This window comes from Bacteriovorax sp. BAL6_X, assembly GCF_000443995.1.
In the GTDB taxonomy this organism is placed as follows: domain Bacteria; phylum Bdellovibrionota; class Bacteriovoracia; order Bacteriovoracales; family Bacteriovoracaceae; genus Halobacteriovorax_A.
This window is the reverse complement of the sequence record NZ_AUMC01000010.1, coordinates 576,233-633,197: the sequence shown is the minus strand read 5'-3', so window position 1 is coordinate 633,197 and position 56,965 is coordinate 576,233. Positions and strand designations below refer to the sequence as shown.

General features: G+C 36.6%; 63 protein-coding genes (2 of these 63 cut by a window edge). 20 read left to right on the top strand and 43 right to left on the bottom strand.

Annotated elements, in window-relative coordinates; all coding sequences use genetic code 11:
• Positions 1-75 carry the beginning of a class I SAM-dependent methyltransferase gene (locus M902_RS13710; protein WP_021268612.1) on the bottom strand. 519 nt of this gene lie to the left of the window's left edge, so only the first 75 of its 594 coding nucleotides appear in the window; the start codon lies at positions 73-75; its stop codon lies beyond the left edge, outside the window.
• A gap of 136 nt (positions 76-211) precedes the next feature.
• On the opposite strand from M902_RS13710, the gene M902_RS13705 reads away from it, so the two are divergent.
• Positions 212-3,181, top strand: coding sequence for a hypothetical protein (locus tag M902_RS13705; protein WP_021268570.1), 2,970 nt, complete (start codon positions 212-214; stop codon positions 3,179-3,181).
• Between the two features lies 1 nt (position 3,182).
• On the opposite strand, the gene M902_RS13700 is transcribed toward M902_RS13705, so the two are convergent.
• From M902_RS13700 to M902_RS16185, 7 genes are read right to left on the bottom strand one after another with little or no spacing between them, the layout of a single operon-like run.
• Complete coding sequence (locus tag M902_RS13700) at positions 3,183-3,650, bottom strand: chalcone isomerase family protein (protein WP_021268436.1); 468 nt, start codon at positions 3,648-3,650, stop codon at positions 3,183-3,185.
• The gene (locus M902_RS16845; RefSeq protein WP_021268171.1) at positions 3,643-4,335 is read right to left on the bottom strand and encodes a fatty acid desaturase; all 693 of its coding nucleotides are present in this window, start codon (positions 4,333-4,335) and stop codon (positions 3,643-3,645) included. Before M902_RS16845 ends, M902_RS13700 begins: the two co-directional genes overlap by 8 nt.
• 18 nt (positions 4,336-4,353) lie before the next feature.
• Positions 4,354-5,373, bottom strand: a complete 1,020-nt coding sequence (locus tag M902_RS13690) for a cyclopropane-fatty-acyl-phospholipid synthase family protein (RefSeq protein ID WP_021268026.1) — start codon at positions 5,371-5,373, stop codon at positions 4,354-4,356.
• Positions 5,374-5,382: 9 nt separating this feature from the next.
• A complete protein-coding gene (locus tag M902_RS13685; protein ID WP_021267923.1) occupies positions 5,383-6,639 on the bottom strand; it encodes a cyclopropane-fatty-acyl-phospholipid synthase family protein in 1,257 nt (418 codons plus the stop codon).
• Entirely contained in the window at positions 6,639-7,427 is a 789-nt protein-coding gene (locus tag M902_RS13680; RefSeq protein ID WP_021268082.1) for a DUF1365 domain-containing protein, read from the bottom strand. Before M902_RS13680 ends, M902_RS13685 begins: the two co-directional genes overlap by 1 nt.
• Positions 7,424-8,662 carry an NAD(P)/FAD-dependent oxidoreductase gene (locus M902_RS13675; protein ID WP_021268674.1) on the bottom strand — a complete coding sequence of 413 codons (1,239 nt, stop codon included), beginning with the start codon at positions 8,660-8,662 and terminating at the stop codon, positions 7,424-7,426. The genes M902_RS13680 and M902_RS13675 overlap by 4 nt, the downstream gene beginning before the upstream one ends.
• Positions 8,659-9,945 carry a DUF1295 domain-containing protein gene (locus M902_RS16185; RefSeq protein WP_021268535.1) on the bottom strand — a complete coding sequence of 429 codons (1,287 nt, stop codon included), beginning with the start codon at positions 9,943-9,945 and terminating at the stop codon, positions 8,659-8,661. The genes M902_RS13675 and M902_RS16185 overlap by 4 nt, the downstream gene beginning before the upstream one ends.
• 251 nt (positions 9,946-10,196) lie before the next feature.
• On the opposite strand from M902_RS16185, the gene M902_RS13665 reads away from it, so the two are divergent.
• On the top strand, positions 10,197-10,724 hold the full coding sequence (locus M902_RS13665) for a sigma-70 family RNA polymerase sigma factor (RefSeq protein WP_198011907.1): 528 nt from the start codon (positions 10,197-10,199) through the stop codon (positions 10,722-10,724).
• Positions 10,721-11,413, top strand: coding sequence for a cupin domain-containing protein (locus M902_RS16180; RefSeq protein ID WP_021267793.1), 693 nt, complete (start codon positions 10,721-10,723; stop codon positions 11,411-11,413). The genes M902_RS13665 and M902_RS16180 overlap by 4 nt, the downstream gene beginning before the upstream one ends.
• A 77-nt stretch (positions 11,414-11,490) precedes the next feature.
• Here M902_RS16180 and M902_RS13655 read toward each other — a convergent pair whose 3' ends face one another.
• Together M902_RS13655 and rimK are read right to left on the bottom strand one after the other, a co-directional pair.
• Entirely contained in the window at positions 11,491-12,516 is a 1,026-nt protein-coding gene (locus M902_RS13655; RefSeq protein ID WP_021268449.1) for a succinylglutamate desuccinylase/aspartoacylase family protein, read from the bottom strand.
• Positions 12,517-13,410 carry a 30S ribosomal protein S6--L-glutamate ligase gene (gene rimK / locus M902_RS13650; RefSeq protein WP_021268317.1) on the bottom strand — a complete coding sequence of 298 codons (894 nt, stop codon included), beginning with the start codon at positions 13,408-13,410 and terminating at the stop codon, positions 12,517-12,519.
• 177 nt (positions 13,411-13,587) lie between these two features.
• Between rimK and M902_RS13645 the strand changes: the two genes are divergently transcribed.
• Positions 13,588-13,932, top strand: a complete 345-nt coding sequence (locus M902_RS13645; protein WP_021268091.1) for a zinc ribbon domain-containing protein YjdM — start codon at positions 13,588-13,590, stop codon at positions 13,930-13,932.
• Here M902_RS13645 and egtD read toward each other — a convergent pair.
• Together egtD and egtB are read right to left on the bottom strand one after the other, a co-directional pair.
• A complete protein-coding gene (egtD, locus tag M902_RS13640) occupies positions 13,929-14,921 on the bottom strand; it encodes an L-histidine N(alpha)-methyltransferase (RefSeq protein ID WP_021268222.1) in 993 nt (330 codons plus the stop codon). The two genes, M902_RS13645 and egtD, sit on opposite strands and share 4 nt — an antisense overlap.
• The gene (egtB, locus tag M902_RS13635; protein WP_052607445.1) at positions 14,921-16,069 is read right to left on the bottom strand and encodes an ergothioneine biosynthesis protein EgtB; all 1,149 of its coding nucleotides are present in this window, start codon (positions 16,067-16,069) and stop codon (positions 14,921-14,923) included. Before egtB ends, egtD begins: the two co-directional genes overlap by 1 nt.
• Positions 16,070-16,270: 201 nt before the next feature.
• Between egtB and M902_RS13630 the strand changes: the two genes are divergently transcribed.
• Positions 16,271-17,050 carry a hypothetical protein gene (locus M902_RS13630; RefSeq protein ID WP_021268721.1) on the top strand — a complete coding sequence of 260 codons (780 nt, stop codon included), beginning with the start codon at positions 16,271-16,273 and terminating at the stop codon, positions 17,048-17,050.
• Between the two features lie 17 nt (positions 17,051-17,067).
• Here M902_RS13630 and M902_RS13625 read toward each other — a convergent pair whose 3' ends face one another.
• Positions 17,068-20,277, bottom strand: coding sequence for a chromosome condensation regulator RCC1 repeat protein (locus tag M902_RS13625; RefSeq protein WP_021268486.1), 3,210 nt, complete (start codon positions 20,275-20,277; stop codon positions 17,068-17,070).
• A 206-nt stretch (positions 20,278-20,483) separates the two neighbouring features.
• Between M902_RS13625 and M902_RS13620 the strand changes: the two genes are divergently transcribed.
• Positions 20,484-21,542, top strand: a complete 1,059-nt coding sequence (locus M902_RS13620) for a hypothetical protein (protein WP_021268021.1) — start codon at positions 20,484-20,486, stop codon at positions 21,540-21,542.
• Here M902_RS13620 and yghU read toward each other — a convergent pair.
• The 7 genes from yghU to M902_RS13585 all read right to left on the bottom strand — a co-directional run bounded on the left by yghU (position 21,539) and on the right by M902_RS13585 (position 28,820).
• Complete coding sequence (yghU, locus tag M902_RS13615; RefSeq protein WP_021268579.1) at positions 21,539-22,396, bottom strand: glutathione-dependent disulfide-bond oxidoreductase; 858 nt, start codon at positions 22,394-22,396, stop codon at positions 21,539-21,541. The two genes, M902_RS13620 and yghU, sit on opposite strands and share 4 nt — an antisense overlap.
• A gap of 79 nt (positions 22,397-22,475) precedes the next feature.
• Positions 22,476-24,131 (bottom strand): Na/Pi cotransporter family protein, encoded by a 1,656-nt coding sequence (locus M902_RS13610; protein ID WP_021268352.1) that lies wholly within the window; start codon positions 24,129-24,131, stop codon positions 22,476-22,478.
• A 20-nt stretch (positions 24,132-24,151) separates the two neighbouring features.
• Positions 24,152-25,216 carry an AI-2E family transporter gene (locus tag M902_RS13605; RefSeq protein ID WP_021267755.1) on the bottom strand — a complete coding sequence of 355 codons (1,065 nt, stop codon included), beginning with the start codon at positions 25,214-25,216 and terminating at the stop codon, positions 24,152-24,154.
• 46 nt (positions 25,217-25,262) lie between these two features.
• On the bottom strand, positions 25,263-25,733 hold the full coding sequence (locus tag M902_RS13600) for a hypothetical protein (RefSeq protein ID WP_021268124.1): 471 nt from the start codon (positions 25,731-25,733) through the stop codon (positions 25,263-25,265).
• Positions 25,734-25,858: 125 nt separating this feature from the next.
• Positions 25,859-26,371: a hypothetical protein gene (locus M902_RS13595; RefSeq protein WP_021268744.1), complete on the bottom strand. Its 513-nt coding sequence runs from the start codon at positions 26,369-26,371 to the stop codon at positions 25,859-25,861.
• An 81-nt stretch (positions 26,372-26,452) separates the two neighbouring features.
• Positions 26,453-27,649, bottom strand: a complete 1,197-nt coding sequence (locus M902_RS13590; RefSeq protein ID WP_021267878.1) for a hypothetical protein — start codon at positions 27,647-27,649, stop codon at positions 26,453-26,455.
• Positions 27,630-28,820: a hypothetical protein gene (locus M902_RS13585; protein ID WP_021268474.1), complete on the bottom strand. Its 1,191-nt coding sequence runs from the start codon at positions 28,818-28,820 to the stop codon at positions 27,630-27,632. The genes M902_RS13590 and M902_RS13585 overlap by 20 nt, the downstream gene beginning before the upstream one ends.
• 208 nt (positions 28,821-29,028) lie before the next feature.
• Here M902_RS13585 and M902_RS13580 point away from each other — a divergent pair, with 208 nt between their 5' ends.
• The gene (locus M902_RS13580; RefSeq protein ID WP_021268740.1) at positions 29,029-30,228 is read left to right on the top strand and encodes a PAS domain-containing protein; all 1,200 of its coding nucleotides are present in this window, start codon (positions 29,029-29,031) and stop codon (positions 30,226-30,228) included.
• A 34-nt stretch (positions 30,229-30,262) separates the two neighbouring features.
• Here M902_RS13580 and M902_RS13575 read toward each other — a convergent pair whose 3' ends face one another.
• Positions 30,263-30,634 (bottom strand): hypothetical protein, encoded by a 372-nt coding sequence (locus tag M902_RS13575; RefSeq protein ID WP_021267950.1) that lies wholly within the window; start codon positions 30,632-30,634, stop codon positions 30,263-30,265.
• A 159-nt stretch (positions 30,635-30,793) separates the two neighbouring features.
• Between M902_RS13575 and M902_RS13570 the strand changes: the two genes are divergently transcribed.
• Positions 30,794-32,497: a transglutaminase-like domain-containing protein gene (locus M902_RS13570; protein WP_021267788.1), complete on the top strand. Its 1,704-nt coding sequence runs from the start codon at positions 30,794-30,796 to the stop codon at positions 32,495-32,497.
• Between the two features lie 130 nt (positions 32,498-32,627).
• Here M902_RS13570 and M902_RS13565 read toward each other — a convergent pair whose 3' ends face one another.
• The 10 genes from M902_RS13565 to M902_RS13520 form a co-directional block, all read right to left on the bottom strand.
• Complete coding sequence (locus tag M902_RS13565; RefSeq protein WP_021268177.1) at positions 32,628-33,353, bottom strand: pirin family protein; 726 nt, start codon at positions 33,351-33,353, stop codon at positions 32,628-32,630.
• Positions 33,354-33,409: 56 nt separating this feature from the next.
• The gene (locus M902_RS13560; RefSeq protein ID WP_021268039.1) at positions 33,410-33,715 is read right to left on the bottom strand and encodes a hypothetical protein; all 306 of its coding nucleotides are present in this window, start codon (positions 33,713-33,715) and stop codon (positions 33,410-33,412) included.
• A gap of 1 nt (position 33,716) precedes the next feature.
• Positions 33,717-35,369, bottom strand: coding sequence for a long-chain-fatty-acid--CoA ligase (locus tag M902_RS13555; RefSeq protein WP_021267921.1), 1,653 nt, complete (start codon positions 35,367-35,369; stop codon positions 33,717-33,719).
• Positions 35,370-35,384: 15 nt separating this feature from the next.
• The gene (locus tag M902_RS13550) at positions 35,385-35,906 is read right to left on the bottom strand and encodes a GNAT family N-acetyltransferase (protein ID WP_021268613.1); all 522 of its coding nucleotides are present in this window, start codon (positions 35,904-35,906) and stop codon (positions 35,385-35,387) included.
• Positions 35,893-36,492, bottom strand: a complete 600-nt coding sequence (locus M902_RS13545) for a TetR/AcrR family transcriptional regulator (protein WP_021268257.1) — start codon at positions 36,490-36,492, stop codon at positions 35,893-35,895. The genes M902_RS13550 and M902_RS13545 overlap by 14 nt, the downstream gene beginning before the upstream one ends.
• Positions 36,493-36,617: 125 nt before the next feature.
• Entirely contained in the window at positions 36,618-36,818 is a 201-nt protein-coding gene (locus tag M902_RS13540) for a hypothetical protein (RefSeq protein WP_021268695.1), read from the bottom strand.
• Positions 36,819-37,649, bottom strand: a complete 831-nt coding sequence (locus tag M902_RS13535) for an endonuclease (RefSeq protein ID WP_021267839.1) — start codon at positions 37,647-37,649, stop codon at positions 36,819-36,821.
• A 166-nt stretch (positions 37,650-37,815) separates the two neighbouring features.
• Complete coding sequence (locus M902_RS13530) at positions 37,816-38,013, bottom strand: cold-shock protein (protein WP_021268020.1); 198 nt, start codon at positions 38,011-38,013, stop codon at positions 37,816-37,818.
• 2 nt (positions 38,014-38,015) lie between these two features.
• A complete protein-coding gene (locus tag M902_RS13525; protein WP_021268115.1) occupies positions 38,016-38,768 on the bottom strand; it encodes a class I SAM-dependent methyltransferase in 753 nt (250 codons plus the stop codon).
• Between the two features lie 141 nt (positions 38,769-38,909).
• A complete protein-coding gene (locus M902_RS13520; RefSeq protein WP_156979880.1) occupies positions 38,910-39,221 on the bottom strand; it encodes a helix-turn-helix transcriptional regulator in 312 nt (103 codons plus the stop codon).
• A gap of 85 nt (positions 39,222-39,306) precedes the next feature.
• Between M902_RS13520 and M902_RS13515 the strand changes: the two genes are divergently transcribed.
• Together M902_RS13515 and M902_RS13510 are read left to right on the top strand one after the other, a co-directional pair.
• Positions 39,307-40,371: an alkene reductase gene (locus tag M902_RS13515; protein WP_021268461.1), complete on the top strand. Its 1,065-nt coding sequence runs from the start codon at positions 39,307-39,309 to the stop codon at positions 40,369-40,371.
• The gene (locus M902_RS13510) at positions 40,368-41,348 is read left to right on the top strand and encodes an LLM class flavin-dependent oxidoreductase (RefSeq protein ID WP_021268382.1); all 981 of its coding nucleotides are present in this window, start codon (positions 40,368-40,370) and stop codon (positions 41,346-41,348) included. The genes M902_RS13515 and M902_RS13510 overlap by 4 nt, the downstream gene beginning before the upstream one ends.
• Positions 41,349-41,369: 21 nt before the next feature.
• Here the strand turns inward: M902_RS13510 and M902_RS13505 are convergent, their stop codons facing one another.
• The gene (locus M902_RS13505; RefSeq protein ID WP_021268505.1) at positions 41,370-42,302 is read right to left on the bottom strand and encodes a hypothetical protein; all 933 of its coding nucleotides are present in this window, start codon (positions 42,300-42,302) and stop codon (positions 41,370-41,372) included.
• Between the two features lie 234 nt (positions 42,303-42,536).
• Positions 42,537-43,172 (bottom strand): LysE/ArgO family amino acid transporter, encoded by a 636-nt coding sequence (locus M902_RS13500; protein WP_021267836.1) that lies wholly within the window; start codon positions 43,170-43,172, stop codon positions 42,537-42,539.
• A 95-nt stretch (positions 43,173-43,267) separates the two neighbouring features.
• Between M902_RS13500 and M902_RS13495 the strand changes: the two genes are divergently transcribed.
• Complete coding sequence (locus M902_RS13495) at positions 43,268-44,140, top strand: ArgP/LysG family DNA-binding transcriptional regulator (protein WP_021268259.1); 873 nt, start codon at positions 43,268-43,270, stop codon at positions 44,138-44,140.
• 190 nt (positions 44,141-44,330) lie between these two features.
• Positions 44,331-44,684, top strand: a complete 354-nt coding sequence (locus M902_RS13490; protein WP_021268186.1) for a hypothetical protein — start codon at positions 44,331-44,333, stop codon at positions 44,682-44,684.
• 67 nt (positions 44,685-44,751) lie between these two features.
• Here the strand turns inward: M902_RS13490 and M902_RS13485 are convergent, their stop codons facing one another.
• Positions 44,752-45,042, bottom strand: a complete 291-nt coding sequence (locus tag M902_RS13485; RefSeq protein WP_021268334.1) for a DUF6172 family protein — start codon at positions 45,040-45,042, stop codon at positions 44,752-44,754.
• Between the two features lie 118 nt (positions 45,043-45,160).
• On the opposite strand from M902_RS13485, the gene M902_RS13480 reads away from it, so the two are divergent.
• The gene (locus M902_RS13480) at positions 45,161-45,601 is read left to right on the top strand and encodes a methylglyoxal synthase (RefSeq protein WP_021267883.1); all 441 of its coding nucleotides are present in this window, start codon (positions 45,161-45,163) and stop codon (positions 45,599-45,601) included.
• Here M902_RS13480 and M902_RS13475 read toward each other — a convergent pair.
• Together M902_RS13475 and M902_RS13470 are read right to left on the bottom strand one after the other, a co-directional pair.
• On the bottom strand, positions 45,594-46,424 hold the full coding sequence (locus M902_RS13475; protein ID WP_021268471.1) for a hypothetical protein: 831 nt from the start codon (positions 46,422-46,424) through the stop codon (positions 45,594-45,596). The two genes, M902_RS13480 and M902_RS13475, sit on opposite strands and share 8 nt — an antisense overlap.
• A 17-nt stretch (positions 46,425-46,441) precedes the next feature.
• Complete coding sequence (locus tag M902_RS13470; RefSeq protein WP_021267891.1) at positions 46,442-46,900, bottom strand: hypothetical protein; 459 nt, start codon at positions 46,898-46,900, stop codon at positions 46,442-46,444.
• 79 nt (positions 46,901-46,979) lie between these two features.
• On the opposite strand from M902_RS13470, the gene M902_RS13465 reads away from it, so the two are divergent.
• Complete coding sequence (locus tag M902_RS13465) at positions 46,980-47,765, top strand: TrkA C-terminal domain-containing protein (protein WP_021268715.1); 786 nt, start codon at positions 46,980-46,982, stop codon at positions 47,763-47,765.
• On the opposite strand, the gene M902_RS13460 is transcribed toward M902_RS13465, so the two are convergent.
• Positions 47,762-48,922 carry an NnrS family protein gene (locus M902_RS13460; RefSeq protein WP_021267823.1) on the bottom strand — a complete coding sequence of 387 codons (1,161 nt, stop codon included), beginning with the start codon at positions 48,920-48,922 and terminating at the stop codon, positions 47,762-47,764. The genes M902_RS13465 and M902_RS13460 overlap by 4 nt on opposite strands.
• Before the next feature lie 11 nt (positions 48,923-48,933).
• The gene (locus M902_RS13455; RefSeq protein ID WP_021268201.1) at positions 48,934-49,299 is read right to left on the bottom strand and encodes a group 1 truncated hemoglobin; all 366 of its coding nucleotides are present in this window, start codon (positions 49,297-49,299) and stop codon (positions 48,934-48,936) included.
• A gap of 79 nt (positions 49,300-49,378) precedes the next feature.
• On the opposite strand from M902_RS13455, the gene M902_RS13450 reads away from it, so the two are divergent.
• The gene (locus tag M902_RS13450) at positions 49,379-49,813 is read left to right on the top strand and encodes an Rrf2 family transcriptional regulator (RefSeq protein ID WP_021268538.1); all 435 of its coding nucleotides are present in this window, start codon (positions 49,379-49,381) and stop codon (positions 49,811-49,813) included.
• Here M902_RS13450 and M902_RS13445 read toward each other — a convergent pair.
• On the bottom strand, positions 49,797-50,138 hold the full coding sequence (locus M902_RS13445; RefSeq protein WP_021268398.1) for a MerR family transcriptional regulator: 342 nt from the start codon (positions 50,136-50,138) through the stop codon (positions 49,797-49,799). The two genes, M902_RS13450 and M902_RS13445, sit on opposite strands and share 17 nt — an antisense overlap.
• Positions 50,139-50,214: 76 nt before the next feature.
• Between M902_RS13445 and M902_RS13440 the strand changes: the two genes are divergently transcribed.
• Positions 50,215-51,051: an MBL fold metallo-hydrolase gene (locus M902_RS13440; RefSeq protein ID WP_021268678.1), complete on the top strand. Its 837-nt coding sequence runs from the start codon at positions 50,215-50,217 to the stop codon at positions 51,049-51,051.
• Positions 51,052-51,053: 2 nt separating this feature from the next.
• Here the strand turns inward: M902_RS13440 and M902_RS13435 are convergent, their stop codons facing one another.
• Positions 51,054-51,656, bottom strand: coding sequence for a trimeric intracellular cation channel family protein (locus tag M902_RS13435; protein ID WP_021267795.1), 603 nt, complete (start codon positions 51,654-51,656; stop codon positions 51,054-51,056).
• 123 nt (positions 51,657-51,779) lie between these two features.
• On the opposite strand from M902_RS13435, the gene M902_RS13430 reads away from it, so the two are divergent.
• Positions 51,780-53,243, top strand: coding sequence for a carbon starvation protein A (locus tag M902_RS13430; RefSeq protein WP_021267937.1), 1,464 nt, complete (start codon positions 51,780-51,782; stop codon positions 53,241-53,243).
• A gap of 29 nt (positions 53,244-53,272) precedes the next feature.
• Here the strand turns inward: M902_RS13430 and M902_RS16550 are convergent, their stop codons facing one another.
• Positions 53,273-53,449, bottom strand: a complete 177-nt coding sequence (locus M902_RS16550) for a hypothetical protein (protein WP_021268313.1) — start codon at positions 53,447-53,449, stop codon at positions 53,273-53,275.
• 201 nt (positions 53,450-53,650) lie between these two features.
• Complete coding sequence (locus tag M902_RS13425) at positions 53,651-54,079, bottom strand: host attachment protein (protein WP_021268242.1); 429 nt, start codon at positions 54,077-54,079, stop codon at positions 53,651-53,653.
• Between the two features lie 163 nt (positions 54,080-54,242).
• On the opposite strand from M902_RS13425, the gene rlmF reads away from it, so the two are divergent.
• Positions 54,243-55,157 carry a 23S rRNA (adenine(1618)-N(6))-methyltransferase RlmF gene (rlmF, locus tag M902_RS13420; RefSeq protein WP_021268675.1) on the top strand — a complete coding sequence of 305 codons (915 nt, stop codon included), beginning with the start codon at positions 54,243-54,245 and terminating at the stop codon, positions 55,155-55,157.
• Positions 55,158-55,208: 51 nt separating this feature from the next.
• On the opposite strand, the gene M902_RS13415 is transcribed toward rlmF, so the two are convergent.
• Positions 55,209-55,700 carry a hypothetical protein gene (locus M902_RS13415; RefSeq protein WP_021268540.1) on the bottom strand — a complete coding sequence of 164 codons (492 nt, stop codon included), beginning with the start codon at positions 55,698-55,700 and terminating at the stop codon, positions 55,209-55,211.
• Between the two features lie 224 nt (positions 55,701-55,924).
• Between M902_RS13415 and M902_RS13410 the strand changes: the two genes are divergently transcribed.
• Positions 55,925-56,713 carry a hypothetical protein gene (locus M902_RS13410; protein WP_021267834.1) on the top strand — a complete coding sequence of 263 codons (789 nt, stop codon included), beginning with the start codon at positions 55,925-55,927 and terminating at the stop codon, positions 56,711-56,713.
• Positions 56,710-56,965, top strand: the 5' portion of a protein-coding gene (locus M902_RS13405) for a hypothetical protein (protein WP_021268126.1). It continues 185 nt past the right edge of the window; only the first 256 of its 441 coding nucleotides appear in the window; it begins with the start codon at positions 56,710-56,712; its stop codon lies off the right edge, out of view. Before M902_RS13410 ends, M902_RS13405 begins: the two co-directional genes overlap by 4 nt.

Below are 56,965 nucleotides of genomic sequence, written 5' to 3'. Positions count from 1 at the left end.
TTCTGCCAGTGTTTGCATTAAGGAAATTTTATCTTCAGAATCCCAAGTATTGGCCGCATGATTAAAGTGTGACATATTTCTTCTCCATAAATGAATAAGTTCAAAATGTTATAATATCTAATCAGAAAACATGACCAAAGTCATCTTTTCTGCACCCACAATTCTTCATTTACTATTAAGAATTAGGCTATAAATAACCGATAATAAAAGCATGAGAACAAGGCTTATTTTACTATTTATAAGTACTATTATCGAAATTAATACTTATACGCAAGGAACTACGGCCATCGAATCCCACAAAGACTACGAGATAGCCGTATGCCAAAATATAGTAACAAATAACCAAAGTGATGAATACTATATTGGTTGTGAAAATGGACGAATTAGATATTTTGAAAATCTCACAACCCTATCAAAATCAGCAAGCGCTATTGAAAGAAATATTTACGAAGACAGTCTTCTAAATGAACTAAGAGATTTCACAATAAGTGAGCTTAGAAAGAACAAAGCATACTTTGATAAAATAAAAGAATGTCTTATTTCGAATAATCCAAGTTGTAACGATATCAGAGAATCCATACTAAAAACAGTAAGAATGGAGTCTCCAAAACTTAGGGCCATGATGTCTATGATGATCCCTCCTCCTAAATTCCAGAGGATGAAACCAATTCTCTACAACACAACAATCAAACATAAATTCCTAAATAAAGAACTTAAAGCTTTAACTAAAGAAGAAAGAGTAAGAATTGAAGAAGAAGCAAAGGCAATAAAGTATCATTTTACACAAGCTTGGTTTGAACAAAATTTTGAAAAAAATAAATGTATTGAAAAGTTATCACCTACATCGTTTCGCTTTCGCCCTTCAAAAAGCAGATATTCCTGTGAGTCGTTTCATCAACGTACACTTGATGAAGCTGTTTCTTACGATATGTCTAAATACCGTAAAGAACTAAAGAAACAATATAATAACAAACTTGCGAAAAATCCGATTTTGGCCCAGATTGATCTGAGAGGTACTGAAAGCGATAAAGAAATCCTTAGTGAAGTCACTACTGTCATTTCTGATTTAGCCAAACAAACAAGTCTTTCAATAGATAGACTTACACATTTAAAAAAAGAAGATGAGGCTTCTCTAATTCGAAATGATAATATTTTAAATTCATTTATTAAAGACAGAGGAGTATCAAAGGTTCTGTGTGATGTCTCACAAAACCTAAAAGATCAAGAAGAGTTTAAGGAGATTAGAACTGACCTCGCCCTAGCGGGCGCAGCACTTATTGGTGGAGGGGTATGCGCTTTTACTGCTGGTATAGGTTGTATGATTGGAGTCGGTGTTGCCGCCGAGACAATTGGAATAAGTCTTGCTCAGAACCGCTATAAAGAAGCTGCACTAGCATTCAACTCTGGTCTTACAACAGCTCAGATATACGAGGATCGAAAATTTGAAAGAGATTTCACCCTTCTGCTTGCTCCACTTTCTATAACAGGAGAAATTATCGGTAGTAGTGTAAAGTACACTTCTAAGGCAATGCGCTACTCCCCAACAGGAACTAGTATTGATTACGACCTTAAGGGAATAAGAAAAAGAGATCTGTATCGTCAATCAACATTTATTAACCGAAGTGATAAGATTGGAAGTAGGGCCAACTTTATTTCAAAATATGAAGACTATATTCTCACGGGACCAGAATTAAATAATCGTTGGATTCAAAATGCAAGGGCCACTAATGCCTCTCTTTACTTAGATATTGAAAACTCTGCATTAAAAAGGTTAAACGATACAATTGGTGACAAGAGTCTTGTGACAGCACTAACGAATTCCCATAAGACAATTATCGCAACGAGAATCAATGAATTATTAAAGAAGTATCCAAATATTGATATTGAAGTATATTCAGACTTTAAATCAACACGTTACGCCTTTGTTCCAAAAGGCATACCAAGTGAAATTAAGGCCCAATTAACAAAAGAGCTTAATTCGGTATACCAAGAAGCTAACAGAGAATTTGCCAATATGGTTAAAACCATGGAGGGAATTCCTACACAAGAAAATATTCAAGGTTGGTTTCAAGCAGGAATTGGAGGGACGGCAGATGAAGCTGGGCAGGCTACAAAGAGAAGTCGTTCGGTAGATCGTTCAGGTCAAATTGCAAGCTTCCAAAAAGTAAAGTTTACAATCGAAGAAGATGTTAAAAATGTAGTAAAATATACGGCAAGATTGAATCCAAACCACCCTCTTGCAAAGGTTGGGCTTATTGAAAGAATAGATGATCAAAACACATTTGTGCCTACCCTTGAAGTTTTTGAAGTGGCGAGAAAAATCACTGGCCCTTCATATGCCCGAGGGGAATACCTTGCCAATGAACTGAATCAACGCTTTGGAAGTAAATTATCAATTCAAGAAGGGCAAGACTTAATGAAATATATTAAAAATTTAGACTCCCTAACCCCTGGTCTCTGGATTAAAGAGCGTGTTCATGCAAATTTAAACTCTGCAGTTTCTGGGGGAATGTCTGGAGACATCACAGGAATGGGAGCAAGAAATATTCGCCAAGTCGCATTTGATATTCTTAATAATGATAAGAACTCACCTTCTGATATCGTTAAGGTTACAAGAGAAGGCGAAGTAAAAGTAACCAAAACCTTTAATCAAATAAAAGCACGATTCAATAATATTGTAAAAGATGTTTTAGATGAGAGGCAAATTGAATACACTAACGCTTGTAGTGGTGACGATTGTGTCATGATTCCATCAAAAGAATTAACGGCCAAAGATCAGATTGCACTTGTTAGTAAATTCGCATCACAAGAAAACCCTTCACAGTTCAGACTAAGCATTATTCCTGCAGGGGTTAAACAAAATGATCGAACAAATTTAGCACTCCATGGAGAGCTCATCGAAAAACACCTTAGAAAGATTCTGACTGGTGTCGATGCTGGAAAAATCAATCACTCAAAGCTTAGAAATTTAACAATTGCGACAAAAATGCCTACACAAATAAAGAAGGGAAAGATTGATCTTATTATAGGAGTTAAAGAAACACATGAATTCACAAATGATGAACAAATATTAATTGAAAAAGCTTTAAAAGAATCAATTAAAAAAGTGAACAAAGAGCTCGGTTCAGAGACAGTTGAAAACAATAGTCACTATAGTGCAGGAACTATGGCATGGATCTAAATTACTTTAACAAGTCCCTTTTCAAACCTGAGTCGACAGGGTACTCACCAAGCCATGGAGCATGTGCTAGGAAATATAGTTTTTTATCATCCGTACTCTCAAGTATGACCTTGTCATTTTTTTTTATGACTACTTTGTTTCCATTGAGTTTATAGATAGATATAACATCTCCCTCCTTTACATCAACACTACTATCAACGAATAGCTTTATTTGTTTTTCAATATTATCATATTTCTTCAATGACTCCCTCCATCCTTCTTGAGATATTGTTCTATCGACGTCTCGAAGATATCTAATCTTAAGTAATTCAACGTTATCACTAGAGTTTTTAAAATAAGACACTTCATAAACATTCCAGATAAAATATGAAAGAGTCCCCTTTCCAACCAATCGTAGTTGTCCACTTAAAGCATTGGCACAGGTAAGTAGAAAAAATAAAGCTACAGTCATTCTCATTAGTTTAATCATAGCTCACCACCTTTGCTCTCTTCAAAAACTTAAGAGCAATAAAGGTAAAATCAAATTCATTTTTTTTATCAGCGAAATTCAGGCTACTTTCATTTGCATGATGATTATTTTGGTATAATTCCCCCATCATCAGAAAATCTATCAACAGAGTATTCTTGGAATGATCATCCAAGTTATGATTTCGATATCCATATTTATGGCCACACCAGTTTACAATCGCACCGTGAATTGGCCCTAGTAAGCTGTGAATTGGAACAAGCAAAAGGTACCAATATGAATCTGTAAATAATAGATACATCAGCGCATATAGTACGATAAAGAGTAATCTAACGAATACGGAATCAGCGACAGCAACAACACAAGGAAATTTTTCATCTTGTGTTTCTACGCTCATGTACTCTCTATACGTATTAAACATCATAGAGATAATATTCTTACTAATAACGGGAGAATGAGGGTCTCCAATATCATCTGAATATTTATGATGATTTATATGCAATGCTTTATAATGTTGAGGACGTAAAAAACTTGGCCCTTGAGCTAAAATTGTAAGAATCAAGAATGACTTGTCCCAAGCAGGTGTAAGCTTACAAAGACTATGAGATATATAACGATGTAAGTAAAAGGACTGACAAAATAATGACAAGTACCAATGGATAAATAGAAAGCATATTGCAAAAATCATTTTAATCTCCGTGTTTGACTACTTCTTTTCAAATAAGAAGTGCCCAACAAACCATTCTTCACCTTTACCATGACCAAATAATTCGGCACATGATGCAAAGAATATCTTCCATCGATGAAACCAAATATTGGCCCGATCTTCACCATAGGTAGCGGCCATAACTTTCATGATTTCAGGTCGCCTCTTCTCCATATTTTGAAACCACTGCTCTGAAGTTTCTTGATAATTGGCTCCATTAACCTTCCATTTTTCTATTAGTTTGAAACTATCTTGCACCTTTTCAAATAGGCCAAAGCTCGGCATCACTCCCCCGGTAAAGAAATAACGGCCCATCCAATTATCTTCACCCTGAGTTTCAAAGAAATAAGAGGCATCTTTATGACAGAAGATATGAATAAATAGTTTTCCATCATCATTTAACCAAGAAGAGAGTTTGGAAAATAAAGAATTATAATTACGCATATGTTCAAACATTTCGATTGAAATAATACGATCAAATTTACGCTCAATGCTAAACTCATTAATATCACATGTTATAATCTTAAGATTATTTAGAGAGCACTCTTTTATTCGACTTTCAATAAACTCTCTTTGTCCATTCGAATTTGAAATGGCGATAATCTTTGAATTAGGAAACTTCTTGGCCAGATATAAACTTAGAGAACCCCAACCACACCCTAACTCTAGGATCTCCATCCCATCTTCAATCTGAGCTCTTTCACAATATTTTTCAAGCATTGCACTTTCTGCTTCATCGAGACTCTTCACTCCATCATCAAAAAGAGCACTTGAATACTTTAAATGTGAACCTAATACCAACTTAAAAAACTCCGCAGGAAGCTCATAGTGTTGTTCGTTAGCTTTATCAACATCTTCCGCAATAAGGGACTTATTAAACTCTTCTATAATTCCATTTTTATGAAAATCGAGATTTTCATAAATCTCATCCTTACGTTTCTTGATTAACTTTCTTATTCCCATTCTAATTAATGGATTAGGAATAAGGCCTCTTTCAGCAGCACTCATTAAAATAGACATCATATCCTCCTAAGATCTATAAAGTGGTTTACCGAAGACTAAATGAGAAACACCAATGGCCCTTTCGCTAAAGCCCCCTATACAATACGAAAAATAGAAATTCCAAAGTCGTTTAAATTGTTCATCTTCGCCAAGTTTTGGAATCTTATGCGTTTCGTGATTAAATCGATTCTGCCACTCTTTAAGAGTACGTACGTAGTCCTGAGCAAAATCAATTTGAAAGTATAGACGCAAATCTGAAACCCTCTTAGCTGCATCTAGAACAGCATGAATAGAAGGGATAAAACTACCAGGGAAAATATATTTCTTAATAAAATCTAGCTCTTTGACAGCACGATCATACTCTTGATCATTAATGGTAATTATCTGTAAAAGAGCGAGGCCGTCAGCTCTAAGAACGTCTGATATCTTTTTCATATATGTATTTAAGAATTTTTCACCAACGGCCTCAATCATCTCAATTGATACGACACGATCAAAGCTCCCTTCAAGTAGACGGTAGTCTTTTTTCAAAAGAGTAATCCTATCTTCAAGTCCTGCTGCCTTAATTCTTCTTTGAGCTTCTTCATATTGATTTTCAGAGATCGTCGTCGTTGTAACATGACAGTCATAGGTTTGTGCGAGATGAATGGCAAGCCCCCCCCAGCCAGTTCCAATCTCAAGAATATGATCACCGGCCCTAATATTTAATCGCTCACCTATAAGTTTTAGCTTATATTGTTGAGCTTCTTCCAAAGTAGATTTTTTATTTGCAAATATTGCACTTGAATACATCATCGAGTCATCTAAGAAGTGTTTAAAAAGTTCATCTGGTAAGTCGTAATGGGCCTCTATATTCTTTTTAGAACCAGTAAGAGTATTTCGATTTTGCCAATATTCTAAAAACCTAGCAGGCTTTAGAAAATTTACAAAGCCAGAATCCATCTCACTAAGAAGGTCTTTATTGATAGCAAATACTCTCATAACATTACTTAAATTTGGAGTATCCCATTTCTTTAGGATATAAGACTCAGCAGCACCAATGGAGCCCTTGATAAAAATATCTGTAAAGAAGCTCTGGTCATGAATAATCATCTCAGCACTAATGCGCTTAGACCCACGGCCAAGAATATGCTTCCTACGGCCAACATAAATCGTTAATCGTACATTTTCTAATAAGGCCAACTTCTTTAAAATTGCGTCACGAAGAGTTCGAAGGAGCACACCTGGTCTATCATGTTTATTTAAAAATTGAGACTTCTCTATAGTTTTGATATTTGATCTCATTATTTCTCCTTTATATTCGTATGTGAAAATAACTCTCTACGACTAGCTGGATTCGGATGATCAAAGAAAGGTACACCTTTAATCCACAAGAGGAATGCTTGAAAATAAATGCCAAGGACAACCTTCAAAGTAATCAAAGGGAATTTAATTAGTATTTTATTAAGCGCACCTTCTGTGGCAACGACCTTCTTAAGGTTCATACTTGCCAAGAAGACCTTTTCCCCTTTTTCAAATGTTTCCATATTTATTTTTAATAAATCATGAGGATTGGAAAATCTCCAATCATACATCAAAGACATAGGAAAGAACGGTGATACATGAAATTCTTTTTTAAATTTTTTCCTAATCTCTTTGTCATGAGAGGCCTTTGTTGCATCAACAACATAACAAAACCTCTCCCCCCAGGGGGTATTTTCAATTTCGGCCATAATAGCTTCAATCTCACATTCTTTATTAAAGCAGTAGTAGAAAGTAACAGGATTAAAGCAGTGACCAAAATATCGAAGGCTTGTCAGCATTCTAACTGAACCTTCAATATTACGACCGAGGTGCATTTCAACAGTCTTTAAAACTTCACTTTTAAGATTCTTAGTCTTGTCACCGTGATAATCACTTCTTTTGAAGTATGCAATATTTCCCTTCATATAAGACCAGAAACGAGAGAGTGAGAAAAATTCATCAACCTCATCTAAATCAAGATAAACGAGAAAGAGCTTATACTTGAAAAAGTGTACTTTTGGACGAAAGCGAGAATGCATGACTATTCCTTCATAAAGACAAGATTTCATAATTTCTCCAATTCCTCAACGATTCTCAAGGCACTAAAGACACCATCTTCATGAAAACCGTTTCGCCAATAAGCACCACAATAGTGAGTGCGATTATGTCCGCTTATTTCATGCCACCTTGCCTGGGCCTTCATCCCATCTAAAGTAAAAAGTGGATGCATATAGCTCATTTCCTTTAGAATCTTATCTTTCTCAATAGGTCGATATGGGTTTAGTGTGACATTGAAATTCTTATGAAAATTGATGCCTTGGAGAATATTCATATTATAAGTGACAGTTGGGCCAATCGACTTCTCTGTAGGAAGTAGATAATTCCATGCTGCTATTGCAAGTTCTCTTTTAGGTAAGAAACTATCATCAGTGTGAAGATAAGTTGGATTGACAACATAAGGAATTGCAGAAAGTAATTCAATTTCTTTATTTGTAGGACTCTCTAGTAATTTTAATGCCGTATCTGAATGTGTTGCAATGATAACTTGATCAAAACTTTCACGGCCATCTTTCGTTGTAATAATAACTTGTTCTTTTTCACGAGTAATATATTTAACAGGAGTTTTAAGTCTTATTGATTTCTTAAAATGTGGTACCATTTTCTTAATATAGGAATTTGAACCACCTTCGATGACATACCACTGTGGTCGATCATCAACTTCTAAAAACCCATGATTTTCAAAGAATCGTAAAACGAATTTGGCAGGGAAGCGCCAAACAGCTACAGGATCTGTCGACCAAACGGCCGCCATCATCGGTACAATATAATAGTCGATAACACTCTTCCTAATTCCCCTTGTTTCAAAGAAGTGAGAAAGAGAAATATCGCCCGAGTCATTTACTAGAAAGACTTTGGCCTTTTTATTAAAGTCGATAATCCCATTAATCATGGAGTAAAACCAAGGCCTAAAGAGATTTCTTCTTTGAGCAAATAGTGTATTTAAGGTTGTCCCATTGTATTCAAGGCCAGTCTTATCACAATGAACACTGAAGCTCATTGCAGTAGATTTATACTCGACTCCGAGCTCATTGATTAGACTTAAGAAATGCGGATAAGTCTTTTTATTAAAAACAATGAAACCTGTATCGATTTTTAGCTCTTGATCATCGTATTCAATTTCGTGTGTATGAGTGTGGCCACCAAGATAGTCATTGGCCTCAAAAAGCGTGATATCATGCTTATTCGACAATTTATAAGCACATGTCAGTCCAGAAATACCAGAACCAATGATTGCTATTCTCATTGCGGCCCCTTTAATCTATTCTTGATATACCTAATTAAAGAACCAAGCAGTGGAATATGCTCATAAATGAATTCACCCATATCAAAATAATCACGATGATAACTCACTAGTCCAGATTCATTAAATTTAATGACAGAGTTTCCATATAAGATGACCGGCTTCCCAGAGTTCAGATTAGGTGTAACAAGAATCATCCTCCAAACGGCAACATGATGATTGCCATTGGAAACGATGTCAGAAAACTCAAAACGTATATCCTCTACTCCTTGATAGATTCCTTGATAGTAGTCTTTTACCGCATCAAGTCCTTTGTGTTCACCAATGGGGTCAATGAAGAGCGCCTGCTTGTCATAGAAGTTATTTAAGATTTCAATATTATCTGCTCGTAGCTCATTAAAAACCTTTTCAATTCGTTGTGCTTGCAGATTTTGACTATCTAAACCTGTAGCTTTTAGCTCTTTCACACTTACTCCTCCAATTAAACATATTATTAAGATATGTTTTATAATTTTTTTCGGAAACCAAATAAGAAAACGATTCGTTCGCTTTTGATAATCTCGGTATACTTCTCCTTTAGATTTCAATGATGACTCCTCGGCCGCAGGGACTCCTGTAACAGAAGTAATAAGATAAAGCATGATGATATACGGTATAAAACCAATAAAAGTAATAGGTCGTTCCATATCAAGGCCATAAACTCCGTATGATAACCAAATTAATGTTTCAAAGAAGTAGTTCGGATGACGTGAGTATTTCCATAAACCAATATCACAAACTTTACCTTTATTATTCTTAGAAGAAATAAAGCTTTTAAGTTGTCTATCTGCAATCATTTCTCCTATAAGTGCAATGGTGAACAAAGTACTTCCCAAGAAGTTAAAAAGAGTTAAACTTTCTATACTAAGAAGAAATAGAGGTATTGATAGGATCACTGTTAAAACGGCCTCGCCAATAAAGAGTCCATAAAGATAGACACCATACATAATCTTCCACTTCTTTTTTAAAGTTAAGTATCGACTATCTTCTCCTGTCTTTCTTATCCTTTGAAATAAGTGTGTACTTAAACGCATAGACCAAAAGGCATAAAGTAGACATAGTAATATCGCCTGAAACGATTCAAGTAATTCGGGACGATATAATAGCAATGAAGTAATAACTACGAGAAAGCTTGTGCTCCAGTAGAAGTCCAAATATGAAAATACTTTAATATTCAAAGAAATCAGCCATCCTATCGTAAAATAAAGAATAACTAAGAATAATACGAGCACAATTAAATCAAACATGACCAGTCCTTTATTTATCTTATACTTATGCTACGTGCATATTCAGATAAAAGATCACCATCACAGAAGTAAATTTATTTTTTTACTTAGTGATCCAAATAGATCCAATTAGCGTATTAAATAATATGAAGGCATTTACAGCATCAAATGACTTACTAAATAACACGTGTATAGTTTATGCTAAAATAATTCCTACTATAGGGAGATCAGCAAAGGTGCAACTCAGTCTAATAGACATTGAATATTTGCTTATGCAGATAGCGAAGGATAATTCGCGAGAAGCTTTTAAGAAGTTATTTGAATTCTATTATCCAAAAGTACTTGGATATGGCCTTAAAAGTGGACTAAATAAAGAACAGTCTGCAGATATGGCACAAGAAGTAATGCTTAAGATTTGGAAGAGTGCTCACCTATACGATAAAGATAAAGGAAATATAAACACATGGATTTATGCAATTGTGAGAAACCAAAAATATGACATATTAAGAAAGCAGCGCCGTGATCCATTAAGTATCATCAGTGCCTATGACATATTTGAAGAAGAATACCTGCAGCAAGAAGATGAGAATTATAATATTGAAGAAATTTATCACTTGGCCTATACAAGAGAAATGATAGCCAAACTATCATTAGAACAGCAGCTGGTTCTTAATGGCATTTATCAAGAAGGTTTAACTCAAAAAGAATTTGCAGAACAAGAGAACATACCGCTTGGCACAGTAAAGTCACGTATACGACTGGCCGTTAAAAATTTAAAAATTATATTGGAGCAAAAGTGAAGAAGCTTTATCATCCAGATATTGAATTAATAAAAAGATTTGTAACTGGAGAGCTTGAGGCAGGGCCGGGACTTCTTGTTAAAGCTCACCTAAATAATTGTGAAGATTGCCGAATACAAGCTGAGTCAGAATTTGAAAGTCAGGCAAATAACTTCTTTTACACTAATTCTAATCTTAAGTTAGAAAAAGATGTTACTGATGATATTTTCAATTTTATTTTAGATAAAGCTGAATGCACTAAAGCGAAGGTAGAAAGTAATAATATCCATAAACCGCCTATCGTAAAGTTTCAAAACAAGACATTTTCCCTTCCTGAAACATTTTCATTTATTTCAGACAAGGATATTAGTTGGAAAGAATTTGGGAAGAATAGTGCTGTTGCTCAGGTGACATCAGGTAAGACCGGAGGACTATACTTTATCTACCTAGGCCCAGGTGAAACTATTCCAAAGCATGGCCACCACGGTAGAGAGTATAGCTATGTTCTCGATGGTTATTACAGTAGTAATGGCCATAAGCTTGATACTGGAGATTTTTCAACTTTTGAGGAGTCTGACATTCATGAACCATCAACTACAAGTGAAGATGGTTGTTTAGTTGTTTCTTGGGTTGAGAATCGCTTAAACTTTCTCCACGGAGTCTTTACACCACTGAACCAGCTTCTATGGTGGTATTTAAAACGTTCATAAGGTTTTAGAGCAAATGTAGTCGCTACAAAAATTCACATTATGTATTTTAAAGACTTCTTCTCTCATAGATAGTAGAGCTAAACTTCAAAGTCAAAGTAATCAGACAGCTCACCTTCCCCTTCTTGAAGATCATCAATATCATCATGAGTATCTTCACAGAGGAAACCTATATTATAAAGTGCATCTCCGGCCATGACGACAGAAGACTTACTTATTCCTAAAATCACTCCATCATGCTCCATCGTTATGCGACCTATAAGTTCACCTGTAAGCTGTCTTAGTTCTCCTACAATCTCACCTTCTTTTACAATCTTTCCATGATGGGCCTTATTGATTAATAGTCCGCCTTTTATGGCCCTCATCCACTTAGTTTTGCGAATGATGAATTTCTCTTCTTTGAAATTCTTTTTACTCTTAATCATACCATAGTGGCTTAGAATACTTTTGACGAGATTGACTCCATACTTTGCAATCGTCTCGTCAATACGAAGACCTTCTCCTCCCTCAAAGACTATGCAAGGACGGCCAAGATCATTAATTGCCTCTCTTAGGGAACCATCTCTAAGAGTACTATTAACAACAAGTGGAATGCTGACATTATTGACAAGATCTAGCATACCTTCTGTGTCAAGATCGCAGCGAATTTGCGGGATGTTAAATCGGCCTGGTCCACCAGAGTGTAGGTCGACAAAGACATCTCCATACTTTGTTATTTGTTTGAAAATAAAATTTGCAAAGCGGGCCCCAAAACTTCCTTTGGGCTTTCCAGGAAAGCAACGATTTAAATCCTTTCGATCAGGTAGGTAGCGCTGTTTATTAAGAAAACCATAGATATTAACAGCAGGGATAATAATCAAAGTTCCCTTAAGTAGCTTTAGCTTGCCCTTCATCAAAAGTTGGGCAGCTCTTAATCCATTAATCTCATCCCCATGCATACAAGCTGTTACGACAACACAGGGAGAAATTTCTTTCGTTGCACGGTATATATAAACAGGAGCTTTAACTTTTTGTAGCCCATAAAAAGAAGGAAAATTGACAAACTCAACAATCGGTCTGCCAATCTCAACTTCTTCAACTTTTAATTTAAATAATTGATCATTCAATTAGTTATCCTTTACAACTTTTGTGTAATTCTTTTCAACGAAGTCGATAATTTCAACGGCTATATTCTTATTTGTACAACCTTCAATTCCTTCTAATCCAGGAGATGAATTAACCTCTAGAATCTTTGGGCCACTACCTGAGCGAATGATATCAACTCCGGCCATATTTAGTTTCATCGCTTTTGCAGCCGCAATTGCAACCTTTCTTTCTTCAGGGGTAATCTTCACAGGAGTTCCAACACCACCTCTGTGAATATTAGAGCGAAACTCTCCTTCTTTTGCTTGCCTCATCATTGTTCCAATCACCTTACCACCAACGACAAAGCAGCGAATATCAGCTCCATTTGCGTCTTTAATAAACTCTTGAACAAGAAAGTTCGCTTTAAGAATTCTAAAGGCATCAATTAAACTCTCTGCTGCCTTCTTTGTCTCAGCTAGAATGACCCCTTTTCCTTGTGATCCTTCGATAAGCTTTACAACCATCGGTGCGCCACCAACTAATTTAATTAGACTCTCTGTTTGTTGCGTATTATTTGCCATCCCTGTCTTAGGAAGAGGGAGATGCTTTTGCGATAAGATTTGAAGAGAGCGTAGTTTATCTCTTGAGCGTCCAATGGCATTGGAAGAGTTCAAACAATAAACACCCATCATTTCAAATTGGCGAACGATGGCCATCCCATAGGCACTAACACTTGCTCCAATTCTTGGAATGACAATATCAACCTTGTCTAACTTTCTCTTGCGGTAGTAAACCATTGGGGAGCCAGTTACAACATCCATATAACATTTGTCAGGACGAACGACTTCCACATGGTGACCTCTAAGCTTGGCCTCTTCTACTAACCTCTTTGTCGAATAAAGGTTTTTATTAGAAGATAAAATCAAAATATTCATTTGTACTCCGTAAAAAATAGAATCTAATTTTGCACTCCTATAATATAATCCAGAATTCTTAAACAATGATTATAAAAGTCAACATAATTCATAAATTTTTAGTTATTTTTAATTTCTTTTTTCTTGTGGAAGATATGTCATATTTACAATGGGGCAACGAAGGTTTACTCTTATCCAATGACAGAAGAAAATCAAACATGCCCAAAATGTAGCTCACCTTACGCCTATAACGATGGCCAATTATGGATCTGCCCAGAATGCTTTAACGAGTGGAATCCTGATGCTAGTTCTGAAGAGGATAGCACTCCACAATTCGTCGATGTAAATGGTGCACAATTACAAAACGGTGACTCTGTAACCGTTGTAAAAGACTTGAAGGCCGGAAAAGGCACGATAAAGTCAGGTACAAAAGTTAAGAATATCCGCCTTCTCGAGGAACCAGTTAATGGCCACGATATCGCCTGTAAAGTCGACGGCCATGGCTCGATGTACCTTAAGTGCTCAGTTGTAAAAAAAGCCTAGTTCTTAACAACTTGCCAAAGAGAATCGATAAATAACTGATCTTTATCAGTAAAGTGATCCTTTAGCTTGAAGCCAGTGTGCTGACACGTTCGCTCAATATCCTCTTTCGTGTACTTGAATGAATATTCGAGATGCAGTGGCTCATAGGCTTCAAACTCAAAACGATGCTCTAGCACTTTGATATACACCTCCTGCTTCTCCTTAGGAAGCAAGTAACTCTCCATTGCCCCCAACTTAGGGTTAAAGACACCAAGGTGTTGAAACTTATCTTTATCAAAATTTCCACCGAGCTCTCGGTTGATTCTATCAAGTAAATTAAGATTAAAGTCACGAGTGTAGCCGCTGGAATCATTATAAGCAGCACTTAACTTCTCCACATCTTTCTTAAGATCAAAGCCAATAAGAAGATAATCATCACTATTTAAGTACTTCCATAACTGCCGAAGGAAATTCTCACTTTGGGTACGATCAAAGTTTCCAATATTTGAGCCAAGAAAGAGAACTATTTTTCTCCTCTTAGATCTTTCTTTTAAAAACTTAAGCCCCTGCAAGTAATCCGCAACAATACCATGAATTTCCAACTCAGATTTGTGAGTAATATTCTCTTCCATCTGCTTTAGTGCTTGAGCCGAAATATCAATTGGAAAGTAATTGACTCTCTTTCCTTGCCCTAAGAAGCCATCAATAACCAGCTCACTCTTATGTCCATCTCCAGCACCTAACTCAATGATATCAACTTCATCTTCGCTTATTAAATTGGCTATCTTTGAACTCGATTCTTTTAAAATATTAAACTCTGTACGAGTTAAATAGTAGTCGCGATGTTGAGTGATCTTTTGAAATAAATCACTTCCACGATCATCATAAAAATACTTTGTCGATAATCGTTTATCAGGTTTTGATAGGCCCGTTAAAACATCAATTGCAAACTCTTCTAAGAATTCTGAATTTTGCTCTTCACTAACTTCTCTAAGTACTGACACTTCCATTATATATCCTTTGCAACTCTAATCCCCGAAAACATCCATCTCTGATGAGCACGGTAGAAATTTCTATACGTATTTCTGTAATGTTCACTAGGAGTTGCAAAACAGCCTCCACGCAGAACAAACTGATTACACATAAATTTACTATTATACTCCCCTAGGCCACCCATATATGATTCATAAGATGGATATGGTGAGTAATGGGAAGAAGTCCAACACCAAAGTGGTAATTTACTATCCCCAAGAAACAGCTCTAATTCAAACTCTGTAGGCAAGCGTTGACCTGACCAATTCGCAAATGCCTGGGCCTCATATAAGCTTATATGAGAAACCGGTGCATACATATCAAGTAGCACTAAACCGTGAAGAGTGAATTCATACCACTCTCCTTCGATTAGTCTCCAATAAAGTGGTGATTGAATCTTTTCTTCATTAATCCAATCCCAACCGTCACTCAACCAATACTGAAAGCTATGATACCCTCCGGAATTAATAAACTCTAAATACTCACCATTAGAGATATAGCTTTCACGAATGGCAAATGAGTTTATATACCTTTTATGACATGGCCTCTCATTATCGTAGGCAAATTCACTCTCACTATTTCCTAGCTCATGAACTCCCTCTTTAAAGTGCCTCCACTTTAATGATCCGGCCGAAAATGCCTCCAATCTCTTTTCAGAGTAGACAGGAGATAGCGGAGAGGAGCTTAGGATATGTTTAATATCCATCAGAAGTAACTCTTGGTGCTGTTGTTCGTGGTTTAATCCAATTTCTAAAAGAAACTCAATTCTTTCAGGTTCCATTGTTGTCTCCAACAAGGCTAACATTGCAGCATCCACGTGATTACGATAGTTCAAAACTTCTTGAACAGTGGGCCTAGATAGTAGTCCTCTCTTTTCTTGTTTCCAATGAGTCCCTACTGACTTGTAGTAAGAATTAAATAATAAGCTATATTCATCATTAAATTTTTCATATCCAGGTGAGTACTTGTTCAAAATGAACTCTTCGAAAAACCAAGTCGTATGAGCGAGATGCCACTTAGGAGGGCTTACCTCCGAAGCTGACTGTACTGTAAAGTCTTCAATCTTAAGCCCGATGCAGATCTTTAGAGTGCTCTCTCTTATGAGTCGATACTTTTCAACGCACAGAGACTTTTGCTCAACTATATCTAATAATTTTTCGCTAAAGGCTTCGATAATGGCTCCAAGTACATGTAAAGTTTAATTCTACAAAAATTACCTTTTGAGCTCAGGGATAAAAACTTAAGAATATTAAAATTTATTAAAGAATAATTTGGCATCCTATTTTATCTCGTAAATATCACTTATTATTTATAAAAAGGGAGGAATATGAAACAACTTTTATCATTAGCGATTACTTTATTTCTATTAAACTCAACTGTAGAAGCAAAGGAAGTACTGGACATGTCAGACCCACTTGCCGTCTACACGCAGGCCGGTATTGGAGCAACGAACAAAGGGCTAAACGTAAAGATTGGCATTTCTTACAGTACGGGAATCAAAGATGTTGCGGCCATGAATCTAATCGAGTTAAAGGGCCTCCTTGGTGACGACCTTGGATGGGATCGTCCTTCAAAGAAGTCGAATCGTATGGATAGTTTTCGCTTTAGAAATTTCAGCGCTAATATTAAATCCGGAAGAGGTTCTCAACTAGATATCAATTATAGTCTCAAAGAATCGTTTCTAGCAGAAAGAACAGGGAATGCTTCCTATTCAATCCTTCAGGCACTTCCAAAATTTTGGATTGTTAATCTCTATCCTTTGGCAGGTATAGGAGTAGAGTTTGGAAAGAACACAGTAGAAGATGATAGCTCAATTGATAGTGGTTTCTCTGTTATTGGATTCAATAGTGTCGTTGGCTTCTATGGAAAATTTACGATTACAGATAAGATCTGGCTTAATTACAACCCTATATGGGCAGCGGCACTTGCTGGCTCAGACCTTTACGAGACGTCTGGATATGGTGGAAAAGACAATATCCTTCTTCACGAATTTGCAGCAAGCTACCAGTTTACTCCACGCTTCAACCTTCGCTATTTTGCGAATTGGAGTAACCTAGTAGATATTGCTGATGGTGACCACAGAATCGAATTTAATTATCAGTTCTAATTAATCACTTTATCTTTCTAAGGGGCAGCGATACCAAATGTCGCTGACCCTCCTAAGAAGATCTCTGAAAACTTAATCCCTCGGTCATAGAGTAATAATGTTTCAACTGAGCCCCAAAAAGTATCTGGAAAGTTTCCAATCTCACCACCTTCACCATAACCAAAGCAGTACATATCACCTGTTACATTTTCAATTCCGCAAGTGTGCCACATTCCAGAAACGAGTTTACTCCAAGAACGGCCAGTTATAATTGCTGGTTCAGGTTGATTTGTATAATCCCCTTGTCCAAGAGCTCCGTTATTACCACTTCCCCAACAGTAACCATCTCCACTGGCCTGAAGAGCACAAGCGTGAGATTCACCAACAGATAGCGTTGTCCAAACACCACCTCCGACAACTTCAACTGGAGTAGAAGAGCTAACGTAAGATGTATCATTCCCTAGCTGTCCTCGGTTATCATAACCCCAGCAGTAGATTTTATTATCTGTTGCTAATCCACAAGCAAAGTGGTCACCAGTTCCAATATCTGTAAAAGTAAGGCCTCCATTAACTGCAGTTGGTGTTGTCGTAAGAGTTGTCGTATTTCCTGTCGCCACGCCATTTCCTATTCCACCATAGCGGTTCGTTCCCCAGCAGTATGCAGCGCCATCTGTGCGTATTCCACAAGTATGATAGTAACCAACAGAGATCTTACTCCAACTATGACCACCTACAATTAAATTAGGATCATGAAAGGACGCTGTTGTATCACCACTTCCAATTTGCCCGTAATTATTTCGTCCCCAACAGTAACCAACATTAGAAGTTGTTACCCCACACACAGAGTCATAATTAGCACTAAGAGACGCCCACTTATGGCCACCTGTAACTATTGTCGATGGGTGTGAATATGTGGCCGTGTCAGCTGCACCATTACCTAGTTCACCATATTGATCTCGTCCCATACAATAAGCATCATCAGAGTCGTCAATACCACAATGGAGCATATACCCTGCGGCCATCGATTTCCATGTTTTTGCCAATGGAACTTTCTTAGGCATAAAAAGTCCAGCATTCCCCATACCTGTACCGGCCTGTCCCCAGTTCCAATACTGCCCCCAACAGTAGCCATCACCACCTGTTGTAACACCACAACTTAAATAGTCAGAAGCTGAAGCGGATGCCCAATTATGGCCACCAATAACAAGAGTTGGTGTCAGGCGATTTTGAATATCACCGTCTCCAATCTCTCCCTCTTCACCTTCACCCCAGCAGTACATTTGATTTAAATTGTCGATACCACACGAGTGTCTTCCTCTCACCGAAATATCAACCCAAGTTTGAGTACCAGTAACTTGTACAGGGACATTAGAAGTTGTCCCTAGGCCATCCCCTAAATTTCCTTCCCCACTAAAGTCCGTTCCCCAACAATAAATATCACTTGTATTTGTTAGTCCACAGGCATGAAACCAATGAACTTCGATTTTATCAAATATTAGGCCACCGCTAACAGGACTAGGTGAATATGTGTCAGCACTTAGACCATCCCCTATAACATGGTTAGCTCCCATTCCCCAACAATACCCAACTCCCGCGAGTGTTAAAGCACATGTCGTATATTCACCGACAGCAACATTTTTCCACTTCGTTCCCGAATTAATTAAAGTTGGAGCAGTAATTGTTGTAGTGTTATCTCCCATTCCGATTTGACCATAATTATTTCTTCCCCAACAATAAAGATCATCAAGGGAGTTAATAGCGCAAACGTGATAATTACGAGCAGAAATCGACTTCCACTTCATTCCTCCCGGAACAAGCTTTGGAACAAATGAATCAGTAGCTGTTCCATCTCCAAATCGATAATAAGAATTATCTCCCCAACAATAGAGATCATCACTGCCATCAATTGCGCATGTTAGACGATAACCAGTAGAGACATCCTTCCACGTTTTCTCACCATCAACGATATGAGGAATATACTTAGGCTCATCGACTCCATAACCAATTTCACCGTACCATCCTTCACCCCAACAGTAGAGTTTTGACTCAGTTGTAATTCCACAAGAGTGCTGATCTCCAGCAACTATTTTTGACCAAGTAAGATTTCCAAGAACTTTATTAAGATCATTTGGGTAAAGAGATTGAAACTTTTGTGGATCATAAACATCAATTGGTGCACCAACATCCCATGAACCAAAATAATATAAGTTCCCAGGACTGTATCCTGTGGCCATCCCTTGCACTCGATGTTCGGAAGATACGATCGTCCCATCTGTGATATAAATATTTGCAAAATAGTATCCATCAGCTGCTGCATTAATTGTCATATCGATTGTACAAGTTTCACCAGGGTTTAAACTAGTTCCCGTACATGTATCATTTGTCATTTGAAAATTAGATGAACTCCCATAAATAAGAGGCGCCTGAAGTAATCCAGTTGAAATACCACCAGAATTAGTTAGAGTGATCGACTGAGTCTCCCCTGGGCCCGCTCCACCTGGCTGATAGAGTAGTGAGAATTCTGTTGCACCAAGAGTTAAACCTCCTGCTACATTTAAAGTTGTATACGTATCCGATACCACAACACTTGTGTTTCCGGCTTCATCAATGGCGCGAATTTCGATTCGATAATCTTCAGCACCATCTAATGTCAGGCCACTTACAGAGTCTCCCTTTGTAAAAGTAGTCCAATCCTGCTCAACTGAAGAGTCAGAATCTTTAACGACTCTTACCTGGTAACCAACAAGAACAAGGTTATCAGTTGAGTCTGTCGTCCATGTAATAGTAGGAGTTGTTGATAAGCTGGCCGGTACTGTTCCCAAAGTCAGGGCCGACACAGCAGTAGGGTCTGTTGTATCAAGAGTAATTGTTTTTGTGACTGTCTCAGAAGAAATAGCATTAGAGCTATCGGCTCCAAAAATATAAACAGTCTTTAGACCATCACCGCCTGATAAAGCAAATGAAGCAGGAAAACCTGTTACCCAATTTCCTCCTCCACATGAGCCAGCATTTGTATCAGCAGGTGCTATTGTTTGTGTCTCACTGATACAATATTGAGTTAGGTCATCACCACCACTCTTTGTCATATCAATACTATTAGTATTTGAATGTGTTGTTGAACCTGAACTACTATCACTTAAGATAACTTCAAGGCCCACTACTTCAAATCCAAAATTAAATGTAACTTCAGACTCTTTCAAACAACTAGTCATTAAAAGAATAACCGACAACAATAGAATACTTTTCATTTCCCTCACCTTATAAAATCAACATAATTTCTATCGGTAAATACTTTTTACTTATTTAAACAAAAATTTACCATGGGTAAAAAAATTTTAGAAAAATCGAACTTTTATATCAGTTATCTTTTTATTGACTGCAGAAATCGCTCTATTTTAAGAAGGAAGGTTTTAAATTAAAATAATTTAACCAAAGTAAATAAAAGAGAGTAGAAATGAAACAAAAATTATTAAAACTAACTTGCCTTTTCTTTTTATCATTTAATTATCTTTACGCAGACTCAATAGATTTCGACGAATCAAAAAGAAACTCCAAGATGAACTATCTTAGACTTTCCTATCAATCGGTAAATAGTGAGAACCTTGAAACAATCTATGAGCAGATTTTAGTGGATTCTTATAGCTATACTGAAGAAGATGCGATGACCAAGAAGACCAGACGTGAAAATGGTCATATTAAGGACTGGGCCAGTTTAAAGAAAAAGAACTTTAGACTCTATGTTGATATTGAGCTTATCGATATTAATAAGTTTATGAAAATTCTAAACTTATCTGATGAGCAAATAAAGGCCCTATTTGGCGTTGTTAAGGCAAAGGAGCAAGTAGCTCAAACACAAAAGAACACGAAGCCTTTAAGCTTTTCTGTTTTCTATATGACTTCTCTTGGGGAGTTTAACCAAAAAAGTGCACCAGGCTCAGTCGAGTTTAAACAAAACTCTTCTGTTTCTCTAGGTCTAACGACAAATTATCAAATTAATGCAAAGTATGGTGCACAGGCCAGTCTTTACTACTCTCAACTTAACACGGCCTCTGCAAATAAGTACCTTGATAATGTTTCCGTAGACCCGGAGATTGGATTTAACTTATATGGAACTTATAAATTCGCTGATTATGGACTTGAATCCTATGGTGGACTTGATTTTGAACGTTTTAATACTTTCAACTTCGATGGCCTAACAGACGCTGACCAAGTGACATTTGATAAGAATCAAATTTTTTTCCTAACGGTAGGAGTTCAAAAGAATTTTAAGTTATATCGTAGAAACTTCTTAGCAAAGTTTAGCTACTCTCACTCAGTGCTTTCAAGCCGTGATATTGGTTATGCAAATACAAGTGATAAGCAAGAGTTTACTGGTGGTAAGGCCATGGCCTATGTTATGGGTGATATTACAAAGAAGATCTTTGCTCACGTTATCTTTAAAATGCACTTTATGGATGGCCCAACCGACTTAACAGTAAATCGACTAGGCCTTGGTTTTGGTTATAAATTTTAACGATATGTAATATCCTTAGCGTCAAAGTCACTTTGACTATGGCGCTCAAGGATTTGTTGATCTTCATCACCCCAAGTACGATTGACTAATCTACCTCTAAGTACAGCTGGTCTCTTAATTAATTCATCTGCCCAACGTATAATATTCTTATATTCATGTACAGATAAGAATTCTGCCGCATCATAGAGCTTGCCTTTTACAAGTGCGCCATACCACGGAAAAATTGCCATATCTGCAATCGAGTATTCATCCCCTGCGATATACTTATGATTTGATAATTGTTTATCAAGTACATCAAGCTGTCTCTTTGTCTCCATCGCAAAGCGGTCTATTGGGTATTCAAATTTTTCAGGTGCATACGCATAGAAATGACCAAAGCCTCCTCCTAAATATGGAGCGCTTCCCATTTGCCAAAATAGCCAATTAAAAACTTCTGCTCTCTTAGCTGGATTCTTTGGTAAGAAGTGACCAAATTTCTCCGCCAAGTAAACAAGAATTGAAGCTGATTCAAAAACACGAATCGGATTTCCGTCATTTTTATCAAGTAAAGCAGGTATCTTAGAGTTTGGATTGATAGCAACAAAATCAGAACCAAACTGGTCCGCTTCCCCAATATTAATTAAATAAGCATCGTACTCAGCTTCTTTAATTCCAAGCTCTAATAATTCTTCGAGCATAATCGTAACCTTAACTCCATTAGGCGTTCCTAACGAGTATAATTGAAAAGGATGCTCTCCTTGTGGAAGCTTCTTTTCAAAGCGTGCTCCTGCAGTTGGGCGATTGATACTTGCAAACTCTCCCCCATTGCCTTCTTTAAATGTCCATACTTTTGGTGGTTCATATTTTTGATTCATATTTTTCTCCTAGTAACACATAAAGTATAACAACCACTAAAGGTAAAAATAAATCTAAACTTGACGAAGATTTAACTCACTAAACATGGGCCTGTGCCGCATTCTCTGTGTGACTTCTAATTTTTCTAAGAGCTACTATCATATCAGAATATGTAAGAGCACCCAAAGCATCGTATTCGCCACTTGAAACACGATCTAAATGCTTCTTTCTTATCTGCTCTGCCTGATCCCGTAATTCCTTTGACTTTCGTTCTGCAACGCTATAGTCCACTCGATCCAGTAATATTTGATTTGAGACTGAATCATAGAAGGCCTTAACATTAACAAACAGAGCATCAAAATCTTTCTTTGCTTCATCACGAATAAGCTTAGAGATATCACCACGAGCACTATATGCAATAAGTCTTTCAATATAATCAGCAATACTCTCTAGTTCATCAACTTCTTTAATCATCGATTGAGCGCGACGAGATTCGTCTTCACTTAAAGGATTAACCATAAGTTTAACAATGAAGATCGTAACTTCTTTTTGAATATTATCAGTAATCCTCTCGTAGTCCTTGGCCTTAAGAGAAATTCGTTCTTGATCCTTAAAGTTTTGTTTTATGTAAATCTCTTCGGCAAGAGCGTAAAGTCTAGAAACGATATCTTTCATTTTATTAACTTCGGCCTGTGCCTGAGCAAGTGCTGCGGCCGTCACCATTTGACTTGGATCTCCAAGCATCACAAGATGATGCTGTTCTTTTTCTCCTGTCGCAGGTGTGATCTTTGTGACAAAGTTTGCTAATTGATTGAGAAATGGAATAAAAATAACGGTTGCTGCAACATTAAAAATCGTATGTCCAGAGGCAATATGAACAGCAACATTCACAAAGTCACCTTCCGCGTTCACAGCATTAGCAGCTCCGGGAACAAGATAATCGATAAACTCAACATAGAATGGAAAGAATAAGAAGATTATAAGTACACCCAGAAGATTGAATATAGCGTGAGCACGAGCGGCCCTTTTGGCCGTTATATTTGCCCCAACGCTAGCAAGAAGGGCCGTAATCGTTGTTCCAATATTCTCACCTAATACGAGTGCTGCCGCCGTATGAAATTGAATCACTCCTGAACTAGCAAGAGCAATGGTAATCCCTAGCATGGCCGAAGAAGATTGAATAACAACAGTCAAAATACAACCAACGATGATACAAGCAAAGTATGCGCCGTAGTTTTGTTCAGAAAAGTATGAAATCATACTTAAGAATTCAGGCATCGTTCTTAGAGGTTTGAATGCATTAGACATAATACTTAGGCCAAAGAAGATCATCCCAACAGAAAATAAGATACGCCCAATTTGACGATAGCGATTAGTTTTAGCAAATAAGAGAGGAAAGATTCCTAGTCCAATAAATAGTAGGCCATACTTCCCTACCTTTATTGAAATAATCCACCCGGTAACAGTTGTTCCAATATTTGCACCTAGAATGACTCCGATTGCTTGACTTAAGTTCATGAGTCCAGCATTAACAAAACCTACCGTCATCACAGATGTGACAGATGAGCTTTGAACAAAGATCGTGACAAGAGTTCCAACGATGATAGCTGAGAAGCGATTTGTTGTAATTTTGTTAATCGTATTTTTTACAACATCACCGGCAACAGACTGTAAGGCCTCGGACATATTCTTCATTCCATAGAAGAAAATTCCAAGACCTCCTAAAACAGAATAAATGAGCTTAAAGACTTCCACTGCTCTTCACTTCCTTTCGCCTATGATACGACGTTATATTGATCATGATAAATTTCAACAATTGTTAAAAAGAGAATTCCTATAATTGGGCCATAGAAGATTCCACCCATTCCAAATACTCCCATCCCTCCAATAATTGCAAGTAAGACAAAAGTTGAATTAATTTGAATACGGTTACCAATAAACTTTGGTTTGAACCAATTTTCAACAATCAGGCCAACAAGTGCTGTAAAAATAAATAGCGCCACTCCTGAAGCAGGACTACCTGTCAGAACCAGATAAAGACTTGCAGGGATTGTTACAATTGAAATCCCAACAAGTGGAACAAATGCTAGGAATATCATCAGAACTGTCCAAAGCACAACAGACTCAATACCTGCGGCCCAAAGAGCAAGTCCTCCAAGTACGCCTTGAATTACCCCTCCAACTCCATTACAAACAAGAGTCACGTAATTCATTTGGTTAAATTTATCGAGAATCTTTTGTTCTTGATCTGATGGTAGTGGTGAAAGATCGAAAATATATGTTTTGAGTCTTTTTCCTTCAACAAAAATACCAAAGACCACAATCATCATTATCGCAAGATCAAAAATAAAAGTAATAATATTTCCAACGATCGAGTTAATACTAGAAATAACCGTTCCAGAGATTCCTTTTAGAGTTCCAAATACTGTTGTCTTAACTTGCTCCATATCAATATCAACACCTGTGATATCGGAAACACTTTTAATAAGAACAGCAACGGGACCATCTCCAAATAAGAAATCATTTACCTCATGGTGAGACATTGCCTTCATTATTGTTTGATAAAGACTTAAGGCTTCCTTACTAAGAGCGATTGATAGGAAGATGAGAGGAATAAGAACCAATAGAATAATAAGACAACTTGTAACTGTAGCCGCTAAATTATCAGAAAGTTTATACTTCTCAATAAAGCGATTATTTAGTGGATTAAAAACACCTGCTAAGACAAAGCCAAAAATGATTGGAGCAATCATTTGCTTGGCCATCATCCAAACAAGGTAACAGACTAAAAGAAAGATACAACCGAAGAATACGTACGTTACGTTAAATTTATTTTGCATGTAAATATTGTATGTTTGAAATGATTAATAAGCAATTTATAATGCCCTACTTTATAAGTGATTTACACTGCTTAAGCTCTAAAAAGAATTTTATAAACTTTGTCAGATAATATGCCCCTGGAAGTATTCCTATCACTGCCCCATAGGACATGGCCATTGCAAAATCATTTAAGAAATAAGCAATTATCACAAAGGCACCAATAAAGAGAATTGTTCCAAAGCATAGAAAAATAGGAATAAAGTTTACGATCATACTAAAGATGATTGCTCTAGTCGTCGTTGCTGTCAGCACCTCTTTTCCAATTCTTGCCATTGAAATATAGAAGAACTTCCCCACCTTAAAGTAAGCCAATTCAACCTCTTCATCCTTATCGAAATTTTCAGCGATTGAAACTGATGTAATAACATTCTCTATTACAGTTCCATTCTCAAACTTGATAAAATTAAAAACACGATCACTTCCACTTGGAGTCGAAGTTTCGTAACCCACAACCTTTGATCTTATATTTAAAACCATACTAGAACCCTTAAAATGATTAGGGCATTATCGGCAATATACTGGACAACTTTACTTAGAGATTATTTATTTGGAAGAATTTAAAAATGAAAAAGCCTCCGAAAGGAGGCCTTATTAATTTAATCTTAATAGCAGTAGTAACTACCCCAGTAATCACGATAGCAATCATAGTAGTAAGTGTAGTGAAATGCATACCAGTAGTAATAGAATGCAACACCACCGAATACAACAAAGTATAAACCGTAGTCGTAACTGTAGTAACCAGAATAGTTAGCACCAGTGTTCTTCATACCATCAACATAATCTTGAATTAGTGACTTAGATTCTTCAAGAGTCATATTCTCTACGTCAATTGATCCAACAAGGTTAGAAAGCTCTGATGCAACTTTCTTATCTTTGATATTTGCTTGTAGGTAATTTAAAACCTCAGATGGCGTAATACCTTCTTGAGCTAGATCACCCAGTTGTTTTTCAAATGATTTTACAGTTTCATTGTAGAAGTTTTGATCTTTTTGATCCCACTCTACAGATAATTTAAATTCAACTTCTTCAAAAATTGGCGCGATTTTAGCTTCAACATTTGCAAGAGCTGAGAACGAAAAGCATACAAGTGCCATAGCAGCTAATTTTCTTAACATGAACATCTCCCTATTAGTAACAGATATGGGTATCTACCCTATCTAAATATATTTTGTCAATTTCATAAAGACTTAATTCTTTTATAAACCCATCTCATGATAGGCATTTTGAAGATTTATGCGATCTCTCAAGGGTGACTTACAACTTCTTCGACACTCCTTAAAAATGGACCTCAATAATTCTCCTCTAATATTTGAGCTACTTGTAATATTCTTGCGAACATCATAAATTAGCCCATGGCTTGATTCCTTATCAAGCTCTCGAACTTGCCACAAAACCCCAAGAACAAAATCAATATTGGCATAAGCATTAGTTTCAAAACTAGCATTATAGATTTCATCACGAAAGGCGTCCTTTTCACGAACTCTTTTTGCATAGTCTTTTACATTATCAGCAATTGTGGCACTATCTGCGATTGAAGCCGCAAAGAAATCGGCCATTCCTTCATTAACTGGCGAAGAGTGGCTAAGCCCTAAATGATCGCTTAGAGCAACATGAGCAAACTCGTGGTAAACAACTTCCGGAATAAAACTTGTGTCTAAAAAAAACTTTTTCCCTTGAAGCAGACCATAGAGTTTTTTCATAGCAAAGAACGATGCCTCGATTATAGCAGTTGAGCCAAGTATGCTAAGCCCGCTTTCTTTTAAAGCATCTCCGGTAAGTAAGAATAAATCACTAACAAACTGTTGAAAGCTTGCTAATCGCGACTGGTTTCTAAACTCTTTAAAAATAGCGGCAGTTTGCTCAAAGTCATTCTTTAGGCCTTCCTTAGGAAGATCTATTTCCTTGGCAGGACGAAACCAAATTTCGTAATTCCAAGGCTTAATTCCAAATCTCGCCCTTCCCTTACCTGGTGGAATCGAAAGTGCGTTATTATATTCAGGAGATAAATTGTCATGTGCAAAATGCCCAATCGAATTAAATTGATTTGTTATATTTAAACGCACCACAAGCTGTGGTAACTCTTTTACGTATGTTGATTTAACTACGTTTAAGAAATAACTCTTTGCTTTTGTCAGGTGATAAAAGACACTTGCCGCTCTAAGTTTTTCGACTTCATCTTCTAAAGTCCCTAGATTAATTGCTTCATTTGATTTACCATATACAATTTTAAAATTGCGGTTTTCCAGTAATGATGTATTTGTTAAATCAAGCTCTACTTCTTTCTTAACCAAGTCCATATCACCATCACGAGTGATCACTTGGGCCTTAAAACCTGCCATGATTGACGATGAAAAAAGTAAAGCGAGAAGAAGCTTAGAAAATTGAATGATCACGCGGTGGCTCCTGCTTTGTCTCTGTTAACATTTCAATACCAACTAGTGATAAAACTTTCACCAAGTAAAACGTAGTTGGTATAGCTGCAACAAAGATCGTTCCATATCGTCTAATAAATCTTTTTCTTTTTTCGGCCTTTGTAAGCTCAGGGTTCCAAACATCATCTACTAACGCTAGAGTACTGAGGTCCTCTCCTGAAACAAGACCTGTTTCAAAAGCTGCGGCCAGAATATCTTCAAACCCAACATCAATACCTTCAAATAAATTCATCATCTGAAGATCACCTAACTCTTTTCTTACCATTTTGGCAGCAAAACGGTACTGCTCCATTGGGTCTAAAATAATTTCTTCAACGCTTTCATCATCAATGATAACGTTGATAATTACTTCATCCGCATTAAGTCGATTAAGCAACCTCTGAGTCATTCCCCTTAGATAGATAATTTGAAATTGGTTATACTTAGCAAGTAAGGCTTCTCTACGTGACACCTTACTTTTCTCAGCTCTTCCCGAAATATAGTCAGTTTTTTGAATATTAATTCGGTCAGGAAACTGCTTTGTAAGAAAGTTTTGTACTTTTAGATACTCTGCTAGTGTTTGAGGTTCAAGGTGATAATCTTCTTGAACTAGCCTTTTGAGCATCCAATAGGTACGCTTATCAATTAAGTTTTGATGATAAGCTTTCTTAAGAAACTTTATTGGCCTCTTTTCCCCTAATTCCTTAAATAAATTTATTGCGATAGTGTTAAAACACACCCCTTTCTGGAGAGCATTTTGAAAGTTTACGAAAGACTTCTTCTTAAAGTTTTTAACAATTGGATTAAATGGTGATAGTTGCTTTTCTTTCTTAGATACCTCAAAAGACCTTACTGTTCTTAAAAGTAGACGGTATTGAGTATCATCAATTCTAGAGTTACTTCGTAAATAAATGAGAACTTCTTTTAACTTTCCACCGATCAATTGATATAGTTCTTCTAAAGCATCAAACTCACAAGTAAATGTTGAAAGAACAGCATCATCTAGCATCGCCTGCTCTTGAGAACTAAGCTCAATCATCGCCTTTGAGAGTTCTTCCTTGTCGAAGTACACACTTGCTCCCGCAAGGTTTAGGCCACACGCCTGAAAACTCATATTCAATGACAGAATAAAGATAAGTAGATGATTTTTCATATGTCTATCTACCCTGAACAGACAACAAAGAAAATAAGTGGTGAAATTTATACACTAATTATTTAGTTGTAAATATTTTTTAATGGATTAAGATACAACCAAACATAAAGAAACAAGTAAAATCAATAATTTATGACATTTGTCATGTTTTTACTTATTTCTACATTCAAAACAAAAACTATTAATTAATTCACAAATGGGAGGATGCATGTCGAAGGATAGAGAGAGTGACTTCGATTTTGATGAGCTGTTTTTCTCGAGAACCGATAAACGAGGTGTAATCGCGTCAGGGAATTCTGTATTTCAACGAGTAAGTCAATATGAGTGGGAGGAGATGCTAGATAGGCCCCACAAGGTTGTTAGGCATCCAGAAATGCCTCGCGGGGTATTCTCATTACTTTGGGATACTATTGCCCAAGATAAAATGATTGGCGCCTATATCAATAATCGAGCTAAGGATGGAAGTAATTACTGGGTATTTGCCCTCGTTTCACCTATTGAAGATGGTTACCTATCAGTTAGGCTAAAGCCTAGTAGCAACTTCTTTGAGATTTTAAAAGAGAAATATAGTGAGCTAACTCAATTAGAAAGTCGAAAAAAGCTTAGCCCATCCCAATCTCAAGAGATTCTTCTAACAATGGTTACAGAGTTGGGCTTTGAGTCTTACGAACACTTTATGATTGAGGCGCTAATGCAAGAGCTCGAATCAAGACAAAAGGTACTAGGAGAAGCGCCAATTGAGGAACTTAAATTATTAAGAAAGGCCTTAGAGTCAGGTTCATTTCTACAAGAAAAGTCAGAAGGTATTTTTGAAGAGTATAAAAAGACATCTCTAGTTCCAATGAATCTTGAAGTGCAAGCAGCAAGAATAGGAGAAGAGGCGGCCTCAATGGCAACAATTTCTACTCAATACGATGATCTTGCAAAAGAGATTCAAGATGAAATAAATAAGTTTATGGAATCTGGTAAATTAGTTCAGGAAAAAGTAAAAGATTGCCAATTCTTCGTATGTAACTCGATACTTCAAAGAGAAATTTACAATTTTTTCGAAAAAGAAACAAAGCCTTCACCTATTCAAAAAGCAAATGAAATGCAGATTTTGGCACAACTACAAGAACAACAAATAAGAGAGGCCAAAACTAGCTTAGTTGAGATTCAAACGGAATTTAGTGAATTTAAAAAAGTTTGCAACGACGTAAAGAAGTTAGCAATTGGGCTAGAGATGGTAAGCATAAGTGGAAAAATCGAAGCAGCGAAGCTTAATAGAAATTCAGGAGAGCTTTCAGGTCTTCTCGATCAACTCTCAATCTTTAAGGACTCACTAAAGAAGTCACTTACAGAGATAAATGATATTGGAAACGAGTTAGTTCATCAAATTACACAAATGAATAAAGTATTAATTAAATGATTATTAACACGGCCTTGATTCTATTAAGGTCGTGTTATTCTTCCTCTCCTTCCTTACTTTTAAATGAAGATGGGATAATATCAATTCCAAGTCTTTCACCTAACTTAACAACAAATGGAATTGTAAGGGGAGCAAAAGGTAATAATATAAGTACACCAACCCCAAGCCCTTTTACGATTTCAACAAATTGTTTATTGGCCTCTATCATCTCTTTCTTAGAGGCACGCCCTTGAGTATATCTAGCATATGTAGCAAACATTTCTTTCGTTTCTATACCTTCTTTCTCCAGTCCATCACGAAGTAAAACTAGAGATTTTCTTAGCTTTAACCGAAACCCCTTTCTTTTAGAGGCAAAATAGATCAACTTATCAAGATATAGATTTTCTATTTTTCTTAGTAAATTCACACTGCTCATTGCCCTTTATCGAAGTTAAATAATGAATAAATATTATACGGCCGTATAACATCACGACACAACCCTTTGGCCAACTAAATGAATTTACGAGAAAATTAATGGCACCCACCTTGCTTTATATCTACTGAATTATCAAATGGAGCGATTTTAATGCAGAAAATCATTTTTCTAAGTTTACTATTTACCTTTACTACACATGCTGACTTTAGTTTCAATGCTAATGTCTCCACTACTAAAACTAAAGAAAGGAAATACAAAACAAAACCGCTTATTCAAACTGATGAGTTCAATACAAATTCTTATTGGGCAGACACAAAGAGAAGAACCAATGTTGTAAAATCAATTGTTGGTTGTTTAAGTGAAAACTGTGCCTATTTTAACGATATGGCAATGTCAGATATCTTTAAAGAGTCCGTGGCACAATTTGGTAAAGAGGAAGGAGAAATATACTTTACCAATGTAGTTGCCGGCCTAATAATAGGCTCTCCCGAAATTATAAGAGAGAAAATCTATTCATCATCAAAGTTTCTCCTAAGCTTTAATCAAAAAATGTATCTTGCTCATATTCTCGGTTCGATTATGAGTGACCATTACGATTTTGAACGAGATAAAGATGGAGTTATCACAACAGAAGAAATCTTTGATGCGATTAAAAATAATACTCAAGCTGGTGTTTGTCGTGACATTGCCGTAACTCAAGCAAATATTTTAAAAAAATTAAATGTTGAAGACGTCTATGTAGTCGCCTATAACACGAGAAACGTAGGTCATGCGACAGTAATAGTCCAAGACCCGGGAAATAAAGATAGAATTATTAATTTCAACTACGGTGAAACAAGAATAAATGAGAGTCAAAGCGCACAAGGCTTAGCTCAAGATACAACTCTAGCTGATTTTGGAATTAATTACCGTATCTTTAATGCAGATGGCGAGCCAGTTGATCGTGTACCTAGTGAGGTCGGCTATCTACTAAATCAGGCAGTCGGATTAGATCTTGATCTCGTGGCACCAGGTGTTGAATTTGATAATATTGATGTAATTTCTATGAACTATGAAAATGGAGAAATTAGAGCAAAAAGTTATTATGCTGAATCAGCAAGTGGTCTAAAAGCGTCAGGAGTTGCAGCAAGCCTAAGAAAGCAAGGTGATAACATTAGCCTAAATACGGGAATTGCAATTCAAAGGGAACAAAAGAAGTTAGAACATAGGGAATTTATCAAGGATAGTACTAGCTTCTATTTCGGTATGGATATTGAACTTAGGACTGGAAAAGTTGACTTAGGTATTCTGAGAAATGTTTACGCAGATGTAAAGTCACACCTAAGTGTTACAGTAGGAACAGGAAAGATAAAAGTCGATAAATATCAAACAGAAGGTGATTTTAGCGACAACCAAAATATGTACAGCTCATCTCTATATGCAGACTCGAGTTACTTGGGGGTAGATTGGAAAGGAATAGTCACTGCCCATGCCTCAATTATGAAGGCCGATGTTAGAGAAGAAGGTAAGGTTACCTTGGCCGTTATTGGCGGAACAATCAAAAATGAACTAAAGAAGCAAATTATAAATGAGTATGGCGTAGGAATACAAAATACTATCTATATCAGGCAAGAAGGGGCAACTGCTGACTATAGTGTGACTCTTTTCTCAGAAGATGGACGCCATTCATTTGAAATTGGGTTAAAGGCACCACTATATGGTAAGACGGGATTTTGGGTTAAAGGAAATCAAAAATCGACATATTTATCAGCTCAAACAAAAATATTAAAAGATAGTTTAAAATTAGGGATCATGTATATAAAAAAGGAAAATCAAGAATCGACATATCGACTTGAAGGTGAATATACTTTCTAGTTAAAATGATTATTTATTTTTAATCAATATATAAACTGACGTAGATAGTCTTCGATAACTTTATAAAACTCACCCTCACATTGGTTCACTCTACTTATGGACCAATGTGACAACAAAGAGATTGAAGACTTCAGTTATATTTCTCAACATCCATCGGAACTTCCATCACAAGAATCTCTGAGTCATTAAGCGATTTCAACTTAATATTATTATCTGAGTCAATTCCTAACCCATCACAATTTGATAAAATTAAATCATTAACCCTAACCTCACCTTTTATAATAAAGATATAAACGCCATTAGACTTAAGATACTTTCTATACGTTAGATTTTGTCCTTCTTCCAAATTAGCTAATGAAAAGAAGGCATTTTGATTAATTGAGACAGAATCATCTCGCCCATCAGAAGAGACAATTAATTGAAACTCGCCTCTACGACTAGATTCCTTATAATATTTTTGAGAATAAGAAGGTCTAATATTATGCTCTTTAGGAAGCACCCAAATTTGTAAGAGATGCACCTCTTCTCTGTCAGAGTTATTATATTCACTATGAGAAATTCCGGATCCGGCCGACATTACCTGAACCTCACCCTTCTTTATAATAAAGTCATTTCCTATACTATCTTGATGGTGAAGAGAGCCCTCTAGTGGAATCGATATAATCTCCATATTGCGATGAGGGTGGGTGCTAAAGCCTTCACCTGGAGCGATAATATCGTCATTAATAACCCTAAGTGTTCCAAAGTGAATTCTTTCCGGATCATAATAACTGGCAAAGCTGAAAGTATGATTACTCCTTAACCATCCATGTTCGACATGGCCACGAGAATCTGCGCGGTGAAGTACATTCGTCATCTTTCCTCCTACATTTCTGATATTATATCGGTCTTCAATATCTCGATGTAGGTAAATTAAATTAAAATTTTAGTTGGAGGATCGAGCAGGAACTCCAAAAGAAGCTCAATCTCTTTAGCAAGATCAGGTTCAATCTTAGTCCACTTCTTTTGACTCACTTGAATCTGCTCATAAAGTTCTATTGCTTTCTTCTTGATTTTAAAGGTTGAGCCCTCTGAAATAGACTCAACCATTCTCCACTTTAATTCATCAAGGATATAGTAATAAGTTTGTGGGCCGTCATCTTTTTCTAACTCTTGGCCGATGACGGTAACAAGATCCCACCAATCATTTTTACGATACCTTCTAGAACTTGAATACATCTTAACGTAACTCTCGGCGAAGTACCTTACCTACGTTATTCTTTGGAAGGTCATCGACAAATGCAATTTGTTTTGGAACTTTGTATCCGGCTAAGTTTTTCTTTGCATAGGCCTTAATATCTTCTTCAGTTAAAGAGGTATTTGACTTAACAACAAAAACCTTAACAACCTGCCCTGATCTTTCACTATCAATTCCTATAGCTGCAACATCCTGAACTCCATCAAGCTCAAGAAGAACACCTTCGACCTCATTTGGATAAACATTAAAGCCTGAAACAACAATCATATCTTTTTTACGATCTAGAATTCTTAGAAATCCTTTTTCATCAATCGTTGCGTAATCTCCAGTCTTAAGCCATCCGTCTTTTGTAAAAGTCTTACTCGTCTCTTCAGCTTGATTCCAGTATCCCTTCATTACCTGAGGTCCTTTTACACAAAGCTCCCCCTCTTCATTAAAGCCTAACTCATTTTCTTCTCCATCAATGATTTTAATATCAGTAGAAGGAAGAGGAAGCCCAATTGATCCAATTTCATCAGTCCCATCTGTTGGGTTACAACTAACAACAGGAGACGCTTCAGTTAGGCCATACCCTTCGATGACTCTTGTCTTAGTTACTTTCTCCCACTCTTGTTTAACAGCAGGTTTAAGGGCCATCCCACCAGCAACACTGAATCCAATAAAGCTTAGGTCATGCTTTCTAAAGTCCTCATTAGCAAGAAGAGCTTGTAGAAGAGTATTTACAACGATCATAACTTTAGGCTTATGCGTATAAATATCTTTGATTAATGAATTAAGATCGCGCGGATTAGTGACAAGAACATTTGTCATCCCCATCTTAAAGAATCCAAAGATATTAACTGATAATGTGAAGACGTGATAAATTGGTAGTGGAGCTAGAATATTAGCCTGTTCCGTACCTAGGCCAGCATTAATCCAAACATCCATTTGTAACATATTGGCAATAATATTTCGGTGAGTAAGAATTGCGGCCTTTGTTTTTCCAGTCGTTCCACCAGTGTATTGAAAAAGAGCTGTATCTTCTCTTTTAATCGTTGGGAAAGCTGTACGCCCCCCCCTTCCTTTAGCGATAGCTTCATTAAGCGTTAAGTACGTTCCTTTATAAGCAGGTATCATTTTTTTGATGTGTTTAATAACAAAGTTCGTAAGTTTTCTCTTTACTAAAGGAAAGAAGTCTCCGATTTCAGTTGTGATAATATGCTCAATCTTACTTCCTTCAATGGCCTCTTCTAAATTTGCCACAAAGTTTGAACAGATAACAATTGCCTTTGCTCCACTATCTTCAAGAACTTTTTTTACTTCTCTCGTTGTATAAAGTGGGTTTGTATTAACAACAACTAGCCCCGCCTTAAAGGCCCCAAAGAGAGCAACAGGGTATTGTAGAAGGTTTGGCATCTGAATCATGATGACATCACCTTTTTTAAGTTTTAAATCTTTAATAAGATAGTTAGCAAATGCATCAGACTTCTCTCTCACCTCTTGATAAGTCATACTTGCATTCATGTTGATAAATGCTTTTCTTGTCGAAAACTTTTCGCAAGTCTCATCAATCATTTCAACAATATTATTATATTGATCAGGGTTAATTTCTGCTGCTGCATTCTTAGGGTAATTTTCTAACCATACTTTCTTCATTTATATATCCTTTTCTTATAGCTTTAATCTTATATTCACAATTCCCATTGTTTCCGGCTCAATGACGACTTCACCGCGGCTTTTTAAAAGCCCTAGTACTCCATGATTTCCAGTACTGGCCGTTCCATATATTTCTTTTATATTGCGCTCTTTAGCTGCCTCAATTAAATGATCAATTAAAATTCCACCAAAACCCATGCGATGATATTTATCAATCACAGTAACAGCGAACTCGGCACTCGGTGAATTATCTGAGTCACGGTAGAATCTTGTCGAGCCTACAGGAAGCTCCCCTTCCTCACTTTCTTGCATAATTGTCAAGGCCACATGATTGATATAATCAGGACATGTGAACAACTCTAAGTCCTTCTTTGAGAGACTTTTTTTTGCCGCTAGAAAACGATTGCTTAACGTACGATGAGAGGCCATCTTAAAAGCTTCGATCAACTTCTCTTGATCTTTCTCACTCACACTTCGAATCACGTATTTCTTGTCACGATGATCGAAATGCTTAAAGAAGTTATTATTGTATTTCACTATAGCTACCAATGACACAGGCTCGATTTAGCGTCTTTATAAATTGTTCCTTTAAAAGATCATATTCTTCCTCATCCCTACCACGGCCGATCCACGAGTGAACTAACTCTCTGGCCGCACCAAATAAAATAGCATCGAGAATATGGCGATCTACAATTTTAGTATTTTCAAGTTCTGCTTGTTTTTTGAGGACTTCATAAATTTTTGTCGATAAAATTTCATACTCACTAACTAACAGTTCACGAATTTCTTGGAAGCCAGACATTGTCGCCTTCCAAAAGAAGTCACTCTCCCTAACTTCATGCTTATGCCAACCAAAATAAATGCAAACTAAATCATTTAAAGTTTGTTCTATCGACTTGGCATTACTAGCAGCGACAAAGGCCCTATTTCTAACCTTAGCTGAAAGCTTTATGAAAAGGGACTTATAAATATCTTCTATGCCACCAGGGAAGTGATAATAAAAAGTTCCAGTAGAAAGCCCGGTGTGCTTCTTTAGTTTAGAAACTGATATATCTAAGATGGCCTCTTCATTTAAAAGCTCTAAGACACCCTCAAAAATGGCCTCTTTTGAATCCTGTTTCACGATCACTCCATTCTGTAGACAACTTGTCTAGACGTATAATCTAGAATATGCCACAGCAGAACGTAAGACTCAAGCTAAATGATCTAAGTAGCTGAAAGTTAGTAACTAAAATTTAAACAAGGAAATTACTTTAATAGCTGACACTTAACTGCAAATTTAATTTTATCAAATCCTTCAGCGCCAAACCATTCAACATATTGGCAATAGATTGATTTGTAGAGATCAGTGTCTTGATATTCGAGGTAGAGTTCTTCCCCAACAGGAGTGGAGAAGAACGGAACGAGAAAAATAAATGTTAGAATAATTGTAATAAGAATTCTAAACATCTATTGAACCTCCCAAATGGCCATCGCCCACTCAGGGTGATCGATGAAAGGGTTACGGTTCTTTTGATATTCACATGCAATATCATTTCTTCTTCTTTCGTGTTCACTTACAGGATCTTGCTTATGCCACTTTAGAAGTAGTCTTATAAACCAAGAACTATAAGTTTGTTCACGTGACCCATTAGTCATTGGATTATTTTTAAATCTTGGAATCTCAGCTTCATAGCGAACTGCAAAGTAAAGCATTGCTCTTGCAATATCGCCTTTAAATTCATCGATTGGTTCAAAGACACGGCCACGGTAACCACTTGTCGCACTTCTTCCAACCTTAGATCCGTTCCTAGAAGTCCATGATGCGTCACCAACTTCTCCAAAAGGATAAGACCCACGGTATCCATTTACCTTGCCATCAGTAGGATAAACATGAAAGATATCTGTCTTCATTGGGCGTCTCTTATTAAAGAGGCCTTGAGGAAATAAGTGTTCTCTATTATAGCAATCGCCTTCTCCCTTGTACTGGCCACAAGTTCTGCGACCTGGTTGATAACGATAAGGATCTCTTCCATTTGGATTTTCAGAGTACATATCCATAATCGTGCGATCACCATCGTAAGTAGTATCAAGATCTGTACTACGATACGCCTTAAGAAGGTCATCATACGAGATACCACGGTGAGTCCTTCTCAATAGTGAAGAAAGTTCAGATTTAAACTCGTACCCAGATGCATCTTTTGAAAGTCGTGAATAGAATTGTGTTTGATCACAAGTTGATGCGAAGATCGAGTTTGCGATGAGAATTAGAAAAGTTGTTGTGATGTGTGTGATTTTCATGCAAAGAGAGTATCGACTAAAATACATGAACACAATGAAAAATTTATTAAATCTTATAGGGGGTATTAGGTATTCTTATAAATAGATACTCTTTACAAGAAGGCGTACCTTCTAAGGAGCTGAAATTCTTCACTTCCTTAAAAGGTACTATGCATCAATCTTAAAATTAAGAAAGAAGGCTTACTGAAACAGCACAAGGACCTTTTTGCCCTTCACCTACTTCAAATTCAACTGCATCGTTTTCACTTAGAGTGTTTCCGTTTACTGCTGAAATGTGTACGAAAAGATCTTTGCTTCCATCGTCAGGAACGATAAATCCAAAACCTTTCTCATCATTAAAAAACTTAACTTTACCTGTTTTCATACTTACTCCTTATGTTTAAGTTTCTTTAGGTCTACGTTAGAACTATATATTTTTAATTCGCCAGAGCTTAAAACGCCATTGGCCTTCCAAAATTGTTTATACTTTCTTTCTAGTAAGAAGTTTATTCTATCACCTCTTGTGACAAGAAAGAATTCATCTTCATCTATGCGTGAAACGAGCTCATCTAATATCTTTGAAATATCTTCGATCTCGCTAAAGTCATAGATAAAGTACAACTGCGCCTTTGGAAGAATAAAATCATCTTCCAGGACATCCTCTAATAGGATCTCACAGTTAACAAGATCAAGCTTTTCAAAGAGGCGGTTCCCCTCACTTTCCCTTTGCTTTAAAATTTCAAAGCCAATAAAGCGTGCCTCAGGAAAGACAGAGCTCATCACAATACCTACCCGGCCATAGCCAGCGCCAATATCAACGACCTTCGAAATATCAAAATCTTTTAAAAGATAAAGTACTTCAAATATATCATTATAAGAAGTTTGAAGAACTTGTGGATGCAATCCTATCCAAGTCTGTGTGCCTTGGAAATGCTGCTTTCCTTTGTTGCCATCATTTTGCTTATAATATGCCTTATACTTCTGTAAGAGCTTACCCTCAATCTTAGGAATACGAAAGCCAAGAGTTCGATCCAAGTTCTTTGCATGCTCAAGAGGATGGTTACTAGTTCTCATGAAAGTACGTGGATTTTTAATAAGATCTTTTAATGGTATTGGTGCTATTTCAAGCTCTTCGTTCACTAAGGTTTCCCTACAATTCTGTCGTTTTATAATAATATAAGATTAAAAATAGACAGAACCGAGTAAAGGAATTGAACTATAGCAAACCTAATTTGGGAGAAGATACAACGACCTGTGTCTAATTACAAGTAAGTTTATTCTTTATGTATTTTCTATGCAACTTTGTTTAATTGTTTCAATCACGCCAGGATAGAGCTTCTTTATATTGGGGTTAAGAAATAAGTACTTCTTCACACCTTCTGTTCTCTGGCAAATGATATGGGCCTCAATCAAAATCTTAATATGATGAGAGAAAGTGGCCTTGTTCACACAATAATCGAAGCCTCCACAAGTAATCTCCTTGTGTCCGTGCTCTTCTTCATAGGCAATAAGCTGTTTAATCACACTCATTCGGATGGGATCCCCTAGTGATTTAAATATCTTATCTAATGGTACTTGTGTGCAATCATTCATAGTTAGATAAAATTCTAACAAAAGACTTGATTTTTATCAAGGGCAGGCCTATTGTTTGATAAATATCAAACTAAAGGAGTCTCGAATGAGTACGAATTTATTTACACCTATAAAGCTTGGAAGTACTGAGCTGAAAAATAGAATTATTATGGCCCCTCTAACTCGTGCTAGAGCTGGTGCAGACCGAGTACCAAATGAGCTCATGGTCAAATACTATGAACAACGTGCGGATGCAGGAATGATTCTCACTGAGGCAACGGCCATTACCCCATCGGCGGTAGGCTATGCCAACACACCAGGAATTTGGTCACAAGAACAAATTGAAGGTTGGCACAAGATCACAAATGCAGTCCACGCTAAAGGTTCAAAGATTTTTATGCAACTTTGGCATGTGGGAAGAATTTCTCACTCTAGCTTCCTAAATGGACAATCTCCAGTGGCCCCAAGTGCGATCAGGCCAGAAGGTCATGTTTCGCTAGTTCGTCCAATTACCAACTATGAAGTTCCCCGAGCACTTGAAACTGAAGAAGTTAAGGCAATTGTAAAAAACTATCGCCAAGCTGCAATCAACGCAATGGAAGCAGGCTTTGATGGTGTAGAAATTCACGCGGCAAATGGCTATCTCATTGACCAATTCTTACAAGACTCAACAAATAAGAGAGATGATATATATGGAGGGAGTATTGAAAACCGTACAAGATTCTTGCTTGAAATTACAGACCAACTCATTGAAGTATGGGGCGCTGATCGCGTCGGCGTTCATCTTGCTCCTCGTTGCGATAGCCACGACATGGGTGACTCTAACCCCTTGGCACTTTTTGGCCATGTGGTAGAGGAATTAAATAAGAGAAAGATTGCATTTATCTTTACTCGCGATCCATTAGATAACGATAGTCTTTTTCCAAAGCTGAAAGAGAAGTATGATGGTGTTCTTATTGCCAATCAAAAATTTACTAAGATAACTGCAGAAAAAGCACTAGAGGATAAAATAGCCGATGCCATTTCATTTGGAGTTCCTTTTATAGCAAACCCTGACCTTGTTGTAAGGCTAGCAAAAGATGCTCCTTTAAATGAGCCAGTCTTTGAAACTTTTTATGGCCCTGATCATGTTGGATATACAGACTACCCAACATTAAAGGATTTATCATGACTCCTAAGTTATCACTACTCGACTTAGTTTTTGTGAATGAAGGACAAGAGCTTAAGGATGCATTTGATAATTCAGTTCGTAGTGCACAAGCAGCTGAAGAATTTGGCTATAACCGTATTTGGGTAGCTGAGCATCACAATATGCCGGCCATTGCCAGTGCAGCAACCTCAGTTGTAATTGGACTATTAGCAAGTCAGACAAAAACTATTCGAATTGGAGCGGGAGGAATTATGCTTCCCAACCACTCTCCGCTTGTAATTGCTGAGCAATTTGGAACATTAGAAGCACTCTACCCTGGCCGAATTGATCTAGGTCTTGGGCGCGCTCCAGGTACTGACCAAATGACAATACAGGCTTTAAGGACAACCGCTCAGAGCTCAAATAACTTTCCAAAAGATATAGTGGAGCTTCAACGCTACCTTTCAACTGAAAGTGCAAGTGATCCAATTGTTGCCACTCCAGGACTAGGATCACAAGTACCTCTATGGATTTTGGGATCAAGTACTTTCGGTGCACAGTTAGCGGCCCATCTTGGATTGCCATATGCCTTTGCCTCTCACTTTGCGCCCGACGCAATTCAAGAAGCATTATCGCTATACCATGCAGGCTTTGAGCCTTCAGCACAACAAGAAAGGCCTTACGTCATGTTAGGTGTAAATATCATTATTGCCGACACAGATGAGGAGGCCCAGTTTCTAGCAACAAGCCAAAAGCAGTCTTTTGCTAATCTTCGTCGTGGACTTAAAAAGAAATTTCAAGCTCCAATAGAAGATATCAATTCTTATTGGAGTCATGATGAAGCAATGATGGCCAAGCATATGCTCCACTTTTCTTTTATCGGCTCAAAGGAGACAGTAAAGAAAGGACTTGAACAATTCATTGATCGCTACAGACCTGATGAGCTTATGGTTGTGACTTCTATCTTTGATATTGAAAAGAAAATACATTCTTTAAAATTACTTTCAGAAATAATATAGGGCCAATTAAGGCCCTAGTTTTTAGTCTAGATTAATAAAGCATTCGTATCGAATAGGTATTCTATTATTAGACATCGCCGTTTTTAGAGAAGCTTTATTCATATCAAATATCGTTCCCCAAACGAGTTCATGCCCCATAGTATTTTCATGAATAAACTTTCTTTGAATGGCCTTTGCAAACCCCATCCCTTTAAATTTCTTTATTATAAGGATTTCATTGAAGTAGAAGTCATCATGACCAAGGGTCTTATTTTTAACAGCAGCAATTAGTCCTATACGCTCCCCTTTATAGTAAGCATATTTTAAAAGGTTCTGATCTAATGACTCATTCATTAGCTCCTTACTATTGGCCTTAACGTCTTTGGCCATCTCAGGATACTTACGGTTAAACTGCTGGTAAACTTCCACATACCAATCATAGTACGAGTCATTGCTAATATTAATAAGTTCTAATCCCTCTTCTTCACTCCATGGCCTAAGCTTACGAATTCTCTCTGCTAAGGTGGCCATATAAATAACTCCAATCCAATCAACATCCATACGCATCGAACTATGGAAGCTTAAAAACTTCGGTGAAAAGATCTTAAAGCGATCTTTAATTAACTCATAGACTCTTAAGACTTCACTCTTTGAAGAAAGGCAAAAATTAGGGATTAGATTTATAAAAGGTAGATTTGGATCTCGCCCGTAATGGCGAATACCGCAAATGACCTTTCTTCCATCACCTAAGTCAATCAAAGACTCTTCATAGTCATCAACTGTTGCTTTATCAACCTTAAAAAGCTTGTGCCTAGCAAGCTTTGTCTCCATACTATTTAAATCGTTAAGATCATCTAACAGATCCTCTTCGATCGAACTAAGAGCGCTATTTTTGCCAATCCTAAAACCCTCGAGGTTATAGGTATCCAATTCGGCCAAGGCAAAAGGACGCACTTCACATTGTTTTAATGTCATTAAAATTCTCTTTTAATTATGAAATAATAAAATAGCTTTTGAAGAATTTATTTTCTTGAACTCCAAGAAGCTCTAACTAAACTTACAGTTAAATTTGTCACAGTTACCTCCTGGTCGATGATTATTTTAAGCCTAAGCTGAATGCTTAAGACCAATAACGGAAATTAGTTTTAGAATAATAAAGAAGCTTTTACAAGAGCGATTACTAGTGAAGTAGAGGGAGTTGAAACCACCCTAAGACATTAATTGGATAAACTCAGTTACTGACTCACTTCCAAGCTTATGTGCAAGATATCCAAGAACAATAGCTGTTGCGAGTGATGAAAGTCTTAGATTCTTCTCTTTTGTTAAGATATGAGAGAACTTAGAAGAGAATGTAACAAGAAAGTAGAACCATACAATTGAGAAGACACCTGCTCCTAGACCGAATAGAAAACGATCCTGAACAAGATCAAAGCGAGTTGAGTAGCCACCAATTAGAAAGAAGGCATCGATATAAACATGTGGGTTTAAAAGCGTAAAACTTAAAGTCGTTAAAATAACGATACGACGAGAAAGAGCAAATTTCTTATTCTCTTGAGCTTCCTTAACACCTCTTACAGAGTCAATAAGTTTCATTACTGCGTAGTAAAGTAAGAACGAAGCACCTAGAAGCCCTATCCCAACTTTAAACTCAACAGTTTTCACTAACATTCCCGAGACACCAAGAACGGCCAAAAGGATCAGTGCCATATCACAGACAGAACAAATAGCTGCCGCTAAATAATGATTCTTCTTTTTTGTCCCAATATCAATAAGAAATAGGTTCTGTGCACCTAATGCTAGAATGAGACTTGCCTGCAATAAAAAACCTTGAGTAAAAAATTCCATAAAACCTGCTCCTGAGGCGTAATTTAATGCAAAACATGATATAAGTTAAATTAATCTTCTTAATTATTAATTAGAAATACTTATAGAGGTAAATAATGATTGATTACCATGCACTTAGGGCCTTACAGGCGGTCATTGAATATCAAAGCTTTGAGCTTGCCTCTAAGGCCATTGGGATTTCACAGTCAGCAGTAACTCAGAGAATACAAAATTTCGAATCCTTTCTAGGGACAAAGTTACTGATTAGAAAGGCTCCCTATCGTGCAACTGAGAAGGGAAAGTCATACTTAAACCTACTTAGAAAAGTAACTAGTCTAGAAAACGAAATATTAGAAGATGATGACATCAAAAAGGCAAAGCCAACATTGAAAATAGCCATGAATCGAGATAGCCTCGATCTATTCTTTCACGATGTCTTAACAGACAATAAGGTCTCACAAGTTCTAACGTTACAAATTATAGCGGATGACCAAGACAATACACTCAAATACTTAAAGAGTGGTCAAGTTGATATGTGTATTAGTTCGGAGAAGAAACCACTTCCTAACCATACATCAACTCATCTTGGAGATATGGTCTACTCCTTAGTTTGTTCAAAGAAGTTTTACAAAGAGTACTTTAGTGAAGGTGTGAACAAGAAAACTCTTTCAGAAGCTCCTCTCGTCGTCTTTGATAAGTACGATAAGGCCCAACACACTTATCTAAGAGAAAACTTTAAAGTCGATAAGCTTACAAAGATGAACCTCATGCCATCTGTTTCAAGCTTTAAAAAAGCGATCCTTGGAGGATACGGCTATGGACTTCTGCCTTTTATCGATATGGAGAGAGAAATGAAAAAGAGAAAATTTGTACAACTAAATCCTTCTAAAAACTTTAGTGTTTCACTTTATTTACACCAATGGGAGTATCAAAGAGAACATATTAAAATCTTTAATGAAAAGCTAATCAAGGCCGCTCAGAAATTATAAGCACTCATCAACTAGTTCTCTTTCCCAATATTTCAGGAAACTAATATATTAGTTTGGCCGTAAGAAAAAAAATTCCTAGCTAGTATTGACACCAATATTTTTGCTACCATTTTCTAACACGAGAGGTAAATCATTATTTTTTCGACCTCTAAAGAATCTTTTTTACTATTAACCGTATCAAGGAGACTTTATGTTAAAGAAAACAAAATCATGTAGTTTTTCAAAAACACTATTTTATGACTTCGGCATAGAATTGGGCCCCAAACAATACCAGAAAATAAGGTCACGATTAGATGGGCTTATGGATCGCTGCCCTATTCATAGCCATTATAAGCTAACATTTAAAAAGCATGAAACTAATTACATTGGTCAATTAAGTATCAAATCATTTTCGAAAAATTTTCATGCTAAGAAAGTTGCTCATACACCACTTCAAGTATTTTTACTTTTAGAAGAAGCAATTGATGAGCAATTACTTAAATGGAAAAGAGACAGATTTAGCAATAGATTAGCAAGAAACTTACGTGGACCTCAAGTCGCGTAAATTGCTCTTTGGCAAAACTCCTGACATCTCCAGGAACCAATAATGGTTCCTGGAACATATTTTCTTACTATTTTGTACGACGTGTACGGCGGGCCTGTTTTGCCAAAATTTCAAGATAAAAAGATTCAGCTTTATCACTAACCATTAGATCGATATTCTTATTGATCTCTTTCTCATGAACCTCTTTAGCTGTCTCTTGCGAAGTACCAATGCGACAGTCAAAGTCCCAAAAGTCAGCATCTTCAGGAAGTTCCTTCTTGCGCTCTCTTTTAATATACTTCTTAACTTCAAATTTTATCTTATCCGCGACTCTCTCTGGTGCGCGCTTTTCATCTACTAAATTAAACGTCTTCTTCACTTCTATCTCACTTTTTTAAACTAATAGGAGCTTTTAGCATGGAATAACTCGGAAAACACTCTATTAATGATCACTAAGTTAACTTTACTTAAATAAAGTGTGAGAATAGAATAATACTATGAAGAAAAAGACTATCGCCCTTGTGGCCCATGACAGTAGAAAGAATGACCTTATCCAATGGACTCTGGAACACAAAGATAAACTCCTCAACTACAACCTTTGTGCTACAGGGACTACGGGAAGACTTTTAGAGGAAAAACTAGGAATCAATATTCATAAGTACCTAAGTGGTCCAATCGGTGGGGACTTTCAAATAGGTACAGCTATTGTTGAAGGCAGCGTTGATATGTTGATCTTTTTTTGGGATCCACTAGAGTCGATGGCACACGATCCAGACATTAAGGCCTTATTAAGAATAGCAACCCTCTATAATATTCCCATGGCATGTAATCAAACAAGTGCTGACTACTTTATTAATTCAACTTTAATGGACGTAGAATATGAGCCCAAGCTTTCCGTACTTAATCATTACAATCAAGCACGAAAAGGCATTAATTAAAAAAATCCATATACACCTTAAACCATGGTGTTTCTCCAAATCGCTCGACGACCTTATCAAAAAAGACTTCAACACCTTCTTCCGTAAGGCCCATTTGATCATATGAGAGTTGCTCATAAAGATTCATAATAAGGCTAGGAGAGAAAGAATCCATAAGTTTTTCAAGGTATACTAAGCCTTGCTGCGGTTGACGTGTTAATAGATAGTCATAAATTGATAATCGTTTTATATCACAAGCTTCTGGAGATCGTTTTTGTATACTAAGCCCATTATCAAAATGATGCCACTGTGGGCCCTTATCATTTACAGTGCGTATACAAAGAGTCACAGTAGGGTTTTGTTCATGAAGCACGCGATGAGAAAACTCCAGTCCCCTTTTTATTTCACGAATATCACCCTTAACAAGAGTTTCATCTAAAATACATTCAATTTCACTTGTGTAAATATCAGGGAAGAATTCTTCTTTCTTATGAACCTTAAACACTTCATGTCTTGACTCTCCTGCTACAACTTGAAAAGCGCCACAGAATGAATGTGAGTGAATAGAAGTGTCTAAAGTCTGCCAAAAATAGAGGTCTACGACAAATTGTCCATTATTAAATAGAGTTACAGGTGGCTGTCCGAAGCCATTGTAAACATTGACTTGCTCCGGAAGAGTCTCATGCTCTAAACTCCAGTTTGCGATGAACGACTCTATCTCTTCAAGTTCAAAATTAAATTTTGACTTGATGAGAAAGTCAGTACATATCTTTGAAAATTCATCTACTCCAGGCTTTAGAGCTTCGATTTCATTTCCAATATTTAAAAGGTCTTTAATATTCATATTTCTTCTCACCACTTTTAAATACGAGTAAAACTACACTTTCTCGACTTTTTAAAATAATGTCCATCTCGACTACGTCCACTATAAACTCGTAAATAATCCATTTCGTCACCTTCGACCTTAAGTATTCCTACCCCTTGAGCGTTAGAAGTCTGATTGCGATCCTTCATCCACTGAACTCGATCAACATTAAAATAGAGGCTTTGCTTACCGGCCCCCCAATAGAGATTATGAACATTAAATGTCTTTTCAAATTTATTTTCATACTGCTCACTATAAGGCTTACCAATTCTATAATCCATTCCATAGAAGTTGATATGCTCACAACTTTCTTGTCGAACATGCAATTGTTCCATCTTAATAATGCCATCGCGATCACACATTCCTTTCCAAGTACCTGCAAGATCTGGACAACTTGCCCAAGATGAAAATGTAATCAAACAAAGTATTATCGATTTTAGTTTGAGATGATTCATAGACTTCCTTAAGTATATTTAAGTTCATTTATAGATAAGTTTAGCTGTTTTTTCTCTATAATGGAAAGCGGAGTTTATCATGCTGGCCCTACTAACGTTAACAATCATACTATTTACATCTATTACCGTCGTGAAAGTAGCAACAAAAATCCTGGTTTTAACTGGCCTAAGTGATGAGGTTGCAAGATTTCAAGCAAAGTCAGCTCTAACCGGAACCGGATATACCACTAGTGAGTCAGAAAGTCTTGTCAACCACCCTCTCAGAAGACGCGTTCTAAGTTTTCTTATGACAATTAGTAATGTAGGAATCATCTCCGTCATCTCAACGGCCATTTTATCATTTGTAAATATTGATACGACAGTTCAGGGCCTGAGTCGATTCGCTATTGCAGTCTTCTTATTTTCAATAATTATTTATGTAACTCAGAGTAAATTCTTTAATAAATGGCTTAATTTAAAGTTAAAAAAATATCTCAATAAACTCTCTGATGTCGAGCTTGTAGACTACGCAAATTTACTTCATTTAGGAGACCGCTTTGGTATTGGCGAGGTCTATATTTCCGATAAACACTGGTTTGCCAATAAGAATATTCGAGAGCTCTCTCTACCAAGAGAAGGCCTTATCGTACTAGGAGTTCAAGTTGCAAATGGTGAATACCTAGGCCTTCCCTCAAAAGACTATGTCATCACTCCTGGAGATACGGCCATTCTTTATGGAAGAGCGGATATGTTAAGTGAAATAAGTATCAGGACGGCTGACATTGGTGATAATGAAAGAAAAGAGGCCATTCAAAAGTTGGCAGGAATAAAAAAAGAAGAAAAAGAGAAAGAAGAAGAGATTATTGAAACGAGAGAAGCCAGTTAATACTCTTTAGCATCGGGTCTCTTTGAAGTTAAAATAACAAAGTACTTCAAAACAAAGATAAAAAAGCCAGAACACCACAATGCCACTGCAAAATACAAACTAACTAAGTAGTATTGTGATGCAATCATAGGAGTTATAGAACGAACTAGCGCACCAGCTATAATGAATAGATAAGAAACCTTTGTCCATGAATCCGCAATAATATTTCGACCTGTATGCCCCAGAGATACACGAGTCATTATTCCAATAGCAACAACGGCGAGTCCTCCTGCCAATAACATATGTAGTGCTGCATTTGTCTGATTAACACGAACATAGAAAACTCCAACCAATCTTAAAATCAGTTCTAAATTTATAAAACCAATTCCAACATGAAGAATAAATAAAATAGGAATACTTGTCGTTGTTAGAGGACGCCATAGGCTCTGTCTAAAAAGATTCGAGGTAATTGCAATTATAAGAATTGAAATATACGCTACTGACGGGTTCATTGAATCCCAAAAGAAAGAAAGAAGTAAAACAGAGCCCAAACTTAAGAGATTAAGCCAATTAGGAATATCAATCTTAACATCTGGAATTTTAGCTCTAGTAAAAAATGGAATGACTCTGCCAGCTATTAATAAAATAATGAAACGTATTAAACCAATCGCAATATCCCTTCCATAATCAGCAAAAGCCTCTTCAGAATATAGGCTTCCCCAAGTATGTAAAAAACTAGAGATTGTGAAACCAAATAACATTGGAATAAAAACATATTTTTGTTTTGGAAAATTTTGCAACTTTTTAAAAAGCATCAACAGAACTGCTGGAAAGAAAAGATTTAAAGAAATTAGCAATACTACTTCAGGTAGAGGAAAGAAATATGACAAGCGCTCAATGAGCCACAATATAACTAATATAACGAGTGGTCTTCCTTGATATGGTTTTGACCCCGTCCAATTAGCACTAGCAGTAAGAAGAAACCCAGCAATTAAAGCACCAGTGAACCCAAAGAGCATTTCGTGAGAATGCCAAAAGAGAGAACTTAAGTTAATAACAGGAACCTCAAAGTGTCCCATGTAAGTAAGAACCCAAATAATGGGATTAAGTGCCGCAATTAATCCGGCCATGATAAAGAATGGCCTAAATCCTATTGAAAAAAGTGCCTGTAACCCCATCTGCTCTCTACCTATTTAAGAAGTACATCAAGCCTAGTCGACTCAGCAATTGCTGCTGCTTCTTGTATTAGTTCATCTGCCACACCCAATTCTTGTAAAGTAGCACCAAGATTTTCAACAACGGCATCAAAATGCTCATCACTTAGTCCTTGAGCAACCAGTGCCTCGTGTGCTTCTCTCATCCCTTTTCCGTCATATGTATTTGGTCCACCAAAAGCATATGTTAGAAACATGATCTGCTTTCTTCTTTGAGCGGCCATATCAATTCCTTCAAAGAAGTGCTTAATACGTGTATCTGCTAAAACTCTATTATAGAAAACATCAACTGCTGCATTAACAGCATCTCTACCACCAATTTTTTCAAATAATTTTGACATGCTACTCCCTTAATATATATCTAAAATACATATTATATATGCTAGACTTAAATGGTATTAAAGTAAACAGGAAATTAATATGCGTTTGTCCAGTTTTACAGATTACAGCCTAAGAGTACTTATATATATCGCCATAAAGGGCGACGAGCGCTCTACTGTGGCCGAAATTGCTGATAAGTACAAGATTTCTCGAAATCACTTAGTAAAGGTTGTTCATAATCTATCATCAATGGGAATCATTGACTCGTATAAAGGAAAAGGTGGAGGCATCACTCTATCGAGTACTCCAGATGAAATTATCATTGGCAACTTAGTACGTGCACTTGAAGAAGACTCTCCCCTAGTGGAATGCTTCGGTAGTGCTGGTGACTGTATCATTAGTCCAGCGTGTAAATTAAAAAGCGCTCTCATGATCGCTCAAAATCAATTCTACGAAGCGTTGAATGCCTACACTCTGACAGACTTTCTCTCCAACAAGAACAAGCTAAAGAGTATCTTTAAAGAGGACAATTAGACTCCAGAAGTCCTCTAATGTTTTTTTGAAACTTTCTAATCACCTTAATTTGATTGTCAAGTTGAGTCAGTTTATCATTTAGCTGCTTTCTAAGACGTCCATTCGGATTTCTTGTTGCTAGTACATTTGCCATCGTCTTAATTTCTGCTAAAGAGAATCCCAACTCCTTTGCCTGTATAATAAGCTTTAATAGATCAACCGCCTCTTCAGGATAGACTCGGTAGCCATTTTCACTTCTTCTTGGAACGAGTAACTCTACCTTCTCATAATAGCGTATTGCTGATGAAGGTATCCCTGTTTGCTTAGATAAATCACCAATCTTCATTTTCTCTCCAGAACTTGACCTTAAACTATAGTTTAAGGTTTATACTAGTCTAAACCGATAAGAAAAAGGAAAACAAGTGAAATCTCTAATCACACTTCTATTTACACTAAGTATATTTGCAGCAAACGAAGGCCCTCGTTTTTCAATTCTACAAACAGGAACAGCAAAAACACTCGAAGCATTAATATACGAGAAAGGCAGTCTCTTTAAAACAATGATGGTTAATCATGTAGGTTTTATTATTGAAAACAAGGGAAAGTATGTTCTTTTTGAAACAGGTTTAGGAGATGAAGTCGACCAACAGTTCAACGAAGACATGTCTTGGTGGGCAAGGCCACTCTTTGCTTATAAAAAGCTTGAATCAATAAAATTGCAACTTAAAGGTAAATACAAAATTGAAAATATCATTTTATCCCATGCTCACTGGGACCATGCTAGTGGCCTCGTTGATTTTTCTTCGACGACAACTCTAGTAAGCCCTGAAGAAATGGCAGAAATTGAGCATCCTATTGCTAATAGAATATTTCCTTCTCAGTTTAAAAGAACAAAGACAAAACCATTCAAATGGAAACAAGAAAGCTATCTTGGTTTTGAAAAGTATTATGATGTCTTTGGAGATAAGAAGGTCGTTATCGTTCCACTATTTGGACATACTCATGGATCTCTTGGTCTCATTCTAAATGGAGCTCATAAGAAATACTTCTTTGTTGGTGATGCTATATGGACAACAAGACAGCTCACTCCTATTCAAAACAAACCATTCATTTCATCTAAGCTTGTTGATACAAATAAAGAAGAGGCAAATAAGAAAATTAAAATAGTGAAAGATATGCAAGAAAAAGGATTTATTATTATTCCTACACATGACTACTACGTACATGAAGCAATTGGTTACTATCCAAAGTGGAACTAGCTTTACTCTTTCATTGTTGGCAGCTTTAAACCTAGTTTTATAGCGCCATACCTTAGAATAAAAGTCGTTACGATAACGGTTATTGCAGGATAAATTGGCTCAAGGTCAACGTCAGACATAAGAATAAAAACGAGAGATGAAATTGCGGCCACTGTTGCATATAACTCTTTTTGGTAAAGTATAGAAAGTTCTCCACTGAAGGCTGAACGTAAGATCCCACCAAGTACAGCAGTTATGACTCCCATAAGAAGAGAAGTTTCATTATTAAATCCAAGTAACAATGTCTTTTGAGTACCGATAACGACAAAAAAACCAAGCCCCAGAGTATCGAGGAATAGTAAGAGAGAGCTTTGGCGCTCATAAAATTTCCGCATAAAAAATATTGATAGCGTCGAAAAAATAATAATATAGAGATAAGTCGTATTCTGTGTCCAAAAAACAGGTTCATCAATTATGAGGTCTCGAACAGTACCTCCTCCAACTGCCGTTAGAAATGCTAAAAATAGCATGCCAAAGAGATCAAGCTTCGACTTTCCCCCTACAGACGCTCCAGTAACAGCAAATGCAAATGTTCCGAGGTAATCAAAATAGATAAATTCATTCATTATAACTTCCTTAGCTGGGAGTTTAACATAAATTTCAAGAAATTTTACTTTTAGAATTAACCAATGACATCTGTTTATCCCCTTATAATTAAGAATTGAATTTTTTAACCTTGGAAGTGTTAAATGATTATTTTTCTCATCTGTCTTGTGATGTTGGCCCTCGCTTATATCTTTTATAGTCCCTTTGTCGAGAAACAAGCAGGAATTGATCCAAGCAAAAATACCCCCGTGACAAATTTCGAAGATGGCGTTGACTATGTTGAGGTGTCACCTACTAAGGCCTTTCTCATTCAATTCTTAAATATCGCCGGGGTGGGACCAATTTTCGGGCCAATACTTGGAGCAATCTATGGACCTATTGCACTCGTGTGGATCGTACTAGGGAATATCATTGGTGGCTCTGTTCATGATTTCTACTCAGGAGTTCTAAGCATTAAAGAAGATGGAAAGAGCTTACCTGAAATTGCTGGTCACTACCTAAATCAATACTTCAAGGCAATCATGTTACTCTTTACAGCGATGCTCCTCTTCTTTGTCGGTGTAGTCTTTATAATGAGTCCAGCGGGTTTAATTAGTAATCTTGACGCCTTTAAAGATACAATATTTGCAAGTAATAATTTTTGGGTTCTAGTTATTCTTGCCTATTACCTACTTGCAACTCTTCTTCCAATCGATAAAATCATAACAAAGTTCTACCCACTATTTGGTCTCTTAATGGTTGTTATGACAGTTTTAGTGGCCATTTCCTTGATACTTCATGCACCAATGCTACCTAAGATAGAAAATGTCTTTGCTTATTTTTCACATTCTCATCTTAACTATGAATTATTAAATCGCGACCCTAATGGGCCACCCGTATGGCCACTACTATTTGTTACGATCACTTGCGGTGCCATCAGTGGTTTTCATTCAACGCAAGCACCAATTATTGCGAGATGTCTTAAAAATGAAAAATATGTCAGGCCTGTTTATTATGGTGCTATGCTAGCAGAGGGGGTTGTAGCCTGTGTTTGGGCACTAGCAGGAATCTCAGCTTTTCCCGAAGGCTATGTCCAGTTAAAGGCAGTCATCGCTCAAGGAGGGCCTGGACTAGTAGTAAAGCAAATTTCTTCAACTTATCTAGGAGCACTAGGTGGAGTCATGGCGGTTCTCGCAGTAGCGATCTTTCCAATAACTTCTGGAGATACGGCCTTTCGTTCACTAAGGCTTACAATAATTGATGCCTTTAATATCCACCAAAGTATAAAGAATCGACTCTTAGTCTCGATCCCAATTTTAACCATTGCCTACTTTATGACAAAGATCGACTTCTCTTTAATTTGGCGATACTTTGCGTTTTCAAATATGCTCTTATCAACGAGTGTGCTGTGGCTAGCAACAAAGTATCTTTTTGATCGAAAGGCCATTCATTGGGTTGCGAGCATACCTGCAATTGTCGGAACATCAGTTACAATATCATATATCCTAACTGCTCCTATAGGAGTGAATCTTTCAAAAGAGCAAGCGCAACCAATCGGTGCTTTAGTAGGAATACTATGTATAGTTTTACTCATTTTTTTTCATCGAAAACGATACGTATTTAACTAGCGATCCCTAAACAAAAAGATTCTACCTTCTTACTTCCCGAAGAATTCATTACGGTATTCTTTGATTCCCGCTTCATTCTTTTTATCACAATCCTTTGCCGAGGCCTGCTTACTAACCTTTTCTTTTTCTACTTCTTGAGTCCTTGTCTCAGATGCAAAAGCTGATATTGACAAAAGAACACTGAAACCTAAGATAAGACTTTTCATAATTAATCCCTTGTTGTTTTTTTAAATTTAACACTTGGAATTGTTGAAATATAGGTACCAAACAAAGAATTCACACTTATGTTAACAATTTTAACAATAGTTTCTAAAGTCAATAAATCTAAATTGGTAAGAGAAATCTCAATATAAAAAAAGGGCCACTTAAGGCCCTTATGTTTTACAACTTAAGACTATTATAAACCACTAAGCGGCCATAATTTTTTCAATCTCACTATCGGGTAAGTTCCCAAGGTCTTTATTCAAAAAGTTACTTACATGCTTATTCAACTTACTATTTAAGTTATTTCGAATGACTCCTAAAAATGAGTTTTCAGCAACAATAATTAAATCATCAAAGCTATTCTTATTATGATTTTGATTGAGGAATTGATTTATCTCTTTAGCAAACATTTCCTCACGATGCTTCTTGTTAGTTTTTCTCGGAGTAAATGATTGATACCCATGGCCATTACTATTTGCCATTGAGCCGTGTCGATCAGAATCGACTTCCCCTTCTTTAAGCTTTATTTTTGGGTTCTCAAAAGACTTGATTAATTTTAGACTATTTCTTTTTTGCCGTTCATAAATACGTGCATTAGACTTACTTGCGACAACAACCCATGATCGATGCATATCTACCTCCAAGAGATATTTTTTCAATCATCACTCTATTTCATAAAAAACTCCAACAAATAAATAGTAAAAATTTCTTTTCTACAAGCAGGTGAACACAGTGTATTTTCTTCGCTAATCCCTTTTTTCTTATAAAGAACTAAAAATATGTTAAAAATATAGAATGAAAAATGAAAATAAAGCATTACATCACAGAAATCTTCACAACAATGGGTATGACTTTGAGGCCTTGATTAAATCATTCCCATCTCTGGCCGCTTTTGTAAAAGAAAACCAATATGGCAATCTGAGTGTAAACTTCTCTGATACAGAAGCAGTTCTATGCTTGAATCAGGCCCTATTAGCTCATTACTACAAAGTTGAAAATTGGAGTGTTCCCAAAGGAAACCTAGTTCCACCAATCCCCGGACGTGTTGATTATATTCATTATATTGCCGATCTTTTAGCTGAAGACAATAGTACAAAAATTCCAGTTGGCCCAAAGATCAAGGGACTTGATATTGGTACGGGAACAAGCTGCATCTATCCTATACTTGGTAATAGTATCTATGGTTGGAAATTTGTTGGTAGTGATATAAGCTCTGATGCCATAAATCATGCCAACTCAATCCTTAAATCGAATGCAAATTTTAAGAAGAATATTAAAGCACGTTTTCAAAAATCAACAAATCATATCTTTATTGACCTAATTAAGAGTGATGAAAAATTTGATTTTACGATGTGTAACCCTCCTTTCTACTCATCACAAGAAGAGGCAGATAAAGAAAGGGCCACAAAGATTAAGAACTTAAATGCAAATAAAGCTAAAAAAGGGCATAAACCTTCTACAAAATCGACTTTCGGTGGTGTTACGAATGAGCTTTGGTGCGAAGGTGGTGAAAAGGCCTTTGTGACAAATATGATTCAAGAGAGTATTGAGTTTAAGGATCAATGTCGCTGGTTTACCACTCTCATCTCTCAAAAAGAGAATCTCATTGAACTAGAGAAAGAGCTTATAAAACAAAGAGTTAGTGAAAGTCGAGAAATTGAGATGATTCATGGAAATAAAATTGCGCATATACTTGCTTGGCGATTTTAAAAGAAAGTCCATACCTCAATCTTAGGGAAATCAAGGTATGGACATATGAAATTAAAGAAGAATGATTGTATGAACAGCACCTTCTCTAACAACTTCAAATTCAAACATTTCTAGAGCTAGGTCTTTACGATCAGATCTCTTAGCGTTCTTAAGAAGTTCTACATCAGAGCTTGATAATTCGTCTAGAGAGATATTGAAAGCTACGAATTCATTTCTTTTTCCGTTATTTACTTCACCGTGACGATCAGTAGTACCATATGGTTTAAAGCTTAGAACAACTTGAGCTACTTCAACTTTTGAAAGTGTTACTTCTTTACAAAGACCTGTTTGAGCTCTATCTCTAACTGGAGCGTTTGAGTTACAGTTTGTAACAACAACATTTTTAGATTTTACAACTTCAGTAATTTTGAAATCAAATACGTTTACGTTTACAGTTCTAGATGACTCAACTTTTTTTTCAGTTGCGAATACATCGTATGAGATAGTCTTTGCTTGAGTTGAAAGTCCTGCGATTAGTGTAAGTGCGATTAATAAGTTTTTCATAAATCCTCCAAGAATTGGTTAGCAATGTTTTCTATGGAGGTAATTTGAACCAAACACGACAAAAAATATATATTCTTAAAATTATGTCCAAATTTTCAAAGACATTTGTCCAATATCCTAATTTTAAGGCCCTAGAGCGGACAAAATCTAGAATTTTGTCCAAATTTTTCATAGTTTTACAACAATTATTGATTAAATGAATAGTGAACGATATTTATATATTCATGCAAAATAGCATTTCCGCTACCCATTCAAAGCTTGGCCTTAGGGCTCAAGTACAGGCCGATATCAATCGCTACCTTGTGAATTTCAAGGACCCTAAGATTGGTCAAAGAAAGCTGGCCAAAAGCGCGGACATCCATCTGAAAACAATCCAAAGAATTTGTCGTCAAGAAAATACCCCTGGGCACATTACAATTCTTAAGATTTACCGCGTTCTTTTTGGTGAGAGCAATACATCTAAGCTTCTTCCTCTACTTCCAACAGTAATAAAAGAAGTTGTTTTAAAAGATGGAATTGATTTAACAGAGACTGACGTTGATTACTCTACAGTTATAAAAAATGAAATTTTAAAAAACGCTGTTTTTTGTGAAATCTACTTCTTAATTGATACAGCACCTGTTACGCGTGATCTAATTATGTTTAAATACGGTGAGCATGGACTACATATTCTTGATAATATGTTTTCTCTCAATGCCATTAAATATCTTGATGATGGTGCCATTACACTTGGAACCTCTAGAGTTCAGCTCGATGCTGAAATTATCAAGAAGGCCGGACTGACTTTATCAGAAAAGTACACAAAGTATCAAAACAGTGAAGTCACTGGTGATAATTTCATAGGACTATATGTTGAGTCTCTTCCAGAGGAAGCCTATCAAAAATGGCTTGAGATCGACAAAGAAGCATTTATCAAGAAAGCTGAGATAGCTAAACAGTATCGCACAAATGTCAGAGGAAAGAGAGTCTTTACCTATATGACAACTGATACATTTACAAAGAGTGAATTATGAAAGTTTTTAAGTGGATGGTATTATCTTTTATCGCTGCAAGTATTCTTGCCGGTGGAGACTATGGTGGCGGACCTAAAATTGTTGCTCTAAATAAACTCGACCACTCTGTTCACCTTGGTGATATTAAGCTGACAAAAGATAATGAAAAAGTCGAGCTAACAGTTATTTATCAGAGACGAGTTATGAAGTTTGACCCTTTCTTAGGAGAAAGAGATGCTCACAAGCTTAAGTACGGTAAATACGCTGAGGCAA

What these genes read in the sequence shown, in the direction of transcription:
- M902_RS13515 (WP_021268461.1), top strand. Translation starts at nt 39,307, where the DNA reads ATGAGTACGAATTTATTTACACCTATAAAGCTTGGAAGTACTGAGCTG.
- M902_RS13600 (WP_021268124.1), bottom strand. Translation starts at nt 25,733, where the DNA reads ATGGTTTTAAATATAAGATCAAAGGTTGTGGGTTACGAAACTTCGACT.
- M902_RS13555 (WP_021267921.1), bottom strand. Translation starts at nt 35,369, where the DNA reads ATGAAGAAAGTATGGTTAGAAAATTACCCTAAGAATGCAGCAGCAGAA.
- M902_RS13450 (WP_021268538.1), top strand. Translation starts at nt 49,379, where the DNA reads ATGCGTTTGTCCAGTTTTACAGATTACAGCCTAAGAGTACTTATATAT.
- M902_RS13505 (WP_021268505.1), bottom strand. Translation starts at nt 42,302, where the DNA reads ATGACATTAAAACAATGTGAAGTGCGTCCTTTTGCCTTGGCCGAATTG.
- M902_RS13570 (WP_021267788.1), top strand. Translation starts at nt 30,794, where the DNA reads ATGCAGAAAATCATTTTTCTAAGTTTACTATTTACCTTTACTACACAT.
- M902_RS13685 (WP_021267923.1), bottom strand. Translation starts at nt 6,639, where the DNA reads ATGAGATCAAATATCAAAACTATAGAGAAGTCTCAATTTTTAAATAAA.
- rlmF (WP_021268675.1), top strand. Translation starts at nt 54,243, where the DNA reads ATGAAAAATGAAAATAAAGCATTACATCACAGAAATCTTCACAACAAT.
- M902_RS13665 (WP_198011907.1), top strand. Translation starts at nt 10,197, where the DNA reads ATGCAGATAGCGAAGGATAATTCGCGAGAAGCTTTTAAGAAGTTATTT.
- M902_RS13495 (WP_021268259.1), top strand. Translation starts at nt 43,268, where the DNA reads ATGATTGATTACCATGCACTTAGGGCCTTACAGGCGGTCATTGAATAT.
- M902_RS13625 (WP_021268486.1), bottom strand. Translation starts at nt 20,277, where the DNA reads ATGAAAAGTATTCTATTGTTGTCGGTTATTCTTTTAATGACTAGTTGT.
- M902_RS13630 (WP_021268721.1), top strand. Translation starts at nt 16,271, where the DNA reads ATGAAACAACTTTTATCATTAGCGATTACTTTATTTCTATTAAACTCA.
- M902_RS13415 (WP_021268540.1), bottom strand. Translation starts at nt 55,700, where the DNA reads ATGAAAAACTTATTAATCGCACTTACACTAATCGCAGGACTTTCAACT.
- M902_RS13700 (WP_021268436.1), bottom strand. Translation starts at nt 3,650, where the DNA reads ATGATTAAACTAATGAGAATGACTGTAGCTTTATTTTTTCTACTTACC.
- M902_RS13530 (WP_021268020.1), bottom strand. Translation starts at nt 38,013, where the DNA reads ATGAAAACAGGTAAAGTTAAGTTTTTTAATGATGAGAAAGGTTTTGGA.
- M902_RS13705 (WP_021268570.1), top strand. Translation starts at nt 212, where the DNA reads ATGAGAACAAGGCTTATTTTACTATTTATAAGTACTATTATCGAAATT.
- M902_RS13510 (WP_021268382.1), top strand. Translation starts at nt 40,368, where the DNA reads ATGACTCCTAAGTTATCACTACTCGACTTAGTTTTTGTGAATGAAGGA.
- M902_RS13465 (WP_021268715.1), top strand. Translation starts at nt 46,980, where the DNA reads ATGCTGGCCCTACTAACGTTAACAATCATACTATTTACATCTATTACC.
- M902_RS13490 (WP_021268186.1), top strand. Translation starts at nt 44,331, where the DNA reads ATGTTAAAGAAAACAAAATCATGTAGTTTTTCAAAAACACTATTTTAT.
- M902_RS13675 (WP_021268674.1), bottom strand. Translation starts at nt 8,662, where the DNA reads ATGAGAATAGCAATCATTGGTTCTGGTATTTCTGGACTGACATGTGCT.
- M902_RS16845 (WP_021268171.1), bottom strand. Translation starts at nt 4,335, where the DNA reads ATGATTTTTGCAATATGCTTTCTATTTATCCATTGGTACTTGTCATTA.
- M902_RS13445 (WP_021268398.1), bottom strand. Translation starts at nt 50,138, where the DNA reads ATGAAGATTGGTGATTTATCTAAGCAAACAGGGATACCTTCATCAGCA.
- M902_RS13435 (WP_021267795.1), bottom strand. Translation starts at nt 51,656, where the DNA reads ATGAATGAATTTATCTATTTTGATTACCTCGGAACATTTGCATTTGCT.
- M902_RS13535 (WP_021267839.1), bottom strand. Translation starts at nt 37,649, where the DNA reads ATGAAAATCACACACATCACAACAACTTTTCTAATTCTCATCGCAAAC.
- M902_RS13605 (WP_021267755.1), bottom strand. Translation starts at nt 25,216, where the DNA reads ATGCAAAATAAATTTAACGTAACGTACGTATTCTTCGGTTGTATCTTT.
- M902_RS13475 (WP_021268471.1), bottom strand. Translation starts at nt 46,424, where the DNA reads ATGAATATTAAAGACCTTTTAAATATTGGAAATGAAATCGAAGCTCTA.
- M902_RS16185 (WP_021268535.1), bottom strand. Translation starts at nt 9,945, where the DNA reads ATGTTTGATTTAATTGTGCTCGTATTATTCTTAGTTATTCTTTATTTT.
- M902_RS13500 (WP_021267836.1), bottom strand. Translation starts at nt 43,172, where the DNA reads ATGGAATTTTTTACTCAAGGTTTTTTATTGCAGGCAAGTCTCATTCTA.
- M902_RS13430 (WP_021267937.1), top strand. Translation starts at nt 51,780, where the DNA reads ATGATTATTTTTCTCATCTGTCTTGTGATGTTGGCCCTCGCTTATATC.
- egtD (WP_021268222.1), bottom strand. Translation starts at nt 14,921, where the DNA reads ATGGAAGTGTCAGTACTTAGAGAAGTTAGTGAAGAGCAAAATTCAGAA.
- M902_RS13620 (WP_021268021.1), top strand. Translation starts at nt 20,484, where the DNA reads ATGAAACAAAAATTATTAAAACTAACTTGCCTTTTCTTTTTATCATTT.
- M902_RS13425 (WP_021268242.1), bottom strand. Translation starts at nt 54,079, where the DNA reads ATGCATCGATCATGGGTTGTTGTCGCAAGTAAGTCTAATGCACGTATT.
- M902_RS13480 (WP_021267883.1), top strand. Translation starts at nt 45,161, where the DNA reads ATGAAGAAAAAGACTATCGCCCTTGTGGCCCATGACAGTAGAAAGAAT.
- M902_RS13565 (WP_021268177.1), bottom strand. Translation starts at nt 33,353, where the DNA reads ATGACGAATGTACTTCACCGCGCAGATTCTCGTGGCCATGTCGAACAT.
- M902_RS13460 (WP_021267823.1), bottom strand. Translation starts at nt 48,922, where the DNA reads ATGGGGTTACAGGCACTTTTTTCAATAGGATTTAGGCCATTCTTTATC.
- M902_RS16550 (WP_021268313.1), bottom strand. Translation starts at nt 53,449, where the DNA reads ATGAAAAGTCTTATCTTAGGTTTCAGTGTTCTTTTGTCAATATCAGCT.
- M902_RS13540 (WP_021268695.1), bottom strand. Translation starts at nt 36,818, where the DNA reads ATGTTTAGAATTCTTATTACAATTATTCTAACATTTATTTTTCTCGTT.
- M902_RS13580 (WP_021268740.1), top strand. Translation starts at nt 29,029, where the DNA reads ATGTCGAAGGATAGAGAGAGTGACTTCGATTTTGATGAGCTGTTTTTC.
- M902_RS13455 (WP_021268201.1), bottom strand. Translation starts at nt 49,299, where the DNA reads ATGTCAAAATTATTTGAAAAAATTGGTGGTAGAGATGCTGTTAATGCA.
- M902_RS13595 (WP_021268744.1), bottom strand. Translation starts at nt 26,371, where the DNA reads ATGTTAAGAAAATTAGCTGCTATGGCACTTGTATGCTTTTCGTTCTCA.
- M902_RS13645 (WP_021268091.1), top strand. Translation starts at nt 13,588, where the DNA reads ATGACAGAAGAAAATCAAACATGCCCAAAATGTAGCTCACCTTACGCC.
- yghU (WP_021268579.1), bottom strand. Translation starts at nt 22,396, where the DNA reads ATGAATCAAAAATATGAACCACCAAAAGTATGGACATTTAAAGAAGGC.
- M902_RS13585 (WP_021268474.1), bottom strand. Translation starts at nt 28,820, where the DNA reads ATGAAAAATCATCTACTTATCTTTATTCTGTCATTGAATATGAGTTTT.
- M902_RS13690 (WP_021268026.1), bottom strand. Translation starts at nt 5,373, where the DNA reads ATGTCTATTTTAATGAGTGCTGCTGAAAGAGGCCTTATTCCTAATCCA.
- M902_RS13470 (WP_021267891.1), bottom strand. Translation starts at nt 46,900, where the DNA reads ATGAATCATCTCAAACTAAAATCGATAATACTTTGTTTGATTACATTT.
- M902_RS13520 (WP_156979880.1), bottom strand. Translation starts at nt 39,221, where the DNA reads ATGAATGATTGCACACAAGTACCATTAGATAAGATATTTAAATCACTA.
- rimK (WP_021268317.1), bottom strand. Translation starts at nt 13,410, where the DNA reads ATGAATATTTTGATTTTATCTTCTAATAAAAACCTTTATTCGACAAAG.
- M902_RS13680 (WP_021268082.1), bottom strand. Translation starts at nt 7,427, where the DNA reads ATGAAATCTTGTCTTTATGAAGGAATAGTCATGCATTCTCGCTTTCGT.
- M902_RS13410 (WP_021267834.1), top strand. Translation starts at nt 55,925, where the DNA reads ATGCAAAATAGCATTTCCGCTACCCATTCAAAGCTTGGCCTTAGGGCT.
- M902_RS13560 (WP_021268039.1), bottom strand. Translation starts at nt 33,715, where the DNA reads ATGTATTCAAGTTCTAGAAGGTATCGTAAAAATGATTGGTGGGATCTT.